This is a genomic window from Sulfitobacter sediminis (assembly GCF_040811725.1).
Lineage (GTDB): Bacteria > Pseudomonadota > Alphaproteobacteria > Rhodobacterales > Rhodobacteraceae > Sulfitobacter > Sulfitobacter sediminis.
This window is the reverse complement of the sequence record NZ_JBFNXX010000019.1, coordinates 1-53,788: the sequence shown is the minus strand read 5'-3', so window position 1 is coordinate 53,788 and position 53,788 is coordinate 1. Positions and strand designations below refer to the sequence as shown.

At 61.9% G+C, this 53,788-nt stretch carries 36 protein-coding genes and 1 pseudogene; 26 read left to right on the top strand and 11 right to left on the bottom strand.

Features of this window, described 5'->3' with window-relative positions; translation table 11 throughout:
- Both AB2B41_RS19060 and AB2B41_RS19055 read right to left on the bottom strand, forming a co-directional pair.
- Nucleotides 1–3,806 (bottom strand): two-partner secretion domain-containing protein (locus tag AB2B41_RS19060; protein WP_367879412.1); only part of this gene is annotated, 3,806 nt, incomplete at its 3' end.
- A 70-nt stretch (nucleotides 3,807–3,876) separates the two neighbouring features.
- Nucleotides 3,877–5,547: a ShlB/FhaC/HecB family hemolysin secretion/activation protein gene (locus tag AB2B41_RS19055; RefSeq protein WP_367879411.1), complete on the bottom strand. Its 1,671-nt coding sequence runs from the start codon at nucleotides 5,545–5,547 to the stop codon at nucleotides 3,877–3,879.
- 326 nt (nucleotides 5,548–5,873) lie between these two features.
- On the opposite strand from AB2B41_RS19055, the gene AB2B41_RS19050 reads away from it, so the two are divergent.
- The 3 genes from AB2B41_RS19050 (at nucleotide 5,874) to AB2B41_RS19040 (ending at nucleotide 12,529) form a co-directional block, all read left to right on the top strand.
- The gene (locus tag AB2B41_RS19050) at nucleotides 5,874–6,503 is read left to right on the top strand and encodes a TIGR02466 family protein (RefSeq protein ID WP_367879410.1); all 630 of its coding nucleotides are present in this window, start codon (nucleotides 5,874–5,876) and stop codon (nucleotides 6,501–6,503) included.
- A gap of 217 nt (nucleotides 6,504–6,720) precedes the next feature.
- Nucleotides 6,721–11,811 (top strand): coiled-coil domain-containing protein, encoded by a 5,091-nt coding sequence (locus AB2B41_RS19045; protein WP_367879409.1) that lies wholly within the window; start codon nucleotides 6,721–6,723, stop codon nucleotides 11,809–11,811.
- Between the two features lie 19 nt (nucleotides 11,812–11,830).
- Nucleotides 11,831–12,529: a CpXC domain-containing protein gene (locus AB2B41_RS19040; RefSeq protein ID WP_367879408.1), complete on the top strand. Its 699-nt coding sequence runs from the start codon at nucleotides 11,831–11,833 to the stop codon at nucleotides 12,527–12,529.
- Nucleotides 12,530–12,539: 10 nt separating this feature from the next.
- Here the strand turns inward: AB2B41_RS19040 and AB2B41_RS19035 are convergent, their stop codons facing one another.
- The 6 genes from AB2B41_RS19035 to AB2B41_RS19010 are packed head-to-tail and all read right to left on the bottom strand — an operon-like array spanning nucleotide 12,540 to nucleotide 17,521.
- A complete protein-coding gene (locus AB2B41_RS19035) occupies nucleotides 12,540–13,997 on the bottom strand; it encodes a DUF4384 domain-containing protein (RefSeq protein ID WP_367879407.1) in 1,458 nt (485 codons plus the stop codon).
- Entirely contained in the window at nucleotides 13,994–14,392 is a 399-nt protein-coding gene (locus AB2B41_RS19030) for an ExbD/TolR family protein (protein ID WP_367879406.1), read from the bottom strand. The genes AB2B41_RS19035 and AB2B41_RS19030 overlap by 4 nt, the downstream gene beginning before the upstream one ends.
- A complete protein-coding gene (locus AB2B41_RS19025; protein WP_367879405.1) occupies nucleotides 14,389–14,826 on the bottom strand; it encodes an ExbD/TolR family protein in 438 nt (145 codons plus the stop codon). The genes AB2B41_RS19030 and AB2B41_RS19025 overlap by 4 nt, the downstream gene beginning before the upstream one ends.
- Nucleotides 14,827–14,848: 22 nt before the next feature.
- Entirely contained in the window at nucleotides 14,849–15,475 is a 627-nt protein-coding gene (locus AB2B41_RS19020; RefSeq protein WP_367879404.1) for a MotA/TolQ/ExbB proton channel family protein, read from the bottom strand.
- A 2-nt stretch (nucleotides 15,476–15,477) separates the two neighbouring features.
- Nucleotides 15,478–15,909, bottom strand: a complete 432-nt coding sequence (locus AB2B41_RS19015; RefSeq protein WP_367879403.1) for a hypothetical protein — start codon at nucleotides 15,907–15,909, stop codon at nucleotides 15,478–15,480.
- A 19-nt stretch (nucleotides 15,910–15,928) separates the two neighbouring features.
- Complete coding sequence (locus tag AB2B41_RS19010) at nucleotides 15,929–17,521, bottom strand: hypothetical protein (RefSeq protein WP_367879402.1); 1,593 nt, start codon at nucleotides 17,519–17,521, stop codon at nucleotides 15,929–15,931.
- Between the two features lie 217 nt (nucleotides 17,522–17,738).
- Between AB2B41_RS19010 and tssA the strand changes: the two genes are divergently transcribed.
- From tssA to AB2B41_RS18900, 22 genes and pseudogenes are all read left to right on the top strand, one after another.
- Nucleotides 17,739–18,764, top strand: coding sequence for a type VI secretion system protein TssA (gene tssA, locus AB2B41_RS19005; RefSeq protein ID WP_367879401.1), 1,026 nt, complete (start codon nucleotides 17,739–17,741; stop codon nucleotides 18,762–18,764).
- 84 nt (nucleotides 18,765–18,848) lie between these two features.
- Nucleotides 18,849–19,358, top strand: a complete 510-nt coding sequence (tssB, locus tag AB2B41_RS19000; RefSeq protein WP_367879400.1) for a type VI secretion system contractile sheath small subunit — start codon at nucleotides 18,849–18,851, stop codon at nucleotides 19,356–19,358.
- A gap of 3 nt (nucleotides 19,359–19,361) precedes the next feature.
- Nucleotides 19,362–20,858 (top strand): type VI secretion system contractile sheath large subunit, encoded by a 1,497-nt coding sequence (gene tssC, locus AB2B41_RS18995; RefSeq protein WP_367879399.1) that lies wholly within the window; start codon nucleotides 19,362–19,364, stop codon nucleotides 20,856–20,858.
- A gap of 66 nt (nucleotides 20,859–20,924) precedes the next feature.
- The gene (locus tag AB2B41_RS18990) at nucleotides 20,925–21,440 is read left to right on the top strand and encodes an Hcp family type VI secretion system effector (protein ID WP_367879398.1); all 516 of its coding nucleotides are present in this window, start codon (nucleotides 20,925–20,927) and stop codon (nucleotides 21,438–21,440) included.
- Nucleotides 21,441–21,536: 96 nt separating this feature from the next.
- On the top strand, nucleotides 21,537–22,352 hold the full coding sequence (locus AB2B41_RS18985) for a type VI secretion system accessory protein TagJ (RefSeq protein WP_367879397.1): 816 nt from the start codon (nucleotides 21,537–21,539) through the stop codon (nucleotides 22,350–22,352).
- A complete protein-coding gene (tssE, locus tag AB2B41_RS18980) occupies nucleotides 22,345–22,842 on the top strand; it encodes a type VI secretion system baseplate subunit TssE (protein WP_367879396.1) in 498 nt (165 codons plus the stop codon). Before AB2B41_RS18985 ends, tssE begins: the two co-directional genes overlap by 8 nt.
- A gap of 6 nt (nucleotides 22,843–22,848) precedes the next feature.
- Complete coding sequence (gene tssF, locus AB2B41_RS18975) at nucleotides 22,849–24,726, top strand: type VI secretion system baseplate subunit TssF (RefSeq protein WP_367879395.1); 1,878 nt, start codon at nucleotides 22,849–22,851, stop codon at nucleotides 24,724–24,726.
- Nucleotides 24,690–25,721 (top strand): type VI secretion system baseplate subunit TssG, encoded by a 1,032-nt coding sequence (gene tssG / locus AB2B41_RS18970; protein WP_367879394.1) that lies wholly within the window; start codon nucleotides 24,690–24,692, stop codon nucleotides 25,719–25,721. Before tssF ends, tssG begins: the two co-directional genes overlap by 37 nt.
- Before the next feature lie 26 nt (nucleotides 25,722–25,747).
- A complete protein-coding gene (tssH, locus tag AB2B41_RS18965) occupies nucleotides 25,748–28,456 on the top strand; it encodes a type VI secretion system ATPase TssH (protein ID WP_367879393.1) in 2,709 nt (902 codons plus the stop codon).
- Nucleotides 28,457–28,478: 22 nt separating this feature from the next.
- The gene (locus AB2B41_RS18960) at nucleotides 28,479–30,074 is read left to right on the top strand and encodes a hypothetical protein (RefSeq protein ID WP_367879392.1); all 1,596 of its coding nucleotides are present in this window, start codon (nucleotides 28,479–28,481) and stop codon (nucleotides 30,072–30,074) included.
- Between the two features lie 65 nt (nucleotides 30,075–30,139).
- Nucleotides 30,140–30,973: an ion transporter gene (locus AB2B41_RS18955; protein WP_367879416.1), complete on the top strand. Its 834-nt coding sequence runs from the start codon at nucleotides 30,140–30,142 to the stop codon at nucleotides 30,971–30,973.
- Nucleotides 30,974–30,980: 7 nt separating this feature from the next.
- Nucleotides 30,981–31,478 (top strand): annotated as a pseudogene (tssB, locus tag AB2B41_RS18950) (type VI secretion system contractile sheath small subunit); the annotation flags it as partial.
- A gap of 789 nt (nucleotides 31,479–32,267) precedes the next feature.
- Nucleotides 32,268–35,789: a type VI secretion system contractile sheath domain-containing protein gene (locus AB2B41_RS18945; RefSeq protein ID WP_367879415.1), complete on the top strand. Its 3,522-nt coding sequence runs from the start codon at nucleotides 32,268–32,270 to the stop codon at nucleotides 35,787–35,789.
- A 51-nt stretch (nucleotides 35,790–35,840) separates the two neighbouring features.
- Nucleotides 35,841–37,874, top strand: coding sequence for a type VI secretion system Vgr family protein (locus AB2B41_RS18940; protein WP_367879391.1), 2,034 nt, complete (start codon nucleotides 35,841–35,843; stop codon nucleotides 37,872–37,874).
- Nucleotides 37,875–37,883: 9 nt separating this feature from the next.
- A complete protein-coding gene (locus AB2B41_RS18935) occupies nucleotides 37,884–38,495 on the top strand; it encodes a DUF6931 family protein (RefSeq protein ID WP_367879390.1) in 612 nt (203 codons plus the stop codon).
- On the top strand, nucleotides 38,492–38,794 hold the full coding sequence (locus AB2B41_RS18930) for a PAAR domain-containing protein (protein WP_367879389.1): 303 nt from the start codon (nucleotides 38,492–38,494) through the stop codon (nucleotides 38,792–38,794). The genes AB2B41_RS18935 and AB2B41_RS18930 overlap by 4 nt, the downstream gene beginning before the upstream one ends.
- A 7-nt stretch (nucleotides 38,795–38,801) precedes the next feature.
- Nucleotides 38,802–40,256 (top strand): type VI secretion system-associated FHA domain protein TagH, encoded by a 1,455-nt coding sequence (tagH, locus tag AB2B41_RS18925; RefSeq protein ID WP_367879388.1) that lies wholly within the window; start codon nucleotides 38,802–38,804, stop codon nucleotides 40,254–40,256.
- Nucleotides 40,257–40,295: 39 nt separating this feature from the next.
- Nucleotides 40,296–41,636 carry a type VI secretion system baseplate subunit TssK gene (tssK, locus tag AB2B41_RS18920; protein WP_367879387.1) on the top strand — a complete coding sequence of 447 codons (1,341 nt, stop codon included), beginning with the start codon at nucleotides 40,296–40,298 and terminating at the stop codon, nucleotides 41,634–41,636.
- A 23-nt stretch (nucleotides 41,637–41,659) separates the two neighbouring features.
- Complete coding sequence (tssL, locus tag AB2B41_RS18915) at nucleotides 41,660–43,084, top strand: type VI secretion system protein TssL, long form (RefSeq protein ID WP_367879386.1); 1,425 nt, start codon at nucleotides 41,660–41,662, stop codon at nucleotides 43,082–43,084.
- Nucleotides 43,084–46,650 (top strand): type VI secretion system membrane subunit TssM, encoded by a 3,567-nt coding sequence (tssM, locus tag AB2B41_RS18910; RefSeq protein ID WP_367879414.1) that lies wholly within the window; start codon nucleotides 43,084–43,086, stop codon nucleotides 46,648–46,650. The genes tssL and tssM overlap by 1 nt, the downstream gene beginning before the upstream one ends.
- A complete protein-coding gene (gene tagF / locus AB2B41_RS18905) occupies nucleotides 46,650–47,336 on the top strand; it encodes a type VI secretion system-associated protein TagF (RefSeq protein ID WP_367879385.1) in 687 nt (228 codons plus the stop codon). Before tssM ends, tagF begins: the two co-directional genes overlap by 1 nt.
- Entirely contained in the window at nucleotides 47,333–48,049 is a 717-nt protein-coding gene (locus AB2B41_RS18900) for a PP2C family protein-serine/threonine phosphatase (protein ID WP_367879384.1), read from the top strand. Before tagF ends, AB2B41_RS18900 begins: the two co-directional genes overlap by 4 nt.
- An 88-nt stretch (nucleotides 48,050–48,137) precedes the next feature.
- Here AB2B41_RS18900 and AB2B41_RS18895 read toward each other — a convergent pair whose 3' ends face one another.
- Both AB2B41_RS18895 and AB2B41_RS18890 read right to left on the bottom strand, forming a co-directional pair.
- Nucleotides 48,138–50,330, bottom strand: coding sequence for a serine/threonine-protein kinase (locus AB2B41_RS18895; protein ID WP_367879383.1), 2,193 nt, complete (start codon nucleotides 50,328–50,330; stop codon nucleotides 48,138–48,140).
- 41 nt (nucleotides 50,331–50,371) lie between these two features.
- On the bottom strand, nucleotides 50,372–50,947 hold the full coding sequence (locus AB2B41_RS18890; protein ID WP_367879382.1) for an OmpA family protein: 576 nt from the start codon (nucleotides 50,945–50,947) through the stop codon (nucleotides 50,372–50,374).
- Between the two features lie 150 nt (nucleotides 50,948–51,097).
- Between AB2B41_RS18890 and AB2B41_RS18885 the strand changes: the two genes are divergently transcribed.
- Nucleotides 51,098–51,970: a M15 family metallopeptidase gene (locus tag AB2B41_RS18885; protein WP_367879381.1), complete on the top strand. Its 873-nt coding sequence runs from the start codon at nucleotides 51,098–51,100 to the stop codon at nucleotides 51,968–51,970.
- Nucleotides 51,971–52,549: 579 nt separating this feature from the next.
- Here AB2B41_RS18885 and AB2B41_RS18880 read toward each other — a convergent pair.
- A protein-coding gene (locus AB2B41_RS18880) for an IS5 family transposase (RefSeq protein ID WP_367879413.1) occupies nucleotides 52,550–53,307 on the bottom strand; the annotation gives its coding sequence in 2 pieces (ribosomal slippage) (nucleotides 52,550–52,989 and nucleotides 52,989–53,307; 759 coding nt in all).
- Between the last annotated feature and the right edge of the window lie 481 nt (nucleotides 53,308–53,788).

Here is a 53,788-nt window from a genome sequence, read left to right as displayed (position 1 = left end):
ACGATTTCATCGCCGTATGTTTTCTCGGCATCGTCGATCTCAACATTGAGCGTACGCGGGAGGACCCGCAGGCTGCCGGGCACGATGTTGATGACATAATTGCCCAGGCCTGTCCCGACCGGACCCTCGGCGATGATGAGGTAGGGACTATCGTCGACCGGTGCCGAGGCGGGTTGGCCCGCGCTGCTGATCGAAAGCGTTGCGAGCGTGTCGCCATTGATGAGGCCGAGCGCCGTGAACTCTGTGCCGTTAAAGACGATTTCATCGCCGTATGTTTTCTCGGCATCGTCGATCTCAACATTGAGCGTACGCGGGAGGACCCGCAGGCTGCCCGGCACGATGTTGATGACGTAATTGCCCAGATTGGAGCCAATGATATTTTCGGCCCAAACTGGATAGGCGCCCTCTGAAACGGGGGCGTTCGGGAAGCTACCTGGGCTCAGGACCGAAACAGAGTCGACCGTATCTGTTCCAAACAGTGTCTCTGCAGTGAAGCCAAAGGGAGTACTTGTCAGGTCAGTTCCGTAGACTTTATCGATATTATCAAGCGTGATGGTCAGGGGGGCAGGTGTAACGTTGCCGGGGATAGGCACTGACCTCACATCATATGATTGGCCGCGATCGCTGGTATAGTCTGTCGGGAAACGATAGGTGATGCCACCCACGTTGGGATCAGACAGTATGATTTGATCGTCCATCGTGCTGAGATCGCCGGTATCGCCACGTGGGCCGAAGAGATAAACATCCGGACCACCAAAATATTGGCCATTGACGGCGGAGTAGCCGGTCGTGCTGCTGCTGTACTCGAAATTGGCGTTGGAAACCGAATAATCAAAAGGTGAATTGGGTGAAACAGCGTCGTCGGCAGATATCACGGGGTCGACAGTATAGAGCCTTGCATGGTCAATGGCATCTTGCGGTATCGCCCACGTTGAGAAGAAGTCCCACCCAGCTGAACTCGCCTCCGCAAAAAAGCCAACTGCATCGTTCAATTGGGCCGTTGTGCGGCTTCGGGCGCCTTGAAACGGGCCTCCCCCTAAGTCAACTTCTCCGAGCTGGCCGCTATCAGTCTGGCCAGTGGTTTCTGGATTGAAGAACGATGACATCATGTTTCCGAAATCTTCCACGTAGACCTCAGAACCTGTCACAGCGCCCGCACCTCCGCTGCCAGGCGTGCCAATTAGGTTCACCGGGCCGTTCGCGATAACATTTTCGATTAGACCCAAGTTGTGGCCGACAATGCCTCCAGCATTACCCGCGAAGTCAAAAACACCCTCTGAGTCCGAAATAAATTCAGCCGCACTATTTGTGTCGGCGGCTACCGACGCTGTAGAGTAAGCATTTCTCGTATCGCCATAGTTGAGGCCAACAATACCTCCGGCATCTCCGTGAATTGCGTGGTCATAGCTTATCAAGCCGCCGGATCGAACTTCTTGGACGCTTCCATAGTTTAAGCCGACGATGCCACCTAAGAAAACATAATCAGATGGTTCGTCGGGTTCTCCAAACGGGTCTTCAATATCGGTGACAGTTACGTCAGCTTGACTTCCGGTGATACGACCAAAACCGCCTTCGTTGTCGTCATTTACTGCAACAATGCCTCCTCCAACCCCCGTAAAAAACCAATTATTGTAAACTCGAACAGTACCGGAGGTAGATACGCCACGAACGATTCCGTTATTAGAGGCTGCGAGGATTCCGGCTTCCAAGCCGGATACATCTGCATCTGCAATATTGAGCTCAACAATGCTGGCGCTGGAGCTCAAGTTATTGAACATCCCAGCTACTACGAAGCTGCTGCTTGCACTGTAGCGATTAATGAACAGATTAGAGATCGTATGCCGATTCCCGTCCAGGGCACCGTAAAAATCTAGCGGAACAAAGCCTTCCTCGTACTGCTCAGGGACTGGCACCAGGCTTTGCCAGGTCTTAGTCGAACTGGCGTCGATATTGTTGTTGAGTGCATAGCTCTCAAAAGGGTGGGTCCCTACGCCCTGCAAGCCATAGATATCGCTCAGGAGGTAAGGGGTGGCTGTACTGCCGTCTCCACTGAGAGCGCGTAGAAAAGTAGGGGGGCTAAATGGATATGTATCAGTATCAACTACAAAGTTGTTGGCCGAGAATGATGGAAGGGGATTAAGGATTTGCATCCAGTTGCCTAGGCTAAGGCGGAACAGGTCCACATCCACCGTTCCGGCTGGCCCAGTGGAGATTTCTCCCGAATCATCGTCAGTTGCCAAGTGGAATTCTCCGTTGGGCAAGCTGATCGCTTGGTTAAGCAGGATATTGCTTCCTGCATTGATCTCGAGATCACCATTTAACGCAGTGATTGGCTGATTGACCACGACATCCCCGTCCGCGTCCAACGTGAGTAGAGTGCCTGAAGCCCACGCCACTGGTGCATCAACCGTTATCGTCCCGGGTTCGGACAGACCAAAATCAGTGAATGGATCAGGTAGGTCACCAGAGCCATCGGTAGCAACAATGACGTCGCCAAGTTCCAGCTGGGTAACCAAGTCAGTATTCAGAATTTGGTTCACTCCTGGCGCAGCGCCCACAATTTCGACGTCAGATGGATCGAGCAGAAGTTCTCCCACAGAACCATTTGGAGCGCGCACATCAGTGAGACCTCGGTAGCTCAAATATTGCTTGCCCGAGACTTCGACGAAGCCGCCATTTCCTTCACTTGCTCCGCCGCGCGCAGAAATATTTCCCGCAAATGTCGTCTCTAATTCTGACCACAGGATGATCCGCCCGCCGTCACCCGCCGAGATACCATCGGCGTTGATTGTTGTCGCGCCATCTACGCTGAGTGTTTCAGCCGCGGGTAGACCCGGTCCGCCCTGGAATTCCCCACCCACTCGGATATCGCCGCCACCGTTCTCGCCGCTCGCATCAAGCGCAGCACCCGCAAGTGTAATGTCGCGGCCGGTGATTGTAATATCGCCGCCGCGTTCTGGGCGCAGGGCAGGGCGGATGGACTCCGTAACCTCGATCGTGGGTCGAGTGCTGGTGCGGACGTGGCCGCTGACTGTAACCTTGCCGCCAGAGCCGCCACCCAATGTGATCCGCCCATTACGTCCGCTCACCGTAGTGGCTTCCACCACGCCGCTCATGTTAATGGCATGGCGCGCTGCGTTGCGGGCGGTCGCCGCCGATATCTGTACTATTCCGCCGTTGGCCTGGATGGTGCCAGAGTTCTCGATCAGCGCCTCCAGGCCATCATCATCCGTATCACTTGGTACCGTGACTTGCAGAAACCCGTCGCCAGAGAGGTCCAGTGTCACCCGTTCCCCGGCTCCGAGGCCGACGAAGCCCAAAGGTGCCTGGATGGCGCCCGAGTTCTTGACCTTGCCGCCTATGAGCGCGGCGTAGCCACCTGTAACGACCTGCACGTTGCCCACGTTCTCAACGGCGGCTGAAGCACCATTGCCTTCGAACACGGTCTTACCCGTGACAAAGTCATCATCCCGCATATTCAAGGTCGAGGCGACGAAGCTGCCCGCGTTCACTCTGCCCGTGGGACCGATGAAGATGCCATTGGGATTGACGACGAAAACGCGCCCGTTTGCGTTGAGCTGCCCGTGAATTTGACTGGTGGTATCGCCCGTAACGCGGTTTAGGATCGCTGCGTCGGCACCGGGCTGGTTGATATCGACACGCGCGCCTTGGCCGATAGAAAAACCGTCCCAATTTACGACGGCGCGGTCACTGCCTTGGTTGATCATCATCGTCGCCGCCGAAGGCGTGCTGATTTGTGCCGAGCCATGGACCACTGTCCCGCCGGTTGGCAACGTGTCAGCCAATACCCAGACCGGGGTCAGCGCCGTCGTCAGCGCAAGCGCGAGGCGGGTAAAACGGCGGTGACCCTTTCCTTCAGAAACGGAAGGAGCCTGAGATGCTGAAGCGGTTTTTGTCCGGCTGGTCGTCATCACGGGTCCCCCTAGCGTATTCCATCCGCACGGTTGCGGAGCGGAAATTGGATTTTGTCAAAGTATTGAATTCGACACCGATCCCGTAGGAGGTCGCGGAAAGGTCTGCGGTTTCCTGCGCGGTCGGTTGCTTGAGGGAAACATCCCCATAGGCAGCAAAAATGTATGGGCTGATCAAAACGGGCGTCTCGCCGAAATTCGCCTGACGCGGCATTGAGACTTCAGCGCGTGTGACGAACCCGCTGTCACCCTTGATGTCGCCTGCGTCGAAGGCTGAAAGCTCCTGACCGCCAGCGATGCCGAACTGTTCACCAATCAGCAGAGGATCGCCGAAGGAAGATTGCGCTCGGCCAGAAAGAGAAAAGTTGAAGTTTTCGGTGATCTTATGCCGCAGACGGCCCGAGACAATTAGTTTGGTAAACTCCGCGTCTGCGCTCTGCCGCGACAGGGGTACACCGCTGCCCACCTCGTCAGCCCCGCGCGCGCCAAGCGCGTCGATCCCGCGCGACAGCACCGCGCCCGCCTCGATGGCGGAGCCGCTTTCGGTTAGCCAGAAGCCATCGACCGCGGCGCGGATCACTGTAGTTTTGTCCTTGTAGATTGGAGAGCGCCCGCCGTTGGGAGTGACGAGGAACTGCTCATCCAACTGTTTATCTAGCGTCAGTTGGCCCGAGATGTTGCGGTTGCGAGAGCGGATAAATGGATAGAAAAGACGTGCCGATCCGCGCTTGAACCGGCTGGTGCTGGGCGCAACCAGCGTGTCAGGCGCTGTGCGACTGTCCGTCAGCTCCATGTTCAGCGTCAGACCATCTAGCCCCAGCGGAAAGACTGTGCCGACCGAAAGCGTGCGCACACGCGGATCGCTGCTGAAGACAGATCCAACACCGTTGACATTGTCGCCGCTCGGCGCGCCGGAAAAGCGCCCATAAAAGGTCTCGCCTATGTTGAAAGGGGAATTCACCTCGATCCCGGCACTCAGGGTAACAGGTCCTAGTTCGTCCGAATTGGCGTTGTCGAATGCGAAAAATCCCGTCACGGGACGGAACTCTGGCTGAAGGATCAGCGAGGTGCCACCCGGCGTCGCGCCAGCAGCAAGTGCGGACCCGAGGGCCACGCCATAGGTATCTCCCGCCAACAAAAGCTGGCGTTCAAGCTCTGGCAACCGCAGCCCACGCCGACCGACGAGCGGCGCGGTGATTTGCTCGATCCGGCCCCTGACCGGTTCCGGTGCTGCGGAGGCATCGACAGTTTCAACAAAGCCGTTGATCACCTCGATTCGGAGCCGCCCACCATCGCGCAATTCCTGAGCGGGCAGCACGACGCGGGCCAGCACGAAGCCGGCCTGCGCATAGGCGTTCTCAAGGTCAGCAACGGCGTTGAAAATCTCGGCCACGGTGATTGTCTTGCTCGACAACCGCGCGCGAACAGCCGCGTTGGCGGCAGCCATTTCCGAAAGCTCGCCATTGAGCGTAACACCCGAGAGGTTGATCAGCAGTTTTTCGGAGCCAGGCGGTGCCTTGAGCCCGCGCTCGCCTGAAAAGACGACGGCACCTGTCAGGCGCTGTGCGTCTGGTGCGAAGTTGGACGGAGTGATTTCGCTCGCTGTCTGGGCCATTGCAAGAAGCGGCTGCAGCGCGAGTGCAGCAATGAGGCTTGCGAAGACGGTCCCAGCATATGCCTTGTGCTTGGCAGAAACGAAAAAAGCGCCAAGGCGACGCTGGAAACTGTTGGTTTCCGGCACAAAAGAACTCCCGCAATAATCTTGCCTACGATAGGTTTTCGACAAACTACTCACCACGGTAGCCTCAATACTGGTCGCGTAGAACTATGAAATCAAGGAATACATAGGTCCTGAAAAGCTTTTTCTGCTGTTTGATGCAAGGCTTGGATGCGATTCTAGGAAAATGTACCTTAGCCGATAAGTTCTAAGAGGACTGCCCAATGAACCAGCTGACCGCAAGCATGAGGATGGCTTTTGCAAGCCCAATTTTTCGATTTGAGGTGCCCAATGCTTCGGCCCTCAATGAAAAGCTCATCGAGGAGGCGAATGCACTTCGAGAAGCGTCAGCAGGAGTACGGCGCTCAAACCGGCGAGGATGGCATTCTGAAGCCAACCTGATGAAATATCCAGGCCCAGGATCTACAGAGCTTTCCAACTCCATCAAGGAAGCTGTCAACCTTGCAACAAAAGCGATATCTCCAGACTTCAGATTTTCAGAACATCGCCTTGCCACAAATGCATGGTTTAACATAAATGCAAAGCACGCATATAATGTTCCGCATCGCCATGAAGGCTTCGTATGGTCGGGATGTTACTACGTGACCACTCCGAAGCTCGTAGGCAGTCAGTCAGGAAGCATAGAGTTTTTGTCGCCTCTGACAGTCCCTGGAGAATACCGACAGCTAAGAGCAGAGTGCTTCACGGATAAGATATCGATCCAACCGAACGCTGGTGATATGCTGATATTCCCTTCTTACCTCATGCATTGGGTATTTCCGAATGAGGCGAATGAGCAGCGGGTAACAATGGCCTTCAACGCCATCTATGTAGCAAAGGATGCGCATTCCTAACTGGTTGGCCAATATCGTCAAGTTTGACGATATTGGCCCTTCACCGATTTTGGCATAAAGTCGGGGATGTCACTATTTTGCGGTTGTCTGGAAAAAACTTGCATTGGCTGCGACGCTGGTTTTGACTTCAACCAAGGCTGCCACCACGTTTTTAGCACAAGATGATTTCTCGGCAGCCGCCCCGCTTTTTTGGAGGGATGGTATGCCGATTGAAGGGTTGACCCCGCAACAAGCCGATTTCATCGAACGGTTCCTGAAGGTGCCGAAGCTCTTCAAGCGCAAAGAGATGAAAGAGCGCCGCAAGGCGGCTGCCGAGGACTTCCGGCTCTTCAACACCGAGCTTGACCTCGTTCGGGAAGAGATCATGGGCATCGACGATCCGGCCATGCGGTCGATGTTGCTGGCGCAGCTTGCCGCGGCCGAAAAGGTTATCGAGCAGGACCCGGAAAACCTCGATTTCGCCGGGGGCCACCAGCAGCTTGCGGATGTCCAGGCGGCAATCGTTCTTCATACCCGCAAGGCGGATGCAGAGCGCGCTTTCGGACAGCTCGAAACCGCCATCGGGCGGATGGAGAAGGATCATCCACTGGTGCTGCGCGGCGGCGGTGCCGACGCGCAGAGCGACATCGCGCTGACCTGGGCCTGGATCGAAGAGAAGTATCGAAGCGGCATGGCCGCGAACAACCCTGCCGACCTCGACAGCGCCCTGCGCGCGATGGGACGGCTCGAGGTGATGATGCGCGACGCGGTGCGCGCGGCCGAGAACCCTTTCGAGACCCGCCTTGCCGAGGTCGGCGATGCGAAAGCCGCAGCGCAGGACAGCTTGGGCGCGGAGGTCCGGCAGGCACGGCAAAGCCTTCTTGATACCTTCAACCAGCTTGCCGCGCTCAGGGACAAACTGACGGCCATCTTCGGTGAGGGCCATGTGCCGCTCGCGTTCAGCATGGGGGCGACCGCCCTGAAGGCCAAGCTGGACGCTGCCGTCGATGCCGTGCCGGGGGATCTTCCGGGCATGGCGGAGGACGCCGGGGGCGACATGGCGAAACTGCGCAAGCAAGCCGAAAAAACCTTCGCGCAGGCGGAGGTCTGGCGGCGCGACCTTGAGGCTTTCGCGGTGCGCTACGCGGTGATGAAGGCCCATCCGCAACGGGCCGAACCGCTCTTCGTCAAGCCGGAGTTCGACAAGGTGACCGCTGCCTACCGCGCGGCACGGGCCAAGGCAGAGGGGCACGAATACGCGCAGGCCAGCACCGATCTGGCCGTGGTGCGGCACGATCTGAAAGACGCGCTTGACTTTGCGGATGACCACGCGAATTACGCCGCCCTCGTTACCGAACGCGAACAGCTTCTGGCAACGTTGCCCGCGCCCGCAAGCCTGCCATTCGACAATCTGCGCGAGGATCACGCGGCGGCGACCAAGCTGCTCGCGGATGCGAAACAGGCGCATCAGGCGCGGCAGATGACCGCCGCACTGGCGCTGCTGAACCAGATCCCCGGTGCCGTGGCGGACCTGCTGGCGCTCAATCGTTTCGCCAAGGAATACAAGCGCGACGAAAAGACCTGGAAAAGACGGCAGGCGCGGTTTGCGGCGAATTACGCGTCTGAAATCCAGACGTTGTTGGAGGATGACATCGCCTATTGCCTTCGGGCCGGGGAAGCTGCGCAGGCGGATGCGGCAAGGGGAGAGCTGCGCAGTGCGGCGGGGCAGTTCCGCAAGCTGCTGGGTTACCAGCGCAAGGTTCTCAATCAGGCCGACTACCTCAAGGGGTACCTGGCCGAGCGCGCGGTTTTCGCGGCGCGGTTGGAGGAAACAAAAGTCCGCAAGGGGCCGGAAGGCCGGATCGCGATCGAAAGCTATTATCAGGCGCTGCAGGGCGACGAGGCCAAGCGCGCGAGTGCCGAGGCAAAGGGAGATTTCAAACTTGCCAACGCCATGTGCCAGCGCCTCAAACCCCAGCACGCCGAGATGCTGGCCCTCGCCGATCAGGCCAAGGCCTACCTTGCCGAAAAGACGACCTTCGACGCCGAACTGGCCAAGCTGTCTGGCAAGACCACTGCCGCGGCCCTCGAGGCCAAGTCGACTGCCGAGGAGATGCTGGCCAATGCCGTTGCGGCCACGGTACGGGGCAATTGGCTTGCGGCGACCAACCTGCTTGAGAACGCGGTGCTCGAGATCAAACGTGCCGTCGACGATCTGGAGACCGCCGAACTGATCGACGGGCTGCAAAGCGACAGCGTCGCGCTTTCGGCGTCTTCCGATTTTGGCGAAGTCTACGCGGTCTTTGCCAGGGCGCACGATCATGCCAGCGGCCTCGATACGGAGGGATGGTTTGCCGAGGACCTTGCCGCCGCCGAGCGAACCGCGCGTTCGGTCGAGGCGTTGATGAAAGACGATCTCAATCGTGCGCAATCGACGCTGAACGACGCCATCGAGGCGTGCAAGACCATCGCGCTCAAGGTCACGGCGACCAGGAGCTACGGGGCGCAGCGTGCCGCCCTCGACACCGTGATCGCCCAGGCTGAAGCGGCGAAGGCGGACGGTGTGATCGACGCCGAGATCGAGACCGCCGAAAAGGCCCGGGATGACGCCGAGGCGCTGGCCGAAGGGCCGGGTAATGATCTGGCCGGAGCGATCAAGCGGCTGGGCGAGGGGCAGGCAGCCGCGCGGCTGGGCATTGACGCCATGGCACTTTACAAGAGCGCGGTCAGGACGGCCCGCCGAAAGGTGCAGGAGTCGCTCACCGCTTTTGCCCGCCCGGCCCATGCGCCCAAGCTTATCGCCTATGCCGAGCGGTTGCAGGGCGAGGTGGACAAGATGAACGCGGCCTTCGACAACAGGAAGTTGGCGGAGGCCGCGACACTCGCGGAGAAAGTGACCGAGCTTGAGGCTGCCTACCGCAGTACGTTCCAAGACTATCAGACTGCCGAGAGATACATCGCGGACAACGTGCGCGGCAAACAGGGCATCGAGATGACCCACGCCAGCACGACCGAAGAGGCGCTTGAGATCACGCGGCTGACCGCAACCATGGACGAGTTGCACGCCAAGGGCAGCTTTGCCGCATCGCTGCACACGGCGAAACAGGTCAAGAGCCTGATGAGCAAGGCGCGCAAGAAGGCCGGGGCCTTTGACCAATACCTGCTGGTCAAGGTGGCCTGCGAAAAGGAACTGGACAAGCTCGAGCTGCGCGCAACACCCGATGCGGGACCGGCTCAGGAGGCGATTGCCGAGTTGCGCCGGGCCTTCGATGCGGCGCTGGAGAAAGAAAGCCTTCAGAACTATGGCGGGGCCGAGAAATCCTTACAGGGTTTTCTGTCCTCCTGTCAGGAAGCGGCGGCTGCGATGGATGTCTACGACCGCTGCCTGTTGCAGAAGACGCGCGCGGAAAAGGCGCTGGCGCGGGTGCAGGAAAGAAGGTCGCCCGCGGTGGAGCCCTTGCTGACCCGCCTGGAGGGGAAGGACGCCAATGCCGGGCGCAGGCTCGCGGCCTTCGACTTCGCCGCCGCTACCGACCTCTTTGTCGAACTTCAGGACGACTGCGCGGCGGCATTGACCGCCGCTGAGCGGACGGAAGACCTTGGCGAGGCGATCAACGAGATCAAGGTGATTGCCGAGGACGATCTGGACGCGCTCCTCGCCGCGATTGATAGCGCGGAGGCCAGGCTCGATGAACAGAGCCGGGAACCCTCGGCGATGTATGTGCACCCGGAGATCATGGAGGCCCTTGGGCTTCTGAGCACCGCGCGGGATCAGGCGGCGGAGAGTTTTGCCGACGCGCGGCGGGACCTGGAAAAGGGTGTCGATGCCTGTCTGCAGATCGTGCTCTTGCTGGCGCAATACGACCAGTTGAACGCCTCGGCAAAGGTCGCGCGCGATCTTGCCCAGGCGCTGCGAAAGGACCATCCGCTGCGCAAGAAGGCAGGGCATGCCGATGTCGCGCGTGACGAGATTGATGCGCGCATGACCGCGCTCGAGGTTTCGATGAACGCCGCGCGCGCGGCGAAATCGAACCGGGCCCAGACCCAGACAGATATCGAGGACACAATCACCGCGCTGCGCGAATTGCGTCACGTGCTGGACGCGCATCTCGACTACGTGACCACGCGCGAACCGGCCGAAGAACGACTGGCCGAACTGGAGAAGGGCGAACACCGCCACCTGATCCGCGAGGATCTGACAGAGGCACGCCGCGGACTCGACACCGCTGCGACGCGGGCCGCCGACCGCAACCACAAATCCGCCGGGACTGAGGTGAAGGCCGCAAACGTGTGGCTCGACATGGCGGCGCTGCGCATCAAGCTTGCGAAAAATGCAGCGCCGACACCCGAGGAACTCAAGGCAATCCTTGCCGCCCCCGATGGTCTCGACAAGATCGACGGGATCGTCGCGGGGCTCGAGGCCGATACACAGCGCAAGGTCATGGCAACCGCCTTCGAGGCGCGTTTCGGCTGCAAGCTGAAGGTAAACAAGGCCGGTGGAACAGACCGCAACGGCGTCGCCGCCTCCGAGCAGGACATGGAAAAACCCGCCCTGAACATACGGAAATTCTATGAGGCGATGTCTAAACTACCGCCCAGCGACACGCTCGACAACGACAGCCTCCTGACCTTCATCTATCTCGACGACAAGGCATCCTCATCCAGCTATTCGTCGGGCGAGAAACGTATCGCCATGCGCGAAGGCGATGACCGCAACTCGCGGATCTACGCCATCGCCATCGAGCACGAGATCGGCAAGCTCCACGACAGCGCCATCCCCAAGGCCGGAGAGGAGCGGACCGCCTTCAGCTGGAACACCCTGCACGAGGTGGGGCATGCCGTCGATGACAAGCTCGGCTACATGAACAAGCACGGAGAGCGGCTGGCGGGCTGGAAAGTCTATGGCGCGGACGTGACCGAGGCGGCAACAGCGATTGCGGGCAAGTTCGACTTCGATGCGGATTACATCGCCGAATACATGCTGAGCGCCGAGGGGAGGAAACTGCCGATCCCAGATCCGGTGGGTTGTGATTTCCACGAATGGCGCCGCCGGATGGAGGAATGCCGCATGTTCGTGGACCGCGCGCGCCACGGCAACAAGCCGTGGTCCTCGGCCAGCGTCGCGGCAGCCTGTGCCATCGGGCGGCACACCTACGTGGAAAGCTACGACAAGAAATGGGCGCGCTACCTGACCGAGGCGCGGCAGTACGGTGTGTCGGGCTATCAGTTCCGCGCGCCGGGCGAGTGGTTCTCCGAGATCTATGCCGCGCTGCACTCCGACCGGTTGAACGACAGCCATCCGCACAAGACCGAATTCGAAAGCCTCTGAAACCAGACGGGAGGGGCTGATGTCCCTGTTCACGACGACCACCATCCAATGCGGCGACTGCGAGACCGTGACCGATTTCGAGGCGGCGGGCAGCGTTAACGCCGACCGCAGGCCCGATCTGCGCGCTACCATCCTCGACGACAGCTTCCAGGTCGTCGCCTGTCCCTCCTGCGGGGCCGCGATGCGGCTGGAGCCGCTTTTCAACTACCTCGATATGGAGTTGGGGCTGTGGCTCGCCGCTTACCCTGCTCGGCGCATCGGAGAATACCTGGCTGTCGAGAAAGAGGTACGCGCGCTCTTTGACCAGAGCTATGGGGCCGGGGCGACCGCGTCGGCGCAGGAGGTGGGCGGGGCGCTCAGGCCCCGGCTTGCCTTCGGCTGGCCCGCCACGCGCGAAAAGCTGCTGTTGGCGCAGGCGGGGCTTAACGACACGAGTGTTGAATTGCTCAAGCTTGATCTCATGCGCCGCCTTCCCGATGCACCGTTTCAACCCGGTGTCGAATTGCGGCTGGTCGATGTGGGAGAGGATGCGCTGACCTTCATCTGGCTCGACAACGATACCGAAGAGGTGCTGCAGGAGTTCGAGGTGGACAGGGCGCTGCTGCAGGACATCGAGAGCAATGCCGACGCCTGGGCCGATGTCCGCGCTGCGGTGACCGGTGGCATGTTCGTGGATATGCAGCGCCTGTACCTCGATGGGGCAGAGGATGCAGCTTGAGCGCCGCGCGCTATTGAGAGGCCGTCGTCACAAAGAAATAGACCCATTCTCCCTTGAACTCCGGGTCCGCAGCACGCGCCTGGACCACCCGTGTCTGCAGCCAGGCGAGGTAAGCGTCGGCAGGTTCCACCAGGGGACGCAGACCGTCATATAGCGGCGCCGAGGCGGCGAAGGCGGCGGCTATCTCCTGTCCGTAGGGTGGGCCGATACGCACGAAAAGCCCGGGCTCCTCCGCGCTGCGCGCGCCGATGCGGATGGGGCCCTTGGCCGGTACCTGCTGCAACGGTGCGCGGTCGTTCGGCATCAGATGGATCACGTTGCCGCCCGCGTCGAAGTAATCGACATAGACGTAAGCCGGGTAGTCCGGCCCGGTCATGTCGATGACCAGCGCCTCGTCCTTCACGTACCGGAACGCGCGGGCGTGCGTATCGCTGCCAACGATCAGCGGATTGGTGATCTGGTCGGTCGACTGCGGCAGCCCCACGTCGGCAATCCCCGACAGCGCCGCGCATTGCGGCGCGGGCAGGATCAACAGGTTGTCCGCCACGGCGATATCCGCCCCCATCTGCGCTTGCAGCGCCTGCAGGACCGGCGCGCGCTGACCCGGGTCAGGAACATGACCGGTCAGCGTGAGTGTCGTGGTATCCGGATCGAAGATCACCTGCATCCGCGAACAGGGCACCGAAAGGGCGGCGGCAAGACTGTCGCGCACATCGGCCCCCTCGGCGCTGCCGGGTTGGGTGAAGCTCTGGAAGGCGGCGAGGGATTTTGGATCGACGCTGCCCTCTGCGGGAAAGGCGAGGACCGCCTTCGACGCCGTGACATGCGGCGCGCTTTCGGGGGTTGCGATGCTTGGCGGTGCGCGCGGGGCTGCCGCGGCGGCTGTCGGGGCGACAGGCGGTGCACTGGCCGGTGTCGGCGCATCAGGCAGGACCGCTGCGGGGCGCAGCGCCGCCGCCGCCATCATCAAAGGTGCCGGTACTTCGGCTTCGGATTGATCGACGGTTGGTGTCGCAGGGAGTGCCGCGAACGCGGCAGGTGTCACTGAGAGCGCCTCAGCGGGTTCGGCCAAAGTTGCTGGCGCGCGCTCCGCCCGGTCGGCGGGATCGCTGCGTTCCACGGGCAGGGCGGGGGTGTCCTGAACCGGGGCCGCTTCTGCAGGGGTTGTTCTCGCTGGCGCGGTCTCGAAGGGTGTGGCCAGCGGGGCCGCGACCGACTGCGCGATCGCACTCCCACCCAGAGAGGCCCCCTTGGTCTCTTCGGTTTCCGTCCTCTCGCTCTCGGTCGCCCGCTCGCTGGCTTCGCTGCGCTCGACCTGCTGCGCTTCGACGTTGAGACGGCTTTCCGGTACCGGTTGATCGGCGACCGGCTGCGGCTGGAGCGCCGCCATCAGCCCCGCGCCCGCGCCAAGGTGCAAAAGGACCGAAGCCACCAGACCCAGCACCCATATGCCAAAGCCCGACCTCATGGCGCAGCGGGTGTCACGACCAGCGCGACGTCCTGCGCGCCCGCCGCCTCGAGCCGAGCGATCAGGGGCAGGATATGCCGCAGTTCCGCCGCGTGATGGGCGTTGATGCGGACCAGCGCTTCTGGCGCTTCGGCAATCAGCGGCAGGATGGCGTCAAGCGGTGCATCCGAGGACATTCCGTCCACGGCCATCGCGCCGCTCTCGCCCACCGACAGGGTAATCCCGCCCGCCGGCATATCGGTGCCCGTCTGCGCCAGGGGCGGTGTCACATCAAAGGGTGCGGTCGCATCCATCCGCCCGATCAGCATGAAAAAGACCAGCAGGAAGAACACCACGTCGATAAGCGCGATGATCGTTTCGGGGGCCTGCCGGGCCGGGGGACGGGACAGCTTCATGGCCGGGGCTCCAGCCGAATCACCCGGACATTGCGCACGCCTGCCGCCGTCGCGATGTCCATCACGCTGACAAGCGCCTGCGTGCGCGCCACGCCCGTGGGCAGGATCATCATGGGCAGCGTGGGAGACGCCGCCACCCGTTCCCGGACCAGTGCGTCGAAATCGGTCAGCGAAAACGCCTGACCCCGGATCACGGGTGCCCCATCCGCGCCGATCCGGATCAGAAGCGGTGCCGCTGTCTCTTCTGGTGCCGCCGCCTGAGCCCCGCTTTCGCCGTCCTGCGAGACTGCCGGGATCATGTCGAGATCGAGGTAGGTCGAGGTCACCATGAAAAAGACCAGCAGGATCAGAAGCACGTCAATCATCGCCACCAACGAGATCAGCGCCCGCGCGGGGCGCGGGCGTCTGAGGGTCACGGCGGGGGTCTCGGTCATAGTGACATGGCTTTCCTGCGGGTCAGACGGCCTTGGGGTTTTCCTCCACCAGCATCAGCCGCCCGATGGCGTTCTCGATCATCTGCGCGCCGCTTTCCGCGCGCGCCGACAGAAGGGTCGCTGCCACGGCGGCGGGGATTGCCACCATCAGGCCCACGGCGGTGGTCAGAAGCGCCTGCCAGATCCCGCCCGCCAGCACCGAGGCATTGGCCGCCCCCTGCGCCATCTCAAGCGCCTGGAACGACTGGATCATCCCCATCACCGTGCCCAGCAGCCCCAGCAGCGGGCTGATCATGGCGATCAGCTCCAGCAGGCGGATCATGCTGTTCATGCGTGCAAACTCCTCGTTCCCGCGCCTGACAAGCTCGGCCATCAGCGCGGGGCCCTTGAACCCCTTGCCAAGCGCCTGCATGGCATAGACCATGACCCTGTCCGCGGGGCTTTTGCCTGCCGCGACCGTCGCCTGGGCCTGGTCTTTCTGCCCCTGCGCCCAGTATCCCAGCGCATCCTCGCGCCGCGCGACGCCCGCGCGCGCGGGCCAGAGCTGGATTGTCTTGACCACGATCAGCGCCACCGAGATCGCCGAGAGCACCAGCAGCACCGCGATGATGATGCCGCCCGCGCCCAGAGTGTTCAGATCGAAGGACATGCCTATTTGACCAGCGCCGCCGACGCCTTGCTGCGCAGCGTCAGGATGGGAAAGCAATCCATCTCCTCGCCGTTCTGCGGACGACAGGAGGTCAGGTCATGCAAAAGGATTTCCGAGATGTTCTCGCAGGCGATCTCGGGGATCTCGAACAGCTTCAGTGTCGTGCGGCTGACGGGCAGGGGGGCCGCGTCGATGGACAACAGCCGGTCGATCACGCCGCCCGAATCGAGGATCGCCAGCGACATCTCGAAGCCCTCGAAACTGTTGTCGGTCTCATTGCGGAAAAGAAAGAACGCGCTGCAGCCGCCACTGTCGCTGGCCTCGGTCTTGTTCAGCTCGACCGTGAGGCCACCCGCGCCCTGTGCCGCCACCCCCAGCGGGAGCATGGCAAGGCAAGCGCCGGCCAGCGCGGAAATAATTCTTTGAAAATTCATCAATTCCCCCTCGTTCGTGTCAGGCCGCCAAGGCGGTCTCGACCCCCGAAAGCGCGTCCAATGCGCGCCCCCTAATCCGTGTGTCCGTAAAGCCGTTTTGATCGACCGCGCGGAAGAATTCGTCATCCAGCGTCCCGCGGTAGTTGGTGATGATCGTGATCGCCTCTTTCTTCAGCGCCTCCCGCTCCAGCCCGTCCGGCGTCTCAAGCAGGCGGTTGAGGGTATCCTCCAGAGAGTTGTCGAGGTCATCGAGATATTCGACCAGCACCGAGGCGTTCTGCGCGATATCTTCAAGCCCGCCGATCTCGCGCGCCTTTGCGGTGATCACCATCTGCAGTTTCACGAGGTCCGCATAAAGACCGTTGCGGGTGTTGATCCAGTCCTGCCGGGACTTGCGGTAGGCCACGGCGTTGTCGGGCAAAGCGGCCTCGGCCTCGCTGACGCGGGCGTTCTGCGCGGTCCCCGCCGCCTCTGTCAAAAGCGCCCGGGCGCTTTCGGCAGCCTTGAGGGCACTGGCGTGATTGCCGGCCTCCGCCTGTGATATGGCGAAGCCGAAGGCACGGTTGATCGCGTCGAGATCGCCGTGCCCCGCCACCATCGCCGCGTCCACCTCGGCCTGCAGCGGGCCGACAACCGCCTCCCATTCAGCGACTGTCTGGGCAGCGGCGTTTTCCTGATCGTCTTCGTCCTCGGGCAGCGCGGCTGCGGCACTTTCGGCTTGCTGATCGTTCAAGTCATCTTCCGCGATCGGAGCGGCTTGCGCGTTCAATGCTTCTTCCGCGGCAGCGAGGCGCACCTCCGCCCCCGCGTAGTCCTGCGACTTCAGCAATGCGAGCGCCTGGACGAGGTCCTTTTTCACCCCTTCCGCCGATGCACCCTGAAGCTGCTCCAAGGTCTTCTTCACGGCACCTGCCCGTGCGACCAGTGCCTTTTGATCGGGCGCTCCTGGCGGTGCCGCTGACGTATTGTCCGGCGCGCGTTCCGCCCCAGCGGCCTGCGCTTTCGCCAGTCCCTCCTCGACGCGGGCAAGCGCCCTTGTCGCCTTGTCGACGTCCCCTTGCTTGAGCAGTCCGATCACCAGCGCGACGGCTTTCTTGAGCGTCGCGCCCTCAGCCCCAAGGGCCGAGATGGGGCCCTGAAGGCCGCGCAGCCGCTCCGCCACGGCGGTGCGTTGGTCGGGCTCCCTGGCTGTTTCGGCAGGCTGATTCCCGGGCGGCGCCTCAGTCGTCCGAATGTCCGCCTGTGCCGCGTCCTCCACGTCTTCCGGCTGATGGCTTTCGATAAGGCTTCCGTCCGCATCGTAGACCGTAACCCCGAAGGTGAAACCGATGAGTTTGAGGTGTTTCCTGAACTTCTTGCCGAATTCCGGAAGGGTCTGCGCCGCCTTTACGGTCAATTCCCGGCCCTCGATCTCGAACGTGCCGCTGGCGACCTTGTTCTCCGGCCCCTCTTTCTTGGCAATGCGGGCGATCTTCTCGGGGGCCTGGATCTTGTCCACGATCAGCAGATCGTCGCCCTTCGAGCCAGGGTTGAAGGCAAAGTTCATCGGACGGTTCTTGGCCATCTTGATGAGCTTTTTCAGGTCCTCGGGCTTGATCGGAGCGTAGGCCAAACTACATACCTTCGCTTTTTTGTTGGAAAGTCATTGACATAAAAATGACGATAAGGCTGACTATTGGTCAAGCTTGCATTTTTCGCAATGGGTCGTCCGTGGCAAGGTAGAAGTAGATTTTTTTATTGTTTTGAACCGTTTGCGATTTTCGTGGTGCATGGATTAAGGCTCAACCGCTGCTGGCAATCACGAATTCCACGGCCAATGGGAGACCCAGATGGACGTTGCTAAGCTGCTCGAACCCCACGGGGACGACGCGCCGAGTGGTGAGAATCTTGAGTACGATCCGGCGTTCGTCGAGATGGAGCTTGCCGCCCAGCCGGGAGAGGAGCGGCAAGAGGGCGACAAGATCATCGAGGCCGAAGACCCCGATTTCGCAGATGTCGCCAAGAAAGCCGAAGCCATCCTGGACCGCAGTCACGATATCCGTGCTGCGGTTTTTTATGCCGAGGCCGTTCTCTATACCCGCGGTCTTGTCGGGTTTGCCGAGGCGACCGCATTTGTTCGCGGCTGCCTTGAGCAGCATTGGGCGACGTGCCATCCAGAGCTGGACGAGGACGACGACAACGATCCCACCATGCGGATCAACGCGGTGCAGGGGCTGAACGGAACCGATACGGTGATCCGCGCGCTACGGCGCACAGCGCTCACCGAGAGCCGGATGTTCGGTCGTATGAGCCTGAGGGTGATCGAGATTGCCGAGGGCGCGGCCACTCCGCCGGCCGATATGACGGATATCCCCGACAGCAACAGCATCGGCGCGGCCTTCCAGGATACCGATTCGGAGGAACTGGCCGCACGGTTGAATGCGGCCACCAGTGCTCAGGCGGATCTGAAGGCCATCGACGCCATCTTTGTCGAACAGACACCGGGGCAGGGCCCCGAGCTTGCGGCGGTGCAAAAGGTTCTGGGCCAGATCGTGCGGCGCCTTTCCGACGCGGTGGGCAGCGATGCGCCCGCCGAAGAGGCCACAGCCGAAGGCGCTGGTGCCGGGGGTGACGGCGGCGCGGCCCCCGCAGCGGTTGCTGCGGCCGGTGGTGGCGCGATCAACTCCGCCTCCGATGTGTCGAACGCGCTTGACCGGATCATCGCTTATTACCAGCGCGCCGAACCCTCCAGCCCGGTGCCCATTCTGCTGACGCGGGCCAAGCGGCTGGTAAGCGCGGATTTCCTGACCATCATGAAGGACATGGCGCCACAGGGTGTCGACCAGGTCCGGCAGATCGGGGGGATCAACGATTGATGCGCAAAGGCCCCATGCATTTGACCGAACATTTCACCGCGGGCGCGGTCCCGCATTCCCTTTTCCAGGATCAAGGAGCCCTTCATGGCCGGTAGTTCTCAGAAATTCATAGCCCGCAACAGGGCCCCCCGCGTCCAGATCGAATATGATGTCGAGCTGTACGGTGCAGAGAAGAAGGTACAGCTACCTTTCGTCATGGGCGTGATGAGCGACCTCGCCGGCAAGTCGGAAAAAGAACAGCCTGCCGTCGCCGACCGCAAGTTTCTTGAGATCGACGTCGACAATTTCGATGACCGGATGAAATCCATCGCCCCGCGCGCCGCCTTCACGGTGCCGAACACGCTCACCGGGGAAGGCAACATGGCCGTCGATATCACCTTCGAAAGCATGGACGACTTCAGCCCCGCCGCCATCGCCCGCAAGGTCGAGCCTCTGGCCGAGCTGCTGGATGCGCGCACACAGCTTTCCAACCTGATGACATACATGGACGGCAAAACCGGCGCCGAGGACCTGATCCGCAAGATCATTCAGGACCCCGCCCTGCTCAAGACCCTGGCGGCCCAGCCGAAGCCCGCCGCGACAGAGGAGGAATAACTCATGGCCGAACAAGAAGCCCAGGTAGAAGAAAAGGGCGGCGCAACGGCTTTTGGCTCATCCGAGTTCGAAAACCTGCTGCAAAAAGAATTCCGCCCCAAGTCCGATCAGGCCAAGACGGCCGTTGAATCGGCGGTCAAGACGCTGGCGGAGCAGGCGCTTTCCAATACCGCGCTGATTTCCGACGACGCGCTGAAGTCGATCGAGAGCATCGTCGCCGCGATCGACAAGAAGCTGACCGATCAGGTCAACCTGATCCTCCATCACGAGGAATTCCAGCAGATGGAAAGCGCCTGGCGCGGCCTGCATTACCTCGTCAACAACACCGAGTCCGACGAGATGCTGAAGATCCGGGTCATGAACATCTCCAAGAAGGACATGCACAAGACCCTGCGCAAGTTCAAAGGCACCGCCTGGGACCAGTCGCCGATCTTCAAGAAGCTCTACACCGAGGAATTCTCGCAGTTGGGTGGCGAGCCCTATGGCACGCTGGTCGCCGACTACCATTTCGACCACAGCCCGCAGGACATCGAACTGCTGGGCGAGATGGCCAAGATCGCCGCGGCGGGCCATGCCCCGCTGATCACAGGCGCCAAGCCGACGCTGTTCCAGATGGACAGCTGGTCGGAACTTATGAACCCCCGCGATCTGACCAAGATCTTCCAGACACCGGAATACGCCGCCTGGCGGTCCCTGCGTGAATCGGAGGATTCCAAATACGTGGGCCTTGCCATGCCGCGCTTCCTCGGGCGTCTGCCCTATGGGTCCAAGACCGAGCCGGTCGAGGAATTCGCCTTCGAAGAGGACACCGATGGTTCCGATTCCAGCAAGTATGGCTGGGTCAATGCCGCCTACGGCATGGCGGTCAACATCAACCGGTCCTTCAAGGAATACGGCTGGTGTTCGCGCATCCGTGGTGTGGAATCCGGCGGTACGCTGGAAAACCTGCCCTCGCACACCTTCCCGACAACCGATGGCGGCGTGGACCAGAAATGCCCCACCGAGATCGCCATCGACGACCGGCGCGAGGCGGAGCTTGCCAAGAATGGCATGATGCCGCTGATCCACCGGAAGAACACGGACGTTGCAACCTTCATGGGCGCGCAGTCTCTGCACAAACCGGCAGAGTATGACGACCCGGATGCGACGGCCAACGCAAATCTTGCAGCCCGTCTGCCCTATCTGTTCGCGACCTGTCGCTTTGCGCATTACCTCAAGTGCATGGTTCGCGACAAGATCGGCTCCTTCAAGAGCCGTCAGGATATGCAGAGATGGCTGCAGGAGTGGATCAACAATTACGTTGATTTCAATGCCGACATTTCGTCGGAGAAAGAGAAGGCGCGGAAGCCTCTGGCAGCGGCGGAAGTCGTTGTCGAAGAGGTGGAAGGCAATCCCGGTTATTACACGTCGAAGTTCTTCCTGCGACCGCATTACCAGCTGGAAGGCCTCTCGGTTTCATTACGGCTTGTTTCCAAGCTCCCTTCTGAAAAAGGCGCCTGATCCCTCGAATTCCCTTGGGGTCAGCCCAACCCACAAACGTAACTTACTTTTGAAAGGAAAAGTACAATGGCTGCGAATATGTTTATCCTCGTCGATGGTGCCCCCGGCGATGCAACCGAAGTTAATCACACTGACTGGATCGTCATCGAGTCAGCGACATGGGAGGTCGAGCGTGCGGTCGATATGGTCGACCTCGGGTCCAATCAGCGGTCCCATGCCAACACCAACATGCAAAAGATCGAGGTGACCTCCCAGATCGGGAAGGCGTCGAACAAGCTGGCGTTGTCGGTGGCCAACGGCACCGTCCGCCCAGAGATCGAAATGCATTGGTGCCGGTCCGGTGACAGCGCCTCCGAAGGTCTGCTCGCCTTCTCCAAGTGGAAGTTCAAGAACGCGATCATCGACAAGTACTCTATTTCGGCCTCCGCTGACGGTATCCCGGAAGAGACCTGGGCCATCGCCTACATCGGGATCGAGCACGAGTACTTCTCGACCAGCCAGTCCGACGGTTCGCTCAAAAAGGAAAACGACTTCCTTTGGAACCTGCGGACCGGGGTGTCCGAGACCTACGGCGGTCAGTGATCTCCGCTGGCGCGTGCGGGCCGCTGTCCGCGCGCGCCACCCTTTTTTGATTTCTGATCCATCTCCTCGCTTTCAGCGACAAGCGGAGGCCGCTTCATGACGCCCGAAGAACATCTCAAGACCGGCGACCTGACCGCGACCCTTTCCGCCTTGCAGGACAAGGTCCGTGCGAACCCGGCCGATGCCAAGTTGCGGATCTTCCTGTTCCAGCTGCTCTGCGTCATGGGTGACTGGAAACGCGCCATCAACCAGCTCAAGCTGAGCGGCGAAATGGATGCCTCCGCGCTGATGATGGCCCAGACCTACCGCGAGGGCATCATCTGCGAGGTCTACCGCGAGAAAGTCTTCAAGGGCGAGAAAGACCCGATGATCTTCGGGGAGCCCGAACCCTGGCTGGCGCTTTTGATCGAAGCGCAGAAACTGCTGGCGCAAGGCAAACCCGCCGAGGCGGCCAAACTGCGCGAGCAGGCTTTCGACGGGGCGCCCACGACCTCGGGTACCGTCAACGGCACCGCCTTTGAATGGATCGCGGACGCCGACATGCGCCTTGGCCCGGTGCTGGAGATCGTCATCAACGGGCGGTATTTCTGGCTGCCCTTCGCCCAGATCGCCAAGCTCGAAATCGAGGAACCGACCGACCTCCGCGACGCCGTCTGGACCGCGGGCACGCTGACCCTGCGCAACGGGGGCGAGGTCGTGGCACTTATACCGACGCGCTATGCCGGCACCACGGAACGGGGCGACGACGCCGCCAAGCTCGCGCGCGCAACCCATTGGGAGGACGCGGGGGGCGAGACGTTCCTCGGCATCGGCCAGCGGCTCCTTGCCACCGACGAGGACGACATCGCGCTTCTCGACATCCGCGAATTGGTGCTTCACCACGAAACAGAAGAGGCGGGCGGGGATGAGTGACAAGCTGCTCGCCGAACGCTTGCAGCCCTCGCTGCTGGACAGGTTGACCGACGAAGCGCCGACCGAAAAGAAAGAGGCACGCACCAACCGCGCCATCGACATCACCCGGCTGCGCGAGATCATCAAGCGAGACCTTTCGTGGCTCTTGAACACGAACAACGTCGAATCCTCGATCGACGTGAAGCGCTTTCCGAATGTCGCGCGGTCGGTTCTGAATTACGGGGTGCGCGAGGTCGCGGGCGAATATTCGACCACCGAGCGCGCGGAGCTGATCCGCAAGTCGATCCTCAAGGCCATCGCGCTGCACGAGCCGAGGATCATCGCGGGATCGACCGTAGTGGAGCTGCGCACGGAGGACAAGAAGGGCGAGACCCAGATCGCCTTCGACATCCACGCCGACATGTGGGCGCAACCAGTGCCGCTTGAACTTTACCTGCGCAGCAAGGTGGACGTTACCTCGGGCGAGGTAACGCTGGACAGGGTGATCTGATAGACAATGGATACACGGCTGCTCAGACATTACGAAAACGAACTCGCGTATATGCGGGACATGGGCGCCGAGTTTGCCGATGCCTATCCCAAGATAGCGGCGCGTTTGGGCATGGAAGGGGTCGAAGTGCTCGACCCGTATGTGGAGCGGCTTCTGGAAGGGGTGGCGTTCCTGTCCGCGCGGGTCCAGCTCGAGCTCGAGCTGCAGTTCCCTGTCTTCACCTCGCACCTGCTCGAGATCATCTATCCCCATTACCTTGCGCCGACACCGTCGATGATGATCGCGCAACTGGTCCCCGATGCCGCCAACGCGGGTCTGAAAACCGGATACGTCCTGCCGCGCAACACCGCCCTGCGCAGCCGCCTTCTGGAAGGCGAACAAACGGCCTGCGAATTCCGCACCGCGCATAAGGTCACGATGTGGCCGATCTCGATCACCGAGGCGGAATACATCGACAGCAGGGGCGGCCTGATTGCCGCCGGGGTAGGGGCAGACACCAAGGCCCGCGCCGGTATCCGGCTGCGCCTCAAGCGGATGGACAGCGATTCCATCGCCGATCTGAAGATGGATGAGCTCACGCTTTACCTCGACCGCCAGTCGGGACGCAGCTGGCAACTGCACGAACTCCTGTGCACCCAAACCGTCGGCCTTGCGGGCCGGTCCTCTGACCGGCGCGCGGACTGGAACCTGTCGCTGCCCAAGGGCGCGCTGACACAGGTCGGTCTCAGCCGCGATGAGGCGCTTCTGCCGACCCCCCGCCGGTCCTTCGACGGCTATCGCCTGTTGCAGGAATATTTCGCGATGCCCGAGCGGTTCCTTTTCGTCAAACTCTCCGGCCTGCAACCCGCCCTGCGCAAGGCAAAGGGCGCAGAGGTCGACATCTACATCCTTCTTGGCGAGGGCAACAAGGACCTCGCCCCGGCGATCACGCCCAAAGCCTTCGCGCTCAATGCCGTGCCAGCCGTCAATCTCTTCCGTAAGCGCTGCGACCGGGTCCATGTGTCGTCAAAGGACGTGGAACAACACATCGTTCCCAACCGGACGGCGGGCCTCGATTTCGAGATCTACAGCATCGAATCCGTTACCGGTATCAGCGGCGACGGCTCGGACGACGTGGTGTTCCGCCCGTTCTATTCCGCGACCGATTTCACCGCCGCCGGGGACGTGCATTCGGCCTATTACACCCAAAGCCGAAAGATGCGCCAACGCAGCGAAAAGGAACGCCTGCGCGGTGTGCGTACATCCTACCTTGGTTCCGAGGTCTATCTCTCTCTGGTGGATCGCAAACAGGCGCCCTATTCCGCTAAGCTCGACCAGCTGGCGGTGACGGCGATGTGCACCAATCGCGATCTGCCGATGCTTCTGTCGGTGGGCGACGACGATGTGTTTCACCTGCCCGACGGCGGGCCGGTCAAGGCGGTGCGCACGCCCATCTCGCCGACACGTCCCAACCCGACGCTTGCCCAGGGCGATACGGCCTGGCGGCTGATCAGCCACCTGTCGCTCAACTATCTTTCGATCGCACAGACCGACGAGGGCAGCTCGGCCGAGGCGCTGCGCGAACTCATCGGCATCTACGCGCCGCTCGGCAACCGGGTGACGGAAAAACAGCTCGAAGGGATCACCAAGGTTTCCAGCAGACCCATCGTGCGCCGGATGAGCGACGAGGTGCTCTCGACCGCCGTGCGCGGACTCGAGATCACGATCGAATTCGACGAGACCTTTTTCGAAGGCACCAGCGTCTACCTGCTGGGTGCCGTGATGGAGCGGTTCTTCCGCAAATATGCCACCATCAACAGCTTTACAGAGACTGTCCTGAGGACGGAAAGGCGCGGGGAAATTGCCAGATGGCGACCGACGAGCGGGCTGGGCCAGATACTCTAGGCCATTTCGCCAAGCTGGCGGAAGAGCCTGAAAAACATCACGTTTTTCAGGCCATGCGTGTCATTGACGCGGCCTATCCGGACGCGCCGCGCCTCGGCGAAAGCCGCCGCCCCCGTCAGGATCGCGTGCGCCTTGGTCAGAACCCGGAACTGTCCTTCCCGCCCACCACCATCGAAAGCTTCAAGCCGGGCACGGACACGGTACCGGGGCGCCTTATCAACCGGTTCTTCGGCCTCTTCGGCCCACAGGGCCCTCTGCCCCTGCACTTGACGGTCTACGCCCGCGACCGCCAGCGCAATCAACGCGATACGACCATCGTCGCCTTCGCGAATATGCTCACCCACCGGATGATGAGCCTGCTCTACCGCGCGTGGCGCAGCGGGCAGCCGGCAGCAAGCTTCGACAGGGGCGACGACGAATTCGAACGTCGCGTCGCTGCCCTTGCGGGCTACCACGGCCCCGGGCTTCAGGACCGCGACGCGGTGCCGGATCTTTCGCGCCGCCATTTCGCAGCCTTCCTTTCTCAGGGCTCCAAGAACCCCGACGGGCTGATTTCCTTCCTCGGCGCCTTCTTCGACGTCGATGTCCAGATCGAACCATTCATCGGCTCGTGGCTGCGTCTTGAACCGGACGACTGCTGGGAGCTAGGCCGCCCCGTGGGCCTCGGCCAGACCACCAGCATCGGCAGCCGTGTCTGGAGCCGCTCGGCGAAATTCCGCATCCGTATCGGACCGCTGAGCCGGGAACGCTACGAACGCTTCCTGCCCGGCACGCCAGGCTGGGAACGGCTGGAAGCCATCGTGCGGAGCTACATCGGCGACACGCTGGATTGGGAGGTCCAGCTTGTTCTAAGGGGCGAGGAAGTGCCACGCGCCGTGCTGGGCGGGACAACCCGACTGGGCCAGACCTCCTGGGTGGAACCGAAGAACGAAACCGACGAACCGCGCCCGGATGCCGAGGACCTGTTTCTCACACCGCAGCGCCGGGTCGCGTGAAAGAAAAGAAGTAAGGGGAGACGAACATGACAGAGATCAGCAGGGTCGCCTTGTTCGGCAAGTTGAACAGCCTTGGCTACAAGGCGGTCGAGGGGGCCACGGTTTTCTGCAAGATGCGCGGCAACCCCTACGTGGAGGTGGTGCACTGGCTGCACCAGATCCTCAACGGTCAGGACAGCGATATTCACCGTATCGTTGCCCACTACGATCTCGACCCCGGCAAGATTGCCGCCGAGATGACGCGCTTTCTCGACGGTTTGCCGCGCGGCGCTTCGGCCATCTCCGACCTTTCCGATCATCTCATGGACGCGATGGAGCGCGGCTGGGTCTACGGCTCGCTACTGTTCTCTTCCTCGCAGGTGCGCACCGGGCATCTGCTGCTGGGCATGCTCAAGACACCGGCGCTGCGGAATATCCTCAGCTCCATCTCGCCCGAGCTTGCGCGGATCAAGCCCGACGATCTGGCCGAGAATTTCAACGATGCGACCGACGGTTCCCCCGAGGAACGGCTTGGGGCGCAGGACGGCTCAAAGACCGGCGGCGGGGTCGAGCCAGGCGAGGCGTCCGGTGCCATGTCACCGGCCCAGATGGGCAAGGGCGAGGCGCTCAAGCAATTCTGCACTGACCTCACCGAACAGGCCCGCAACGGAGAGATTGACCCGATCGTTGGCCGAGACGAGGAAATCCGACAGATCGTCGATGTTCTCATGCGCCGCCGCCAGAACAACCCGATCCTGACGGGCGAGGCCGGGGTGGGCAAGACGGCTGTGGTCGAAGGGTTCGCCCTGCGGATCGCGCGCGGCGACGTTCCGCCCGCCTTGCAGGACGTGCGCTTGCTGGTGCTGGATGTGGGCCTTCTGCAGGCAGGCGCCTCGATGAAGGGCGAGTTTGAGAACCGCCTGCGTTCCGTCATCGACGAGGTACAGGCCAGCCCCACTCCAATCGTTATGTTCGTAGATGAAACCCACACGCTCGTCGGGGCAGGGGGGGCCGCCGGCACCGGCGATGCCGCAAACCTGCTCAAGCCCGCGCTTGCACGCGGTACGCTCAGAACCATCGGTGCGACCACATGGGCCGAGTACAAAAAGTATATCGAGAAAGACCCGGCCCTTACCCGTCGCTTCCAGGTGGTCCAGGTCGATGAACCCAGCGTGCCAAGGGCCGTAATGATGATGCGCGGTATCGCATCAATGCTGGAAAAACATCATAAGGTCCAGGTTCTTGACGAAGGCATCGAAGCAGCCGTCTCGCTCTCCGCACGCTATATCCCCGCGCGCCAACTTCCTGATAAATCTGTCAGCGTTCTTGATACCGCCTGTGCCCGCGTGGCGGTCAGTCAGCATGCGGTGCCTGCCCAAGTAGACGATGCGCAGCGCAAGATCGAGGCGCTCGAGACCGAGCTCGACATCATTGACCGGGACGAGACCGCCGGTTTCGACGTCACCGAACGCCGCGCCAAGGTCGAGGCCGAAAAGGCCGAGGTTGCTGAGCGGCTCAAAGAACTCGAAGCCTCTTGGGAAAAGGAAAAGGAAATCGTCACCGAAATCCTTGAACTGCGCGAACAGCTGCGCGCAGGCGGTGCAGCGGTAGAGGAGGGGGCGGAGATTGCCCCTGAGGGCGGCGATGACGCTCTGGATGAAAAGACCCGTGCCGAGCTGATGGAAAAGCTCAAAGACGCCAACAAGCGTCTTGAAGAAGCGCAAGGCGAAGACCCGCTGATCTTGCCCATCGTGGATGCGCAAGCAGTGGCGAGCGTTGTCGGCGACTGGACCGGCATCCCCGTGGGTCGCATGGTTCGCGACGAAATCGACACAGTGCTGCACCTCGAAGAACACCTCGCCAAGCGGGTGATCGGGCAGGACCACGCGATGAAGATGATCGCCAAGCGCATCCAGACCAGCCGCGCGGGTCTCGACAATCCCAACAAACCTATCGGTGTCTTCCTGCTTGCCGGTACATCCGGCGTTGGTAAGACCGAAACGGCGCTTGCGCTGGCCGAGGTGCTCTATGGCGGCGAACAGAACGTTATCACCATCAACATGTCGGAGTATCAGGAGGCGCATACCGTCTCCAGCCTCAAGGGCGCGCCTCCGGGCTATGTCGGCTACGGCGAGGGCGGCGTGCTGACCGAGGCGGTGCGGCGCAAACCATACTCCGTCGTATTGCTGGATGAGGTCGAGAAAGCCCACCCCGACGTGCACGAGATCTTCTTCCAGGTCTTCGACAAGGGCGTGATGGAGGACGGCGAGGGGCGTCTGATTGACTTCAAAAACACTCTTATCCTGCTCACGTCCAACGCCGGTTCCGACCTAATCATGGACCTCTGCAGCGACCCTGACCTGCTGCCCGAACCTGATGGCATCGCCAAGGCGCTTCGCGAACCACTCTTGAAGATTTTCCCTGCTGCCCTTCTCGGCCGCCTCGTGACGATCCCCTACTACCCACTCAGCCCACAGATGATCGCCGAGATCACCAAGCTGCAGCTGAACCGAATCAAAAAACGCGTGGAAGAAACCCACGACGTGCCATTCAACTACACCGACGACGTTGTGCAACTGATCGTCGATCGCTGCCAGGAACTCGAAAGCGGCGGCCGGATGATCGACGCCATCGTCACCAACACCATGCTGCCCGACATTTCGGCCGAATTCCTGCGCAGGATGATGGAGGGCGAGGCTGTCCACAGCGTCACCATCGACGTCAAGGACAGCGATTTCGTCTATAATTTCGACTGATCAGAACAGGGGAGGTTTTGACATGAAGAAAGGCGCAACACCGGAATTGGATTCCAAGTGGTGGTCTAAAAACAAGGCAAAGACGATGAAAAAGTCGGGCCTCGGCGCGGAACTCAAAAGCTTTGAGACCCTCAAGGCCAAGGCTGAGCTTTCCGGACAGACCGATGCCGAGATAGCAAAGGCCTACGCGGATACGCTCAAGCAGCTCAAGGTCGTGAAAACCAAAATCCCCGTCGCCATCAAGGCCTGTAATGACAAGCTCCACAAGGATACGGTCGAAGCGCTCAAGAAATACCCCAAGATCATTCAGGCCGAGGAAACGCGCCTGACACAGCTGGCCAAGGACTACGCCGCTAAGGCCAAAGGCGGCGGCAAGAAGGACGATGCGACCGCACCCAAGCAGAAGAAGGGCAAGCCCGGCAAGATCTGGGGCAAGAACGTCTGGACCGAGCTTGCCAAAGTCTACAAGACCGACTGGATCAAGCAGGCCAAGGGTGGCGATTTGGAGCTAGTACTGAACTCGGACATCATTGACGTGCTGGAGGATGAGGGCGATTACGTCACTCCCCAGCAGATGGTCGACGACTGCAACGCGCTCTTCAAACGCCTGCTGAAGGATGTGGTCGACACCGCGCGCAAGATTGACGCGGCGGTGGGCAAGAAAACCCCACAAGAGGTCGACAAGCTGCGCGAGAATTTCGCTCCGATGGTCAACCGCTTCGTGGCATCCTACAAGGCAGATTTCGAAAAGATTCCGAAGGTCCGCTGGGCCAAGTTCCAGGCGCGCAAGACTGCCTACAAGAACTACCAGATCGAAACCGGCCTCAAGATCACCCAGTCCACGCTTGGCGTCGCCGGAGCGGCCGCCGGGATCGTCGGAACTGGTGGCGCGGGCCTTGTGCTGGGAATCGTCGGCCTCGTGCGGTCGGTGGCCGCACTGGCCAAGGAAATCCACAAAGCCGCGCAAGAGGCCGAAACCGTGGGCAAGGCGCTGGTCAAGGACCTCAATACCTTGCAAGTGCGCTACCGCACGGCAGAGGGGCAGGCCAAGAAAACGCAAGGGGCCGCGGAAGTGGGCGGCAGCGTGCTAAAGGGCATCCTGGGTGTCGACGCACCCTTTATCGCCACGCTGCCCAAGTGCGACGACAACTTCACGCTCTGGGGCAACAAGGTCGACGGCCTGTCTGTCAAGGCGCGCAAGACATCCGCCGACGTCATGAAGGGGATCAAGGCCTGCGAGGCGCTGGAAACCAAGCTCAAGAATGCCTCCGACAAGAAGGCCCAGAAGATCTACCAGAACCTGCGCAAAGCGCGCGTCGGGCTGTCGTCCGCCCTCGACGGCACAAGCGACCTAATGGGCCGCGTCACCAAGGAGGACAAGGCGCGCCCGGTGGTCAAGAAGGTGCTGGAAGAGCTGAAATCGACCAACCCGAAATACGCCGATGTCTTTGACCGCGCCTTCCCGGCGCTGGTGAACCTCGGCCTTGCTGGGGCCAGCGCCGGGGTAAGCTATGCGGATGCGACGGCCAAGACACTCGACCACGTCAAAACGTCTCTTGGCCTCTTCAACGACATCGCCAGCGAAGGGCAAAGCCAACTGGAGGCAACACTGGGGTGACAGATGTGACGGAACGGGCGGCCAAGCCGGACGACAACACGCTGGTCTCGATGGACCGGGAGAAGATGAGTGCCAACCGCCGCAAGGTCTACGACCTGGTGGAAAGCAGCACATTCAAGAACGCCATCATGGGCGTAATCATCCTCAACGCGATCACGCTGGGCATGTCCACCTCGCAGTACCTGATGGGCCAGATGGGCGGCGTGCTGTCGATGACCGACAACGTCGCCCTGACCATATTCGTGGGCGAGCTGCTGCTGAAGTTCTACGCCTACCGGCTCGCCTTTTTCCGTTCCGCTTGGAACATCTTCGACCTGCTGGTCGTGGGTCTGGGCCTTTTGCCACGCCAGGAGGGGCTGTCGGCGCTGCGGGGTCTCAGGGTCATCCGCGCCATGCGCCTTCTGTCGGTGGTGCCGCAGATGCGGGCGGTGGTTCAGGCCCTGCTGGACGCGCTGCCCGGCATGGGCGCGGTGATCGTGATGATCTCGATCGTGTTCTACGTCTTCGGTGTGATGGCGACGCTGATGTATGGCGCGTCCTTCCCCGACTGGTTCGGCACGCTGGGCCGGTCGCTTTATTCGCTGTTCCAGATCATGACGCTGGAAAGCTGGTCGATGGGTATCGTCCGACCGGTGATGGCGCAATACCCGTCGGCCTGGGCCTTCTTCGTGCCCTTCATCGTCATCACCGCCTTTTCCGTTCTCAACCTTTTTATCGGCCTGCTGGTCAACACCATGCAGGGCGCGGTGGAGGAAGAGCAGGAAAGGGAATTCGAGGACCTGCGCAAGCTCGTCAAGGACGAGACGGACGTCGTGGACGCCCATGTCCTGTCCCTGACGGACGAGGTCAAGGCGCTGCGCGCCGAGATCAGCGCGCTCAGACGGGAGGGGGGCTACTAGCGCAAAGATGTCCAAGAGCTCGCAGAAATTCATCGCGCGCAACCGCGCGCCCCGCGTCCAGATCGAATACGATGTGGAGCTGTACGGGTCCCAGAAAAAGGTGCAGCTGCCCTTTGTGATGGGCGTGATGAGCGATCTTGCGGGCAAGTCGCATGTCGATCAGGGCTCTGTCTCGGACCGCAAGTTTCTCGAGATCGACGTCGATAATTTCGACGAAAGAATGCGCGGCATGGCGCCCCGCGCCGCCTTCACCGTACCCAACACGCTGACCGGGGAAGGCAACCTGTCCGTCGATCTGACGTTCGAGAAGATGTCGGATTTCGAACCTGGCGCCATTGCCGCCCGCGTCGGTGCCCTGCGCCCGCTGCTCGAGGCGCGCCAGCAGCTCACGAACCTGATGACCTACATGGACGGCAAGACCGGTGCTGAGGAGCTGATCGAGAAAGTCCTGGGCGACAAGGCGCTCCTCACCGCACTCGCCGCCGCACCTGCCACCCAATCGGACGGGCAGGGCACAGCCCTCGACGCCCTTCGCGCGGTGGAAGTTCCCGGGGAGGCCGAACGGAACGGTCACGAAGCCGCTCTGGATGCGCTCCGCTCGACCCCGGTGCCCGAAGCGCCCGAGGAGGACGGGTCGGACGCCGCCCTCGATGCACTCCGCGCAGCCCCGATACCGGACGCCGAAGAGGTGGACGACGGCGCCTCGGCGTTCGACGCATTGCGCGCTACCGAGGTTACCGAGGAGGCACCTGACACCACGACCGATACCGCGCTCGATGCCCTGCGCGCGATCCCCGTGCCGGAGGGGGAGACGGAGGATGACGGCAGCGCTGCCCTAGACGCCCTGCGCGATCAGGAAATCGCCGAAGAACCCGACGACGACAGCGCCGCGGCCCTCGATGCCCTTCGTTCGGTTGAGGTTGAAGACAGACATGACGACACCTCTGCCGCCACCCTCGATGCGCTCAGAGACGCCAAGATCAACGAAACGCCCGAACCAGACAAAACCGGCGCGGCCCTCGATGCTTTGAAAGCCGTCGATGTCCCGGACGGTCCCGGGGACGACGGCCAGGAAGAGGCCCTGGATGCCTTGCGCGCGGTGGAAGTGGCGGAGGTTTCGGATGACGACCCGGACCAGGCGCTCGATGCGCTCAGGGACGTCGATCTGCCCGAAGACGATGACACTGATACAAGCGGCGCCGCCCTCGACGCCCTGCGCGCGGTCGAGGTGCAGGATGCGCCCAAGGAAGACGACAGCGACGCGATCCTCGCCGGGATCGACACCGTGGAGGAAATGCCCGAGGACGATGGCACCGACGACATCTTCGCCGCCATCGAAGCCCCTGATATCGCGGAAGAAAAGGATGCCTCGGACGCCGTGCTTGCAGGGATCGAGCCGGTGACGACGGTCGGGGAGCCCGATGGCACCGATGACGCGCTCGCCAGTCTCGAGGCCCCGGAAGCGCCCGAGCAGACCGAGACGGCAGACGATATCCTCGCGTCGATCGAAGCGCCCGAGGACATCACCAGCACCGACGACGTGCTTTCCTCCATCGAAGCGGTCGAGGAACCGGAGGAGGAGACCGACGATCTCGACGCGGCTCTCGCAGGATTGGAGGCTCCTGAAGAGATCGCCGAGGACGATGGTATCGACGATATCCTCCCCGGGATAGAAAGCGACGAAACTCCCGAGCCCGAGGATGATGCGGAGGATATCCTCGCGGGCATCGAAGTGCCTGAACCGCAGGAAGAGACGGTGGACGTCGACGCGCTCTTGGCTGATATCGAGACGCCCGAGACCGTCGAACCGGAAGAACGCGCCGAGGATGTGCTCGCGTCCATCGAACCGGTCAGCGAGACCGCGGAGGAGACCGACGACCTCGACGCTCTCCTCGCTGGCATCGAGACCCCGGAAGAGACAGCACTGGAGAACGATAACGACGACATCCTGGCCTCCCTCGAACCCGTGACGGAGCCCGAAAAGGAGGTCGACGACCTCGACGCGCTGCTTGCCGACATTGAAGTGCCGGAAGAGGACATATCGGAGGACAATACGGACGACGTCCTTGCCTCCCTCGAACCCGTAGCAGAGACCGAAGAGGAAACCGACGATCTCGACGCGCTGCTCGCTGACATCGAAACACCCGAAGAGACCAACGACACGCTGGACATGGAGGCAACGCCCGCCGGGATCGAAGCCGTCGAGGAAACTCCCGAGCCTGCCGCGACCGATGATCTCGACGCCCTCCTCGCCGATCTTGAGACCCCTGCAGAAACCGAACCGGAGGACGACACAGACGACGTCCTCGCCTCCCTCGAACCCGTGGCAGAGACCGAAGAGGAAACCGACGATCTCGACGCCCTCCTGGCCGATATCGGGGTGACAGAGGATGCTCCAGAAGAGACAGGTGCCACGAGCACGGGCGCAGAATCCGGAACAGTTGAAGATATCCTCGCCGAGCTGGAACCGGAGCCCGTTGCCGAGCCGCAGTCGGAGCCCGACGATCTCGATGCCCTCTTGGCCGACCTGGGCACGGAAGACATGCCGCAGGCGGAGGCTTCCGATGACCTCGACAGCGTTCTGGCCGATCTCGACCCCGAACCGCTCGCCTCGGACACTGAGACGGTGCAGGACGACGCGGGCGATGATCTCGATGCGCTGCTGGCCGATATCGGCGGCGATGATGCTACCGCCTCCACAGACCCTGCCGAGGACGATCTCGACGCGCTTCTTTCGGGTCTCGATGGCGAGCCCGACATTGCGGACCCGCCCGGCGATCCTTCCGACGACCCCGAGACATTCCTTGCCGACTTTGACCCAGCCGCGACAAGCGCACCTGCATCCGAGCCCGAAACCGATCCGGCGGACGATCTTGACGCCCTGCTTGCGGGCCTTGACGACGGCGAAGAGAGTGCAGCACCGGCGGAGGTGGGCGACGACCTCGATGCGCTGCTGGCCGATCTGGACAGCGATACGCCCGCGGCAGGAGAGGACGACCTCGACGCGCTCCTTGCCGGGCTCGAAGATGAACCCGCAACCGCGGCGGGCGACGATCTCGACGCGCCCCCTGAAACGCCTGCGGCACCCGCCGCTGCTGCGACTGCCGAAAGCGTTGAACCGGAACTGGCCTTCGGCACGATGAGCTCCGACAGACCTGACGCGCAAAAGCTCAACCGGAAGCGGTTCCGCCTCGCGATCCTTGGCGATTTCACCGGCCGCGCCGCGCGCGGCCAGATCGAGGTGGGCGATGCGCTTGCCAGCCGCGCGCCTATCCTGCTCGACCCCGATACCGTCGAAGAGGTGATCGAGGGTTTCGGCACGACGCTGATCCTGCCCATCGGCAAGGATGGCGCGGGTGTCGAGGTGAAACTCGGCGGTCTCGACGATCTGCACCCGGATGAACTTTACGAAAAGGTCGGACTTTTCTCCGCCCTGCGGGACCTCAAGACCCAACTCAGCCACGGCGGCACGGCGGAACAAGCCGCCAAGACCCTCATCGCCTGGGGCGAGGCCCATGGCCGGGCGGTGGCGCCGCCCCGGGCGGTTTCGGGCGGCAATACCGTGCGCGCCGATCTCAAGCTCAGCGATTTCCAGCGCCTCATCGGCGACACCGGGGGGCAGCTGAAAGAGTCCTCTCCCATCGACGATCTGCTGGCACGCGTCGTGGGGCCCCACATCCGCAAACTGCCCGATCCCAATGTCACGGCCATGGCCGAAGCGGTTGACGAGGCGCTCTCGGGCGCGATGCGGCTGATCCTGCACCATCCCGAATTCCAGTCGGTCGAGGCCCAGTGGCGCGCGCTCGACCTCATCGCGCGCAGTATCGAGACGGACGATACACTCGACGTGATGCTTTACGATGTCTCGGCCGAGGAAATCGCGGCGGATCTCACGCAGTCGGACGATCTGTCGCAAAGCGGCCTTGCCCGCCTCTTGACCGAAGCACCGCTGGACGAGGAAACCGGGCGCGGCGGCTATTCCGCCCTGATCGGCATGTATACCTTCGAGGAAACGCCGCCCCACGCGCAGCTTCTGGGCCGGATCGCCCGGGTCGCGGCGCACGTGGATGCACCCTTCTTCGCTGCGATCGCGCCGGGCTTCATCGAAACCCCCAAGAAAGACCGGCATCCGCTTGTCGCCAGCGAATGGGACACGTTGCGCGCCATGCCCGAGGCCGGGCACCTTGGGCTCGTGACGCCGCGCTTCCTGATGCGCAGGCTCTACGGGGCCAAGACGGAACCGATCTACGAGTTCGAATTCGAGGAATTCACCCAGCACGCGGGCCTTTCCGGCATGCTCTGGGCGAACCCCGTGGTGCTGGTGGCGATATTGCTCGCCCGGTCGTTCAAGGAAAACGGCCCCTCCATGGGACTGGGAGAGATCATGTCGCTGGGCGACATGCCCTACCACTTCATCACGGACCAGTACGGGGACCAGGTCGCGCTACCCTGTACGGAACGTAACCTGACGCTCGACAAGGTCGAAACGGTACTGGGGCGTGGCTTGATGCCGGTCATTTCGGTCAAGGGGCGTGACGATATCCGGCTGGGATCTTTCCAGTCGCTCGCGGGAGGCGAGATACTCGGGCCGTGGAGCGGGGTTGCCCCACCACCGCCATCGCCTCCGCAACCGCCCAAGGCCAAGCCCGAGACCGTGGCCGAAGAGGGCGAAGAAGACGCGGACACCGCATCCATCGACGATGACCTGGACGATTTGTTGGCCGGCTTCGATCTCGATGCGGCGGATGCAGACGAAGACCAAAGTAATGATGATGAGATGGATGCCGAACTGGCAGCGCTGCTTGCCGACCTGTGAGCGGGGAAATTACGCCCCGTGTCGGCCGCGCCTATTTGAAGGAAATTTCTGATGACCGTCAGTAAGCCAAGAAAAGACGCCTCGACATGGATGTCGGGCACTTACACAACCGACAAGCTCCGCCTCAAGCGGGGCATCGTCAAGGAAAAGCTCAGCACGCTCACCGAGACAACGATCGAGTTTCTGGCCCAGAAGACCGAGGTCAAGCTCAGCGATTTCGTGGGCAAGATCATGACCCTCCACGTCCAGCAGGAAGGTTCCGACAACGGGCGTATGTTCACCGGGACCTGCATCTCGGTCGAGGCCATGGGCATGCGCGACCAGCAGGATCATTTCGTGGCCCATGTGCGCCCCTGGTTCTGGATGCTGACCGTCGCGCACAACACCCGCGTGTTTCAGGACAAGACCGTGATCGAGATCATCGAAGAGGTGCTGGGCGATCACGGCTTCTCCGATTACGAGGTCAAGACATCCGAAACCTACCCGACCCGCGAATATTGCGTGCAATATCGCGAGACCGATTTCGCCTTCCTGTCACGGCTGATGGAGGAGGAGGGGATTTACTACTTCTTCGACTACACCGAGGCTATGGAGAGGAACGAAAAGCTCATCATCTGCGATGGCGTCACTGCGCACAGGGATCTCTCCAATGCCGAGATCAAATTCAAACCGAAAGACGGCTCGGACAAGAAATCCGAGGAATCCATCGGCGAATGGGCCGCGGCGCAATCGGTGACGCGGGGCAAGGTCAGCCTGGTCGACTACGACTTTGAAACGCCGTCAGTGCGCCAGCTCGAGACGACCGAAATGCGGACCGGAAGCCATAACCACAACGGTTACGAATGGTATGACAAGCCCGGTCACTACAGGGGCGATGCCGACCTGGGCAAAACCCGCTCGCGCGTGCGGGTCGAGGCCGACGCGATCCGCCATGTCACCTCGCGCGGGGCAGGCAACGCCCGTGACTTCGGGACCGGTTTCCTGTTCAAGCTGATCGAACATCCCGAAGAGCTCAACAATGTCGAGTATCTGATCACGGAATGCGTACACTACGTGCAGGATTCGGAGGAACAATCGGAAAGCGAGATGTGGTTCGCGGTCGAGCCAGAGAACATCGAGTTCCCCGAAGAGGTCAAGGACGACTACTCTTTTGTCTTCGGCGTGGTCCCCAAGTCCAATCAGTATCGCGCCCCCTTCGTCACCCCCTGGCCCAACGTGCCCGGCATCCAGATCGGCGAGGTCGTGGGGCCCGAGGGTAAGGAAATCTATACTGATAAATACGGTCGCATAAAGATAAGGTTCCGTTGGGACAGGGTGAACCTCGCCAATGAGAGCGCCTCCTGCTGGATCAGGTATGTGTCGCATTGGTCAGGCAATAACTGGGGGTTCATGTCCTTCCCGAGAGTCGGACAGGAAGTTCTGGTGATGTTCGAAGACGGCGATCCCGACCGGCCCATCTGTACAGGCATGATGTACAATGCCGACAAGATGCCGCCCTTCGAGGTAGAAACCGAAGAGACCCGCACCGGTCTGGTGACCAGATCATCGCCCGGCGGCTCTGCCACGACGTTCAACTCGCTGATGTTCGAGGATGACATCGGCAACGAATACGTCCACTTCCAGTCCCAGAAGGACTACCAGATGGTGGTCAAGGACAGCGCGCAGATCACGATCGGGGACGATGGGGTGAATGTCTCACCGGAAGCGCATGACGTCGATCCGGGCAGCCTGCTGCAGACGGTCAAGCAGCATGTCACCGAGATCGTCCAGGAAGGCAACAAGAGCGAAACGGTTGACCAGGGAACGCTCGACCTGACAGTTGAAGGCGACCGGACGGAGGTCGTCCGCACTGGTGCCATGACCCTCGATATCTCCTCAAGCAGCCTCGATGTGACTGCCGCAACGACAATCCTCATCGAGGCACAGCAAAGTATCACGCTTAAGGTTGGCGAGACACAGATCGAGCTGACACAGACTGGAATCACGATATCAGCACCCCTCTCGGTCGAAGCCAAAGCCCTCAACACCACGGTGAAGGGCGAGGCGATGTTGACCCTGAATGGCGGCTTGACCAAGATAAACTAGGGCTGTGCGATGAGCGAACGATTCAAAAATATGTCCAAGGCGTCGAAGGAGCCGGCGGCAAAGCTGCTGTCTCTCACGAACACCCGCCTCAAGACACCCATCGACGCCCCCGTCGCCGCCCTGGCTGAAGAGGTGCTGATCGAACTCGATGGCAAAGGTGCCATGGTCGACGTGCTGCGCCTGATGTCCATCATTCTGCCCCCGCGCGAAAGGGTCTGGTGGGCCTGTCTGGCGGCAAGGGATTTCATCGGGCCGAAGTCCGACAAGGACCCCAAGCCACTGGCGACCTCCGAGGAGTGGGTATTCAAACCCACCGAGGAGAACCGCGAAAGCGCCCGGCTGTCGATGGACGATGCCTATATCGACGACGACACGGTCAATATCGCGATGGCGGTGCTCTATGCGGACGGCACGCTGGGACCCGCTGATCTGGCCGAATTTCCCGCGCCGGCGGGAGCGGCCGAAACCTGTGCCTTTGTCATGAATATCGTGGCGCTGAACAAGAAACCTGATACGTTTCAAGAATATGGACAGTTTCTGATCGACCGGGCGGTGGATATCGCGCGTGGCGGTAATGGCCGTATCAAAGGGGCCAAGAACGAAAAGGAGGGCGCACTATGAGTTACCCCGCCGCACGGATAACGGATATGCATCTGTGCAATGCGCCAGTACCTCCGCCGGCCGCCTCCCCTCCCGCTCCAACCCCGCTGGTATTCGTGGGGGCAGCTACTGTCCTAATCGGAAACCTGCCCGCTGCGCGCGTGGGGGACAATGCAGCACTTGGCGTGCCACACCCGATCGCAAAAGGGTCGGCCACGGTTCTCACAATGAGCATGCCGCAAGCCAGGGTGATGGATAACCTGGCCTGCGGCGGGCTTATCACGCCGCCATGCTGTCCCACCGTACTCGTGGGGGGCTGAACCAAGTATGGCGGTCAAACTGTCATTCCAATCCTCAGGCACGATTCCCGGCGAAGTGGGCCAGATGCAGATGCCCTCGGGCGGCTCGCTCAGCCTCGGACGGGGACCTGCGAACGACATCGTGCTGCCTGACCCGGAACGCCAGCTTTCCAAGAGCCACTGCGTGATCGAAGACCACAATGGCAATGTCGTGGTGGTCGATTTCTCGACCAACGGCACGTTTCTCAACTACAGCAAGGTTCCGTTGGGCCGCACACCGACACCCATCAACAACGGCGATATCCTGTCGCTTGGCCCCTACGAACTTCTCGTCGAGATTTCCGAAGCCTTGCCGCCGCCAATCCCGGATCCGATCAGCGAAGAACAGGTCTCTCACGGGAGCGCGGGCGACGCGCCCGATCCGATGAAGCTGCTTGATGACGTGGGGCCGGGGGGCGATTTCCTCGACGATCTGCTGGGATCGTCCGAGACGCCCAAGGGCCCCGGCCAGATCGACACCTCGGACCCCATCGACGAACTTCTGCCGCCCATCGGGGAGGAGGAAGACCCGTTCTTCGCCAAGCCGGGTGATTCGATGAATGACGATCTGGGCCCCAGCCAGTCGATGCACAATACCAGCGGCAGCGACAGCTTCCGCCCCGCGCTGTCAAGCGGTCCTTCGGTGATCCCCGAGGATTGGGACGACGACCTGCTCAGCCCCTCCAAACCCGAAGACCCCCCGCAAAAACCCGCCCCGGCGGCCAGCACCCCCGCGCCCGAGCCAGAAGTCGAAAAGACCCGCACCCCGCCGCCGCAAGCTGCGCAACCCGCACCGCCCCCTCCGCCCGCCGCCAAGGACGACGCACCCCCCGCACGCGAGGAACGCGTCTTCGTCAGCGGCGACCAGGCGGCCGCGCGCGCCTTTCTCGACGCGCTCGACGTCGAAGAACTCGACATCGCGGACGAGGACCTGCACACCACCATGGCCCGCATGGGCCGCGTCATGCGGACCATGATCACCGGGCTGCGCGAAATCCTGATGACCCGCACTTCCATTAAGTCCGAGTTCCGGATCGAACAGACGATGATCAGCGCGGGCGGCAACAACCCGCTGAAATTCTCGATCAGCGCCGAACAGGCGATCGAGGCGCTGGTGAAGCCCAAGACGCGGGGCTACCTCGGCTCGGAAACCGCGACCGAGCAGGCCTTGAACGATATCAAGGCGCATGAGGTGGCGATGGTCACGGGGATGGAGGCCGCGCTCAAGGGTATTCTGGCGCGGCTCGACCCGGAAGTTCTGAGCGAACAGATCGAAACCGGCGGCGGCATCACCGGCCTTCTGAAAGGCAAAAAGGCCCGCTACTGGGAAATCTACGAAAGGATGTATGGCCAGATATCCGATCAGGCCGAGAATGATTTTCACGAGCTCTTCAGCCGCGAATTCGCGCGTGCCTACAAGGAGCAGCTCGATAAGTTAAAATAACCGCATCCCAGAAGGGTGCGGAGGACAGGGGAGTATTGCGTGTCCTGGGACAGTAAAGTGCTTTGGACGGAGGGGCTGTTTCTGCAGCCTCAACATTTCCAGCAGGCCGACCGCCACAAGGAAGCGCTGGTCGCCGGTCTTGCGCGGCGTATCCGTCCCTATGGCTGGGGCGTGAACGCGCTCGAGATCGACGAGGAGACGCTGAAGGTCGGCCAGTTCGCGCTGAAGTCCTGCGCGGGTCTCACCCACGACGGCATGGTCTTCCGCGTGCCCCAGACCGACGACCACCCCCCGGCCCTCGAAGTGCCGGAGACCATCAAGGATTGCGTCGTCTACCTGACCGTACCGCAGCGCCGGCAGGGCGCGGTTGAGGTCGATCTCACCGGGGCCGAACAATCCGTCAGCCGCCTGCGCCTCTCCGAGATCGAGATCACCGACACCATGGGCAAGGACCAGAAGCCGGTGACCATCGGCGTCGGCAAGATGCGCCTGCAATTCGCCCTGGCCGTCGATGACATGTCCGACCTGCTAGCCATCCCCATCGCCCGCATCATCGAGGTGAGGCCGGACAAAGAGATCATCCTCGACCGCAGCTTCATCCCCTCCTGCATCGACGTGCGCGCCGCCACCCCGCTGGAAGGCTTCGTGCGCGAGATCGAGGGGCTCCTGTCGCACCGCATGACGGCGCTGGCCGGGCGTCTCTCCGAAGGAGGTGCGGCCAAGGCGGTGGCGGAGGTTTCGGATTTTCTGCTGCTCACGGTGATCAACCGCAACATCCCGGTTTTCCGCCACCTGAGCACGGTGGAAAACCTGCACCCCGAGGACGCCTATCGCCATTGTGTCGCGCTCGCGGGCGAGTTGTCGGTCTTCATGACCACGAACAAGGAGCCGCCGGAGTTTCCCGCCTACAAGCACGACAACCTGTCGCTGACTTTCGCGCCAGTCATCCGCACCCTGCGGCAATACCTCAGCTCGGTTCTGGAACAGACCGCCATCTCGATCCCGCTCGAGGCGCGGAAATACGGCGTCAGCGTCGGCGTCATCGCCGACCGCAAGCTCATCAGCACCGCCGGTTTCGTGCTGGCCGTGCAGGCCGATATTCCCGCCGAGGACGTGCGCCGCCACTTCGCCGGGCAGGCCAAGATCGGCCCGGTCGAGGAAATCCGCCAGCTTGTCAATTCAGCCCTGCCGGGGATCGCGCTGCGGCCGCTGCCTGTCGCGCCGCGCCAGATACCCTATCACGCGGGCGTCGTCTATTTCGAACTCGCCTCCGACAGCCCTTATTGGGGCAAGATGACCACATCGGGGGGGATCGCAGTACATGTCTCGGGCCAGTATCCCGGCCTGAACATGGAGCTTTGGGCGATCCGCAACACGTAGGGATTTAGGAAAGGGGGGTGCCCGTGTCAGACGAAGACCCGTTTGCAGAACCCGATGACACAGACAAGACGGTGATCCGCCCCAACCCGGGCGGCCGTCGCACGTCTGCGGCAGCATCCACCGCCGCAGACGCGCCCGCGCAGCCCCAGGCCCCGGTCGAGCCGATGGAGGCACCGAAGATGGATGCGGTGGGCATCCCGACCTCCGCCGCACCCCGCGCCGCCCGCAAGGACGGCCCGCAGGAGGTGGAGATGGTGCTCACGGGCATGAACCAGCTCACCGCCTGCGCCGCACCTCTCTTCTCGCTGATCTCGCGCATCCGAAACCGCGCCCAGCACATGGACCCCGACAAGCTGCGCTCGTCGGTGGTGGCCGAGGTCCGCGCCTTCGAGAACCACGCGCTGCAGGCGGGCATCCCGGCGCAGACCGTCAAGATCGCGCGCTACGCGCTTTGCGCGACGCTCGACGACGTGGTCCTGAACACGCCCTGGGGCGGACAATCAAGCTGGGGCCTGCAGTCCATGGTCGGCACCTTCCACCGCGAAACGGTGGGCGGCGACCGGTTCTACGACCTGCTGGCACGGCTGGAAAAGGAACCGACGAACAACCTCGATGTGCTGGAATTCATCTACATGTGCCTCTCGCTCGGCTTCGAGGGACGGTTGCGCGTCGAACAGGGCGGCCCGGACAAGCACTTGCAGATCCGCGCCGGATTGGCCCGGATCATCCGCGGCCAGCGCGGCGATGTGGAGCGTGATCTCTCTCCCCATTGGGAGGGCGAGGACAAACCCTTCCAGGCGCTTTCGGCCTGGCGTCTCGTCTGGATTGCCGTCGCGGCCGCCGCCGCATTGCTCGCGCTCCAGTTCTCGGGTCTCTCCTATCTGCTCGGCACCCATACCGAGCGGCTGATCGGCCAGCTCTCGGTGATCGACAGCGGCCCTGTCGCGCAGCTTCAGCGCCGCGCGCCGCCACCCCCGCCCGCACCGCCCGCCCCGGCAGAGGAGGTGCGCCTGCAAAAGGTCGTCTCCTTCCTGCAGCCCGAGATTGACGAGGGAATCGTCAGCGTGTTCCAGCAGGGCAACACGCTTGTCATCCGCATTGCGGGATCGGGCATGTTTGGCTCGGGTTCGGATCAGCTGGTGGACGCCTTCGTCGAACCCATCTCGCGCGTGGCCAATGCGCTGAATGACGAACCGGGCCCGGTGATCATCACCGGCCATTCCGACAACGTTCCGATCAAGTCGTCGCGCTTCCCATCGAACATGCACCTCAGCCTCGCGCGGGCGAAATCGGTCATGGCCTCGATGGCCAGAACTCTGAAAGACCCGGAGCGCCTCAGCGCAGAGGGCAGGGCGGAGAAGGAACCGATCGCAGACAACAGCACCCGTGAAGGCCGGGCCAAGAACCGCCGGATCGAGGTTCTGCTCGTACAGGAGTCCGACCAATGATGGCACGCCGTATCCTGCGGTTCTTCTTCAAGTCGATCTATTCGATTCTGCTTCTGGCCGCGATCACGCTTTCGGTAGCCGTCTGGTTCCTCGCCACCTTCATCGGTGGCGAGACATGGCGGCCCTTCGACAGCATCATGTCCCGCTCGATCTTTATCGGCGGCATCTGGTTCTTCTTTTTCGGGCTGATGCTCTTCATCTTCCTGCGGCGACGCCGCAAGGAAAAGGCGATGACCGAGGAAATCGCCGAAACGGTCGATGACGGCGACGATGTCACCAGCGAGGAAATGGCCGAGCTGCGCACCAAGCTCAAGACCGCCATGGCCGAGCTGCGCAAATCCAAGAACGGGCGCAAGCACCTCAACGAATTGCCGTGGTACGTGATGATCGGCCCGCCCGGCGCGGGCAAGACGACGGCAATCGTGAATTCCGGTCTGCAATTCCCGCTGGCCGACACCATGGGCAAGACTGCCATCGGCGGGGTAGGGGGCACGCGCAATTGCGACTGGTGGTTCACGAACAACGCCGTGCTGATAGATACCGCCGGCCGCTATACCACGCAGGAGAGCGATGCGGAGACGGACAACGCCGGCTGGCTGGGCTTTCTCGGGCTTCTGAAGAAATACCGCAAGCGCCAGCCCATCAACGGCGCGATGATCGCCATCTCGCTGTCGGACCTGCTGATGCAGGACGAGGTGACACAGGCCAGCCACGCCAAGGCCGTGCGCCGCCGCCTGAACGAATTCCGCGAGAAACTGGGCGTGCGCTTTCCGGTCTATGTCCTGTTTACCAAGGCCGACCTGATCGCCGGATTTACCGAATTCTTCGACAACCTTGGCAAGGAAGACCGCGAACAGGTCTGGGGCTTTACCCTGCCGCTCGACGTGAGCAAGGACGAAGCCTCGCCCGTTGCCGCCTTCGACAGCGAATTCGCGCTGCTGCTCGGTCAGCTCAACGCGCAATCGCTCGAACGGATGCAAACCGAGACCGATCCGCAGCGCCGCTCGATGATCGCGGGCTTTCCCGGCCAGGTTGCCGCCATGCGCAAGGTGGCGCGCGACTTCCTGACCGAAGTGTTTCAGGAAAACCGTTACGAACACCGCCACATGCTGCGCGGCATCTATTTCACCTCCGGCACGCAGGAAGGCACGCCCATCGACCGGCTGATGCTGGGCATGGCGCGCACCTTTGGCATCGGGCGGCAGGCCATCGGCACGGGGCAGGGGCAGGGGCGGTCCTATTTCCTCACCCGGCTTTTCGAAGGCGTAATTTTCCCGGAGGCGGGGCTTGTCTCGGCCGATGACAAGGTCGAGCGCCGCTACCGCTGGACCAAGCGCGCGGCAATTGCCGCGACGGTTGTTTTCGCGCTGACCACCGGGGCGCTCTTTACCCGTAGCTATCTTGGTAACCAAGACCTGATCGCCAATGCCGCAACTTATGTGGACAGCTATCAGCAGCTTGCCTCGACTCTGCCCGGCAACCCGGTGGGCGATACCGATCTGCCCCCCGTGGTCGATGCGTTGAACATCCTGCGCGACATGCCGACAAACCCCGCAGCCGGTGATCCCGACCCGGAACGGCGGCTGACCTACGGCCTCTACCAGGGCGAGGTGATCGGCACGCAGGCCGCCCAGACCTATCGCGCCGCGCTTAACCAGCGCCTTTTGCCACGGCTGCTGCTCCGGCTCGAAGAGCAGATCACCGGCAACGTGAACAACCCCGACCTGCTCTATGAAGCGCTCAAGATCTACCTGATGCTCGGCCTTGAGGGGCCGATGAACGCGCAGCTGGTCAAGGAATGGATGAACATCGACTGGTCGGTCACCTACGCCGGTCCGGGGCGTCAGCAGTTGCGTGACGACCTTGCTTTCCACCTCGATGCGCTGTTGTCGCAGCCGATGGCCAAGATCGCACTCAACGGTCCGCTGGTCGAACAGGTGCAAGGGATCCTTTCCGAAATGCCGCTGGCGCAGCGCGTCTACAACGGCATCATCAACAGCCCCTCCGCCACCGCACTTCCCAAGTGGCGCATCACCGAAGCGGGCGGCCCCGCTGTCACCCGTGTGCTGGTGCGTTCTTCCGGCCAACCGCTCAATGACGGGGTCGAGGGCATCTTTACCTACGATGGTTTCAACAACGTCTTTCTGGGCGAGGCACTCGGCGTTGCCCGCCGCATACAGTCCGAAAGCTGGGTCCTTGGCCCGCGTGGCGTCGCCGAACAGACGGATGCCGCGCTTACTGCGCTGAGCCGCGACGTGCTCGACCTTTACTACAACGACTTCATCTCGCGCTATGACGGTATTCTGAGCGACATCGACATCATCCCGATCGAGTCGCTTTCGCACGCGGTCGAGGTGACGAACGTGCTTTCGGGGCCGACATCCCCGATCGTCAACATCCTGACTGAAATCGCTAAGGAAACCCGCCTCACCGAGGACCGTTCAGTTCTGGGCAACGAGGCGATCAATCAGGGTCTGGGCCGCGTGGCCGAGATCGAGGCGCGGTCGAGCCTGACCATCCAGGGCGAGATCCTGCTTGAGGCGCTCCGGAATTCGGCCGCGGCCAATGGCGAGCCGCCGAAGGCGCCCGGTGCATATGTCGAGGAACGGTTTGACTGGCTCAACCAACTCGTTGCCCGACCCGAAGGGCAGGATAGCCAGATAGACATGCTGATAGGCACGCTGCAGGAGGTCTATCAGGAGCTCAACAAGATGTCCTTCAGCGGTGTTGCGGCTCAGCCGTCCGAAGGCGGCACAGCAACGCAGCGCTTCATGCAAATGGCCTCGCGCATTCCCGGGCCACTGGAGCGCTGGGCCAATCAGATAACCAGTTCGTCCTCAGGCATCACCGCCGATGGCACGCGCTCTTCGATCAACGCGGCGTGGCAGGCGAACGTACTGCCTTTCTGTACGCAGGCGCTGGAGAACCGCTATCCCTTCAACCGGCGCGCCCGCGCCGACGTGGCACTGGCAGATTTCCAGAAGCTCTTTGGCCCCGGCGGCATGATCGACGCCTTCTTTCAGACCCATCTGAGCAAGTTCGTCGATACCGGTGCCCGACCGTGGCAATGGAAACAGGTGAACGATGTCGACCTCGGCATTTCTCCGGCAGTCCTGGAACAGCTGCAATACGCCGCCGAAATCCGCGATGCCTTCTTTGCCGGGGGACCCACGCCGCAGGTCCAGTTCCAGATCACGCCCGAGGCGCTGGACCCCAAGGCGGACTCGGTACAGCTGACCATCGGGTCGCAGAACATCCTGTTCGAGACGCGGCGGCCCAACAACACGCCCGTGGCGATCACCTGGCCGGGGACCGTCGGCCTTGCCGGGGTGGTGTTCCAGCCCAACCTGCGCGACGCGGAGAGCCAGCTGGCCAAGGACGGGCCATGGGCGTGGTTCCGCCTGCTGGACGCGGCGGAAATCAGGCGCACAAATGTCGCCGACCGCACGCGCGTGATCTTCAACGTCGCTGGGCGCATCGCGATTTATCAGCTTCAGTCCGGGTCGGTGATCAACCCCTTCGCGCTGCCCGCGCTGTCCAAGTTCAGCTGCCCCAAGTCGTTCTGATGGGACAGGGGTACGGCGCTTTCGGAAAGATGCCCGCCCTGGGCGACTTCTTTCAATTGAACGCACCGCCCGGATTTGTGCGCACCTGGGACGACTGGCTGCAATCCGCAATGGTAAGCGCCGCCGAGGCCGGAGGGGCCAGCTGGGACGATCAGTACATGTCCGCGCCGATCTGGCGCTTTGCCCTGTCGCCGGGTCTCGCCGGGCCTGCCAAGACCATCGGTGTGCTGATGCCCTCGGTTGACAGGGTCGGGCGGCGCTTTCCGCTGGCGCTGATGGCCGCGGTGGACCGGGAGGGGCCCATCGCACTCGACCATCTGGTCGAGGACGTGACCTTTGAACAGCTCGAAGATCTCGCCCTTGCCTCGCTTGAGGACGGAATGGACCGCGACCGGCTGGCCGGAGCGCTTGCCGGGATCGGAGAACCGATACCGCATGGCTATGCCCCGCTCAGGCGTGCGGGCAATACGCTGGTGATGACCCAGGCGCGCGAGGACGGGCTGGCCCCCGAGCTTGCCGCCGGGCTTCTGGGGGCAGGGGGCTTTGCCCATCCCAGTCTCTGGAGCACCCTTCTAGATGGCAGCCGCCGCATGATGATCTGCGACGGCCTGCCCGACGCGCATCAGGCGCGCGCCCTTTTCGACCTGAATGCCCCGCTGTGGGGAGACGCGAGGCCCGTACCATGACCCTGCACACCCGCTACAGCGTGAAGACCCACGTCGGACACAAGCGCAAAGTCAACGAGGACGCGGTGCTGGCGCTGCCGGAGCTGAACATCTGGCTGGTATCGGACGGGATGGGCGGACACGCGGCAGGCGACTATGCCAGCCGCCTGATCGCAGACATGGCGGCGGGCATACCGCTGGACCTCGAACCCAAGGACAGGCTGTCCGCCCTGCGCGACACCATTCAGGAGGCGCACCGGATCATCCGGCAGGAGGCGCATGACCGCGGGATCGAGGTGATCGGGGCGACCGTCGTGGGGCTGATCCTGGCCGACAGCCATTTCGCCGCCCTCTGGGCCGGCGACAGCCGTCTTTACCGCCTGCGCGACGGCGAGATCGAGATGCTGACCACGGATCATTCCGTCGTCGCAGCCCTGGTCGAATCCGGCCAGATGACCTGGGACGAGGCCGAAAGCCATCCCCAATCCAATGCCATCACCCGCGCCGTAGGCGTGGGCGACACCCTCGATCTCGACAAGATCAGGGGCGAGACGGCGCCAGGCGACCGGTTCCTTCTGTGCTCGGACGGGTTGACGAAATATGCGACCTTCGGGATGCTGAGGCAGGCGCTGTCCACACAGCCCATCGAGCTGATCTGCGACCACCTGATCCAGATCGCGCTGGCAGGCGGCGGGGCCGACAATATCTCGACCGCTGTCGTGGATATCATTTGACGGGATAATCCCTCCTTAAGGATTAAGATCACGCCAAGCGATTGATTTCCATGACGCCGCGCGGCTTGTCCCCGCGGGGACACGCACTTTACTGCGTTGTTTCCAGTATCCGCGTGTCCATCGACCGGATGATCCCGTCGCTGTTCTCGGCCCTGTCCCGCAGCGCCTCGGCGTAGCCGACGGAAGATTCCGTGCCGGGGCGCATCTGGCGGAAAAGCGGGGCATCCGAATGGATGACAAGGATCTTGCTCTTGCCAAGCGAAGTGTCGTCAACCGTGAAGGCGATGCTTCCCTCAGGGCGGCTGTCGTCGAGCGGATAGGCCACCCGGACCGGCACCGCGCCGTCCTTCCCGTCGCGAAGCGTCAAGATGGAATTGTCCGGCCGCCCGCGATGGGGCAGCAGGTGATAGACATTGCCCGAGACATCCAGCACCGATACCGACAAAAACCCGGTAAAGACCCCGGCAGGGATGATCACGTCGATGACAGGGTTCTCACCGACGCTGAACGTACCCTCGGCATGGGGCTGTCCGGTGATCCCGTCGGTAAATGCCACTTCCATCCCGCCTTCGGATGCCTTGGGCAGGTAATTCTCGACCACGCACAGAGCGGGGTTCAGGATCTCGATGTCCATCACCACGTTGCGCCCGTCGGTCAGGTCTTCAAGCTGAAACTGCAGGTCCTCGCGCGCGGCATTGCTAGCCAGCGCGCCCTTGACCAGAACCGGATCGTCCGGGCCATAGCCCACCGGGCCGGGATCGTTGATCTGGCTCAAAGCCCCGCAATCCGCATATTGGACAAGCACGTTGTCCACGTCCGCCGGGTTGAGGAAAAGAGAGGTCAGCGCCACGTCGATGGTGCCCGTCAGGCCACCGGGCCAGTTGCCGGGATACTTCGCAGACAGGGCTGAAATCACCGCGGAGTCCGTCGTGCTGCCGGTGACCTCGACCTGGTTGCCCGTCACCGCCAGCTGCCAGTCGTCCAGCACCGCGATATCGTCGAGGACGGTCATCACGTCCGCGCCCCAGCTCGGCGCGATATCGCCGGAGGCCAGTGTCAGATTGGCGTTGCCGCCCATCTCTGTCATCCGCGCAGCGAGGGCGCTTTGGATCTCGGGGTCGGGAACGTAACCGCTGGCGCTGGGAGGCAGGTTTTCGGGGTCCGCGACCACGAGGGAGAAGGGGCTGACAACCGGGTAGGTGGGGCCACTCGGTCCAAGAAGGCCGCCGAAATACGCCGCGGCGCCGCCGCCAATGGCCAGCACGGCAACCCCCGCAGCGATCAGCCCGCCGGACATGCCTCCGGACTTCTTCGCGGGAGGGGGCGTGTCCCGCTGGACCTTCGGTTTCTCGGATTTGGCGGCCGCCACGGGTGCGGGCGGTGGCGGTGTTGCCTCTGCCTTCTCGGTCTTGGGCGGCGGGGCGATCACCGTGGCATCGTCCAACGGTTCCTCTGCGCCGCCGCTCTCGATGAACGCCAGCACGTCGGTCATCGACTGGAAGCGGTCCTCCGGGTCGGGTGCGGTCATCCGGTCGATGAGCGATTTGAGCGGCTCGGGCACGCCCGAGGTATCCAGCCGCTCTTTCTTCTTCTGCACCACCTCCATCGGGTTGGCCCCGGCATCGGGTGGCTTGCCACGGAAATTCGCCAGCAAAAGCGCGCCTAGCGAATAGATGTCCGACCGCGCATCGGTATTCCCGCTGAGCTGTTCGGGCGCGGCATAGGCGTATTTGCCCGCGAACTCATTGCCGACGATGGTCTCGGCCCCGGGGTTGGTGTCCTTGGCGATGCCAAAGTCGATCACCACCGCCTGTGCCGGGTCGCCGTCGCGCAGGATGATGTTGTCGGGCGAGAGATCCCGGTGCACGATGCTGCGCTTGTGCGCGGCCTGAAGCCCTTCGCCCACACGCTTGCAGATGGTCAGCAATTCCTCCGCCGCCATCGGCCCTTCCTTGAGCTTGCGATCAAGGCCGGGGCCGTCGATGTAATCCATCAACAGATAAATCAGCCCCTCGGACGTGCGGTGGTTCTCGGAGTAGCGCACGATGGCGTCGTGCCTGATCTCGCGGATTTCCTCCTCGCGCGTCATCAGGACGAGGTAATCCTCGTTACTCGCAAATTCGGCCTTGAGGACTTTAATCGCGACAAGACGCCCCGAGATCTCGCTTCGGGCGCGATAGACGTCGGATGTGCCGCCACGGCCCAGTAGCGCCTCGATCCGGTAGGTGTTGTTCAGAACGTCTCCGGGTTGAAACGCGTCGCCGGGGCGGGGCTCTGTCATGGTCTTTTTCCGGTCACCAAGGCTGTCCTGCGCGTGTTCGCCTAGCCTAGGGCCTGGAATTCGACCCGGCGGTTGGCGTCGCTGCGCGGATCATTCGGATCGTAAGGCGCGCTTTCGCCCATGCCGATGGCCTTGAGACGGGTCTCTTCGATCCCGCAGCTTGAGATGAGGTGACGCTTGACCTCTTCCGCACGCAGCAGGGACAGGTTCTGGTTATAGGCGGCAGAACCAGAGCTGTCGGTGTGCCCGATGATCTGGAACACGGCCACATCCACAGCCTTCATCGCTTCGCACATTGCGGCAAGCTTAGGCTTTTCGTCCTCGCGCAGTGCCGCGCTGTCGAAATCAAAGCTGATCTTGACGTTGACCTGATCGGCCTGATCGACGGCGCTGTATTCTTCGGCAGCTGCGACGACCTGGGTCTCAGCCTGCGTCGCAGTGCTGTCCGAGGCAACGCTTTCGGTCGAGGGCACGATCACAAGGCCGCGTGTCTTTTGCTTGTTGAAAGCATCCTTGATCTGGTCAGCTGTCATGTCGTTCTGGGCCGAGGCGATCTGGCCAGTCAGAACCAGCAGTGTTGCCGCAGCAACGGCGGTGAGGGTACGCGGAAAAAACATATCTCCTCCTTTCAAAAATTGGATTCATGAAAAGGCCTGACTCCACGCTATACGACAGGGGCTTGGCTAACAACGGTTTTGACGCGGCGCGGGGCTTTGTCCTAAGCTGAGTATAGGCCCCGGCCCGTGTATTTGAGAGAGCATTGCTTCATGAAGTTGATCCCGGCATTGATCCTGGCCTTTGCCATTATTCTGGCACCGATCCTGTGGTACGTGATCCCGATGATCCTGGGCACCGACGACTACGGCTCCGGCCCCTCGATCGACTCGCAGGCGCGGATCGAGATCGAGATCCTCAACCAGCAGGTCGAGGATATCCGGCTGCGGATGGAGGACATCCGCGAAGGCATGTCCGCGCTTGGGCAGGAGGTGCGCCAGCGCCCGGCGTTCCAGCCGCAGATCCCCGGCATGGCCCCGGGCGCGCCGCGCAGCGACGGGGCCGAGATTTTCCAGCAGAACGGGCAGAACGACATCATCGACGCCTATGCGCAGGTGGTGCTGATCGCCGACCGGGGCAACGTGAACAAGGGGCTCAAGATCGCGGGCGGCAGCTATCTGGTGGAAAAGCTGGGCCTGCCGCGCGAAGAGCTGAGCGACAGATGCGAGCCGATGACCAACCCGCGGCTGAAGGACAAGCTGCAGACGCGGCAGGTGGGGCCCATCCGCGTCACGATGCTGGAGCCTGCGCTGGAATCCCTCGCGCGGGTCTTCGAGAACGTGCGCATCACCGACCCGGATCTCTATGCCCGGATCAACACCGCCGGCGCGCTCTGCGTGCGGCGCATCCGGGGGACGCTCAACCGCGTGTCGACCCACAGCTTCGGACTGGCGGTCGATCTGAACATCGACGGCAAGCTCGACACCCTCGGCGACGGGCGCACACAGCTGGGCCTGACGATCCTCGCCGATTTCTTTCGCACCGAGGGCTGGGTCTGGGGCGCGAGCTGGCGTCGCGAGGACAGCATGCATTTCGAGATCAGCCGCAGGCAGTTGGATGAATGGCTGGCGGCGGGACGGTTGTGAGGTTGTTGCAACCAAGTAGCAATGTCCCTCCCTCCGCAAAGTAGAAACGTCTCACTTGAGCGCCACGCAAGCGCAGCCTGACAGGGCGGAGACCTCAATGCGGTTCAGCTCGCGCTCGCTCATCAAAACCCATCCCATGCTAACCACCTCTGCCTGTTCTCATAAGGGCAGAGGGTGACACTTCTACTTTGCAGATGTGGGACATTCTAACTTTGCGGCTACAGAGGGTTTGGGGTGTAAGACAGATTATGTAATGTAGGGTGCGCAATCATTGCGCACAGCATCCAGTCTCAATCCGCAGAAGGTGCGCAGTAAATGCACACCCTACAGCTAGCTAGGTACAGGTGATCTCCAAACCCAACTACCTGCTTTGCCTCTATTCGGATTTCAGCCATTCGATCTCCCCACCTCTCCTAACCAGTGCTAATTGATGCGACCTCGTGACGAGAAAAATAGCGACAAACTTGCCGTTGGAAGCGCCGGGGCCGAATGAGCGCAGTACCGCAAATAGATTATCTCTCCTGTCGAGAGTGAAATGGTAAACTGTATCAGAGTTCTTCCCGACATTAGGGTCAGGATTCATAACCAGAACATGACAACTGCGGCCAGAGCGCATGCTGACAGAAAGACCTTTGGGCACCTGTCATAGCGTGTCGCGACGCGCCGCCAGTCCTTGAGCCGAGCGAAGCTGTTCTCGATCTTGTGGCGCTTTCGGTATAGCGCCTCGTCATGGGGGATCGGAACCTTGCGGCTCTTTCTGGAAGGGATGCACGGCGTGATCCCCTTGTCTTCCAGGGCTTCTCGATACCAGTCCGAGTCGTATCCGCGGTCCGCCAGCATATGTTCGGCGGGAGGAAGCTCGTCCAGCAGTGCCCGTGCGCCGATGTAATCACTCCGCTGGCCAGCCGTCAGAAACATCCGCAGCGGACGGCCAGCCGCGTCTGTAACCGCGTGCAGTTTCGAATTCATGCCGCCCTTGGTGCGCCCGATCAGGCGACCGCGCCCCCCTTTTTCAGCCCCAGGCTTGAGGCTGTACGGTGCGTCTTCAGATGTGTCGCATCGATCATCAGCGTGTCAGTCTCACCGCCCTGATCGGCCAGTTCCAGAAGCATCCGGGCGAAAATCCCTTTCTCGCTCCACCGCTTCCACCGGCTGTATAAGGTCTTGTGCGGGCCATAAACGGCAGGCGCATCGCGCCACCGTAAGCCATTGCGGTTGATGAATATTATGCCGCTCAATACCCGCTTGTCATCCACACGGGGCTTGCCGTGAGACTTTGGAAAGAAGGGCTCAAGCTTCGACATCTGCGTGTCGCTCAGCCAATAAAGATCACTCATATCAGCGCTCCGTTTTTCGAAGCGTGAATCACGCGCAGGCGCTGAGATCAATGCATCCTGACCCTAGAAAGTTTCTTGACCTCGGCGTTAGGGCCGAGCTCTTCAAATTGTTGGATAAGACAATTCCAATCCACACCCTTAGAGGACGCTGCCCTCATCTTTAGGTCTTTAACTAATGCCTCTTCCAGCTATGCTTTTCCTCAAATCTCTTGTGATTCAATTGTTATGCGGGAACACGTCTTGGCTACTTCACGTAGGCTACCTTCTGCAGCCGCGCTTTGTGAACTGCTTGCCCAGCCGCAAAATGCCAGTTGAAAACAAACAAGGAGGCGTAACGCAATAATACTTAGGTAGCTGAGCATAAGCTATGGGCTCAACAATTTCTGGGTGTTTGTAGACTGGCCAGTGAATGACACACCGGCTGAGGCCGGTGGCATCATTTGGCGGAATGTAATTCCAGGTACTGCATGATGATGTCGTC

What these genes read in the sequence shown, in the direction of transcription:
- AB2B41_RS19055 (WP_367879411.1), bottom strand. Translation starts at nt 5,547, where the DNA reads ATGGCCCAGACAGCGAGCGAAATCACTCCGTCCAACTTCGCACCAGAC.
- AB2B41_RS19050 (WP_367879410.1), top strand. Translation starts at nt 5,874, where the DNA reads ATGAACCAGCTGACCGCAAGCATGAGGATGGCTTTTGCAAGCCCAATT.
- AB2B41_RS19040 (WP_367879408.1), top strand. Translation starts at nt 11,831, where the DNA reads ATGTCCCTGTTCACGACGACCACCATCCAATGCGGCGACTGCGAGACC.
- AB2B41_RS19035 (WP_367879407.1), bottom strand. Translation starts at nt 13,997, where the DNA reads ATGAGGTCGGGCTTTGGCATATGGGTGCTGGGTCTGGTGGCTTCGGTC.
- AB2B41_RS19030 (WP_367879406.1), bottom strand. Translation starts at nt 14,392, where the DNA reads ATGAAGCTGTCCCGTCCCCCGGCCCGGCAGGCCCCCGAAACGATCATC.
- AB2B41_RS19025 (WP_367879405.1), bottom strand. Translation starts at nt 14,826, where the DNA reads ATGACCGAGACCCCCGCCGTGACCCTCAGACGCCCGCGCCCCGCGCGG.
- AB2B41_RS19020 (WP_367879404.1), bottom strand. Translation starts at nt 15,475, where the DNA reads ATGTCCTTCGATCTGAACACTCTGGGCGCGGGCGGCATCATCATCGCG.
- AB2B41_RS19015 (WP_367879403.1), bottom strand. Translation starts at nt 15,909, where the DNA reads ATGAATTTTCAAAGAATTATTTCCGCGCTGGCCGGCGCTTGCCTTGCC.
- tssA (WP_367879401.1), top strand. Translation starts at nt 17,739, where the DNA reads ATGGACGTTGCTAAGCTGCTCGAACCCCACGGGGACGACGCGCCGAGT.
- tssB (WP_367879400.1), top strand. Translation starts at nt 18,849, where the DNA reads ATGGCCGGTAGTTCTCAGAAATTCATAGCCCGCAACAGGGCCCCCCGC.
- tssC (WP_367879399.1), top strand. Translation starts at nt 19,362, where the DNA reads ATGGCCGAACAAGAAGCCCAGGTAGAAGAAAAGGGCGGCGCAACGGCT.
- AB2B41_RS18990 (WP_367879398.1), top strand. Translation starts at nt 20,925, where the DNA reads ATGGCTGCGAATATGTTTATCCTCGTCGATGGTGCCCCCGGCGATGCA.
- AB2B41_RS18985 (WP_367879397.1), top strand. Translation starts at nt 21,537, where the DNA reads ATGACGCCCGAAGAACATCTCAAGACCGGCGACCTGACCGCGACCCTT.
- tssE (WP_367879396.1), top strand. Translation starts at nt 22,345, where the DNA reads ATGAGTGACAAGCTGCTCGCCGAACGCTTGCAGCCCTCGCTGCTGGAC.
- tssF (WP_367879395.1), top strand. Translation starts at nt 22,849, where the DNA reads ATGGATACACGGCTGCTCAGACATTACGAAAACGAACTCGCGTATATG.
- tssG (WP_367879394.1), top strand. Translation starts at nt 24,690, where the DNA reads ATGGCGACCGACGAGCGGGCTGGGCCAGATACTCTAGGCCATTTCGCC.
- tssH (WP_367879393.1), top strand. Translation starts at nt 25,748, where the DNA reads ATGACAGAGATCAGCAGGGTCGCCTTGTTCGGCAAGTTGAACAGCCTT.
- AB2B41_RS18960 (WP_367879392.1), top strand. Translation starts at nt 28,479, where the DNA reads ATGAAGAAAGGCGCAACACCGGAATTGGATTCCAAGTGGTGGTCTAAA.
- AB2B41_RS18955 (WP_367879416.1), top strand. Translation starts at nt 30,140, where the DNA reads ATGAGTGCCAACCGCCGCAAGGTCTACGACCTGGTGGAAAGCAGCACA.
- AB2B41_RS18945 (WP_367879415.1), top strand. Translation starts at nt 32,268, where the DNA reads ATGCCCGAGGACGATGGCACCGACGACATCTTCGCCGCCATCGAAGCC.
- AB2B41_RS18940 (WP_367879391.1), top strand. Translation starts at nt 35,841, where the DNA reads ATGACCGTCAGTAAGCCAAGAAAAGACGCCTCGACATGGATGTCGGGC.
- AB2B41_RS18935 (WP_367879390.1), top strand. Translation starts at nt 37,884, where the DNA reads ATGAGCGAACGATTCAAAAATATGTCCAAGGCGTCGAAGGAGCCGGCG.
- AB2B41_RS18930 (WP_367879389.1), top strand. Translation starts at nt 38,492, where the DNA reads ATGAGTTACCCCGCCGCACGGATAACGGATATGCATCTGTGCAATGCG.
- tagH (WP_367879388.1), top strand. Translation starts at nt 38,802, where the DNA reads ATGGCGGTCAAACTGTCATTCCAATCCTCAGGCACGATTCCCGGCGAA.
- tssM (WP_367879414.1), top strand. Translation starts at nt 43,084, where the DNA reads ATGGCACGCCGTATCCTGCGGTTCTTCTTCAAGTCGATCTATTCGATT.
- tagF (WP_367879385.1), top strand. Translation starts at nt 46,650, where the DNA reads ATGGGACAGGGGTACGGCGCTTTCGGAAAGATGCCCGCCCTGGGCGAC.
- AB2B41_RS18900 (WP_367879384.1), top strand. Translation starts at nt 47,333, where the DNA reads ATGACCCTGCACACCCGCTACAGCGTGAAGACCCACGTCGGACACAAG.
- AB2B41_RS18895 (WP_367879383.1), bottom strand. Translation starts at nt 50,330, where the DNA reads ATGACAGAGCCCCGCCCCGGCGACGCGTTTCAACCCGGAGACGTTCTG.
- AB2B41_RS18890 (WP_367879382.1), bottom strand. Translation starts at nt 50,947, where the DNA reads ATGTTTTTTCCGCGTACCCTCACCGCCGTTGCTGCGGCAACACTGCTG.
- AB2B41_RS18885 (WP_367879381.1), top strand. Translation starts at nt 51,098, where the DNA reads ATGAAGTTGATCCCGGCATTGATCCTGGCCTTTGCCATTATTCTGGCA.